We start from the raw sequence: 54727 nt of genomic DNA, 5'->3' as shown, positions 1-54727 counted from the left end.
TGCGCGCCGTCCCTGGTAACCCAGAATCGTCCGTAGCCGTCGTCTGCGACGGCGCCGGTCCAGATCCAGCAGTCCTGTGGCCGCGGGCCTTTGACGACTTTCTCCCAGAACCGGTCAGCCTCTCCCCTGTGCTGCCTCATCGCCGACTACCTCTGCCAGAACGTCATCGGACGCGCGCCGGCCGCCGGACGATCGGCCGGCGACCTTCCATCCGGATCACACCGGCGATGATGAGGGCACCTGCAGCAGCGATCATTAGCTGTCCCCACCATGGCGCGCCGGCTGCGGTGGCGACGAACCACGACGAGAAGAACCACAAGCCGACAGCCAACGCTCCAGCGACCTGGTTGCGGACCCGCGGCGGAATGGGCAGCAGCAGCAGGGGAAGTCGGATGAGTGCGCGGACGAACCGGTAGCTGTACCGGATGCTCGAGGTGAGCAGCCAGCGGATGATTCTGGTCATCATGTTCTCCTGGTCGCTGGCGGGTCTTGCCGGTTGAGTTCGGCTTCGATGGCTTCAAGTCGCGTGGCTCGGTATGGGTGGCTTCGAACCAGGAGCAGCAGACCCCGGCCCCACACGCGTTCTGGTGCTTCTCGATCCCACACTTCGAACAGATCGCGAGCACTCAACAGATTGCCGTGCTGGCGCCCAGCGAAACGATCCGCTCGCAACTCGTTCGTTCGACTGTTTGCTAAGTAGATGAGGCCTAGTGCGCCTGCGACGATGAGACTGACAGCGAAGATGGCCAGGCCGGGGGCGTATCCGGCACCGAAGTTCTCCCCGATCGGGCCCACGACCACTCCCCCGAGTGCTAGGAGTACTGCGAAACCCATTCCTGCGAGGAACTGACGGGTATTCCTCTTCCACCATGCCTCGTCGGCGAAGTGGCCCACCTCGTGTAACAGCAAGAACCGAAGGAGGTCGGACGGCAGTTCGCGCAGGGCGGCCTCGGTGACCTTAATCATTGGCACTCCCCGGATCACCTTGTACTCGGCGTTCGCCCGGGGTGCGCCCGGCTTATCTATTGGTGCGGCAAAGGTGACCGCCGGTGTTGGAAGACCTGCCTGTTCCGCGGCTCGCTCAACGATGGCGCGGGCTTCCTGTAAGAGGTCATCGCCGGCTCGTCGGTCGTGTGGCGTTGTCACGCGGAAGCAGCCCGATCCAGCGCCCGGTACAGGGTTGTGCGATCGATGTTCAAGCGTCGGGCGACTTCGGCCTTCGGTACGCGCGCCTCGATCAGAGTTCGGGCCTCGAGCAGCTGGTCGTCAGTAAGCTTGCGGGATCGGCCCTGGTAAGCGCCGCGTTCCTTCGCCGCCCTGATGCCGTCGGCTTGCCGTTCCCTGGTGATTGCTCGCTCCAGCTGCGCAAAGGACGCCATGATGTTCAGCTGGAACTCTGCGAACGGATCCGCGCCGCCAGGGGTGAACGTAACCCGTTCGGCGATGAACTCCACAGTCACACCCTTCGCGGTCAACTCCCCCACTATCTGGTTGAGGTCGATGACCGATCGCGCCAACCTGTCCATGGATGACACAACGACGGTGTCACCGTGGCGGGCGTATCCGATCATCTCTGCGAGAGCGGCCCGGCCGGATCGTTGCGCCCCAGATTGCTTCTCCTCGAACAGTCGATCGACATTGCCGAGGCTGGTTAGCTGACGGGCAAGATTCTGGTCAACGCTCGACACGCGGGCATACCCAATCCGCTGCCCAAAGTGTTGCGTCATGTCTAGACTCTCGCACAGAAGTGTCGCGAAAACCAGAAAAGGACCCTAACGCCACACTGTGGATCGCAGCGATAAGTGGCGTGGTTCTTGCAGCGTTCGGTGGCCCACCAGCGCCGGTGTGCCGCTCAGTTAGTCAGGGCAGGGATGATCGCGCCGGAGAACACCTGCCAGGCTAGGGCGGTCTTGGCGATGAGGCTGAGGATTATGTACGCGCGTTCGCCGTACAGGTAGTCACGCCAGGGACCGACCTGCCGGTACTGGAGCAGCTGGTTGATGGCGAAAATGTTGAAGAACAGGAACAGCGAGATGATGATCCCGTAGACGAAGGCGGGCGGTTCCGCCGCGCTCGTAGATCCGATGGACAGGAAGTAGATCAAAATGGCGATCCAGGGCACGATCCCCGCCAGTGATCCGAGGATGAAGGGTAAGAAATTGCCGCTACCGGGCCTCTCATACTTCTCTTGAAGGGCGCCGAAGCCGATCATCGCCGCATTGACGGCGAACAGGCAGATGAGGGCTGCGATGTCGGTGATTCCGGTGGTTTGCGCGATGAGCCAGATCATCACGGACGAGCTTAGCGAGTACTCGACCCAGCGGAAGTAGTTGTGTTGGACCCTCAGGCCGGCTTCGTAGCGCGGAAAGAATGCCGGTGAGGCAACCGCGAAGTGGAAGAGGGCGGACAGTGCCACGAACACCACGACGCCGGCGCCCACGTTGACCGCGAAGAGTTCCACGCGCTCGGGCGGGAGCGGGAATCCGGGCGGTCCTGCCAGGTAGTCCGCGGTGACGGGAAACGTGACCTGGTTGTCGAGCATCGCCAGGATGATCGTGAAGATCACGGCCTGCAGGAGGTGCAGCGAGCCGGCTACGACGTTGATGCGTCGCAGTCGACGGAAGCTATGAGGGCTCACATCGCTCACGTCAGCCGGACTGATGTCTGAGTTTGAGCGGGCTGCACGGGTCATGGCACTCCTGATAAGAGCGAACCTAAATCGTCCGGGGCCATCAAGCTAACATTGACCATTCAGTGTGCCTAGGAATGCTTCGTCTCTCAGCAATTAGTCTTTCAGCAGTTCTGTTGCTCTAGGCCCAGGTCCAGGTCCAGGTCCAGGTCCAGGTCCAGGTCCAACCGCAGCATCGCATCGGATCGACCGCCCACCTCCGGCCAGTTGCAGCATGCTCCCGGTGGTCGCCAGGGCGAGTGGTTCATCTGAGTCCTCCAGTAAGAGAGCGTGGCGAAGAGCGGTTCCTCTCCAGCGTCGTCAAGGCAGTCGGCACAGCAGGACGCGAACGTCGTCGATAGAACCCTTCCCATAATGGGTGAACTGTGCTTCACTTGTCAGTACATGGAGGGGAGTATCCCCTGTCCGTTCGTCGTCACTACGAGGATCCCAGCATCCTCCGGCGGACAGGGCCGATTCCGCTCGGCCGGGAGAGACCTCCAGTTGGTTCAACAACTAACTGGAAGGTGCTTATTCATGGACGTCCCGTTGTGGGTCTGGTTCGCCGTCATCGGCTTCATCCTGATTATGCTCGTCGTCGATCTCGTTGCCCACCGTAAAGCCCATGTGATCAGCGTCCGTGAGGCCGCGGCCTGGTCGGCTGTTTGGGTGTTCTTCGGCGTCGCGTTCGGCGCCATCGTGTGGCGGTTCTGGGGGGCCGAGTTCGGTCAGCAGTACTTCGCCGGCTACCTCATCGAGAAGTCCCTGGCCGTGGACAACGTCTTCGTCTGGGCCATCATCTTTACGTTCTTCGCCGTCCCCCGCGAGTACCAGCACCGGGTCCTGTTCTTCGGGGTCCTCGGCGCCCTGGTCTTCCGGGCGATCTTCATCGCCGCCGGATCCGCGATCATCGCCAGCGCCGGCTGGGTCCTCTACCTGTTCGCCGCGTTCCTGCTCTTCACCGGGTACCGGATGCTCATCCAGCGTAACGAACACATCGACCCCTCAAAATCCCGTGCCCTGAAACTCTTCCGCCGCTACGTGCCCATGACCGATGCCTTCCATGGCCAGCGGTTCCTCATCCGCAAGAACGGGATCCTGCTCGCCACCCCGCTTCTAGCGGTCCTGGTCCTGGTCGAAGTCACCGACATCGTTTTCGCCGTGGACTCCATTCCTGCGATCTTCGCCGTCACCGACGAGGTGTTCCTCGTCTTCACCGCCAACGCCTTCGCGATCCTGGGTCTGCGCGCCATGTACTTCCTCCTGGCCGACCTCATCCACCGCTTCGTGTACCTCAAGATCGGACTCGCGATCGTCCTGATCTGGGTGGGCATCAAGATGGCCCTGAAGATCGACCTCTACTACATCCCCACCACGATCTCCCTCGCCGTCATCACCACCATCCTCACCGTCTCCATCGCGGCCAGCCTCATCAAGACCCGCGGCCAGGGACGCCATGAACCACCTGCGCCCGCCGAAGCGCCCTTCCGCACCGCGGAACCCGAGGAACTGGCAGAACTCGAGCCCCTGTGGAAGCGAACCCGCCGGGAAACCACAGCCAAGGCCCCATCACCTGGCGCCTCGCGTGCCGCATCAGTCGATGCTGCGCCGGCACCTGACGCTGATCAGGATCCGGTGGACGATGCCGCACACAGCGGTGATCAAAGCACACCGGGTCGCTCCTCCAGCGGTGACCACTTCGACGCACCGCGCCACTAGCCACCGAGCTGTCGTCATCCCTCACTCGTAACAAAACCTGTCCAGGAAAGGAATCACAATGCCATCAGCGCCCACCAATCGACCCACCACACCAGTCGACCTGTACACCAGCCGCCGCACCGCCCGACGACACCCGTGGACGTTTCTCACCCAGCACGGGCATGTGTTGCTGGTCGTCGCGACGGACCCGCACCCCCTGGTCGAGAACATCGCCGCCACGGTCGGCATCAGCCCACGCAAGACACTGCAGATCCTGAAGGATCTGGAGGACACCGGGTACCTGTACCGGATGCGGGAGGGACGGCGCACCCGCTACACCATCGACCCACACAAGCACTTCCGCCACCCGGCGACCTCGCACAAGGAGATCGGTGCGCTCCTGGCGATCTTCACTCAATCGCCAGCCGATACACGCTATTAGGACCCCGGGCTACGACCAGAAGGAAACTCCTCATGAAACACCGCAGAACAGCCCTCCTCGGGTCCGGGCTCCTCCTTACAGGGGCGTTGCTGATCACCGGATGCGACGACACGCAAGTGCCGCAAGGACCGGGAGTCGAGGAGCAGGAAGACGCCGAAAACCAAGACGGCAGCCCCGACGGACAAGACGACGGACAAGACGACGGGCAGGACGAGGACAGTGACGAATAGCTCTGAGATCAGAAGCGGCGCAGTACCTCTGGCGCGCGCGAGGCCGACACCAGCAGAAGAGCAACCGTTAATGACGCCACCAGAGCAACGAGGTGCCCACGCCCATTCGTGGACTTTCCTGACGAACCACGGGCATGTCCTCATCGTGGTCGCTGGGGACCCGAGCGCCCTGGTCGATGACATAGCCGCACGGGTCGGGATCACCGGCAGGGCCACCTTGCACATCCTGAAGGACCTGGAGGACACGGGATACCTGCAGCGCATCAAGGAAGGACGGCGCACACGCTATGTCATCAACGCGCACCAGCACTTTCGCCACCCAGCGATCGCTCATCAGGAAGTCGACGCACTCCTATCGATCTTCGGATCAACCGCTACAACGACACGGAAGGACAGAACGTGAGAGCGCCCACCCGTACCCCCACCAGCATCAGGTCACTGCCGGCCGGTGTCCTGGCCCGACCTCACCGCAATGCCATGCATCGTCGGGAGATCCTTGTCTCCGAGGGGCAGGAAGCGGCGGACACGAGGATTGGAAAGAGGCCATGATCGACGGGGGCCGCCTGTTCCAGTCTGATCACCGATCACCAGAACGAGAATCAGGGCTGGGTGAAGCAGGCCAGGGCAACGCTGAGAGCATCGACGAGACTGTTGACACCGCTGCGGACGCCGCATTGCAGGTCATGGAACAGCGCATCAATGCTTTGGTTTCTACCGTCCCTACGCTCTTCCGCTACCCGCGCGGCGGTGGCGGACCATGATCATCGTTCTGACCGGAATCGACGGGGCGGGCAAGACGACGGCCGGGCAGATGCTCGCGCAGCAGCTTAGCGCGGCCGAGTATCCTGCGGTCTTCACCAAGAACAGTTCTGGGCGGCGGAGCATCACGGCCTGGTGTGGTAGGCGGAAAATCAAGCCCCCGGTGCGCCTGCTCGATACTGTCGAGACGAGTATCCGCTGCATTAACGTGCTCATCTCTCACCTGCGCGCCCGGCCAGGTAGCAGGGTCGTCATCATGGACCGATACCTGTACTGCCAGGCGGCATTGAGGCAAGCGAGGGGCCTGAAATCAGGCTGGTTCCTGCCCTTCCTGTCCAAGGCCCTGCCTACCCCCGACATCGTCTTCTACTTCGACGTGCCACCCGACATCGCCTACAGCAGGATCCGACGGCGGGCCGCGGACACCGAGACCCTCGAGCACCTCCACGCCTTCGACGAGGCCTACCGGGAGCTCGTAGAATTTCCGTCCTTCATCACCATCGACGCCAGCAACCCTGCCGGGCAACTCGTCGAGGCCATGCTGCAGGAACTCGGTGTGTGCGGTCTGGGGCTCCCCTCATGAGCACGCCCCGAAACGACGGCACAAGGGCCCCCATCAGGGCACCCCGCAGCCGATCGATGACAGGAAGCAACTTCGAGCTGATCGCATGGCTTTTCATGCGCTGGTCCGGCGCCCTCCTGGTCGTGCTGATCTTCGTGCACCTCTTCGTGAACCTCGTGCTCGGCGACGGGATCAACCAAATCGACTTCGCCTTCGTCGCCGGCAAATGGGCACACCCCTTCTGGCAATGGTTCGACCTGATCATGCTCTGGCTGGCCATGCTCCACGGCACCAACGGGCTTCGCGTCATCATCAACGACTACACCGACACCGCCCGGACACGCATGATGCTCAAAGCCGTGCTCTACACCTGCACCGCGGTCATCATCGCACTCGGTTCCCTGGTCATCTTCACCTTCGACCCCTGCCCCGTCGGAGCTTCCCCGAGCACGCTTCCCGCGCTGTGCTCGGCCGGACCACCCTAGAACTCTCACCGGCACAAGGTCTGGCCGTGCATGTCACGAAGCCGTAAACGATCACGGAAACCGCCGAAGGCAGCCGATCGGCAACCAAGTGACCGCTCGTGCCGCCAACACCGGTCGACTTCTCACCCAACTCGATGCTGAGGCCAACAACGACCGGTCCAATACACCTGTAAGGAGAAATCTGTCATGGCACTATCGGACGAAGAACGCTCCCGGTTCGAGGAGCTCGAACTGCGTTTCGCGATCGAGGATTCTGAGCGCGCCCCGCGCCTGCAACACCCAAATTTCCCGCACCCCCCACGACGTCGCAAAGCAGCGTTCATCATGATCGTCGTAGGGATGCTCACCGTGATCACCTCCATAGCACTGTCCGCCCCAGCTATAGGTGTCGCCGGTTTCGTCATCATGGTCGCCGGCGGCATCGTAGGAACACCACCGCCTCCACCAGAACAAAGGGACACATCACCGCCGGGTCCGACACGTCCGTCGGGTCCGCAGTCGAGTACGAAGCCCCTTTAAGAAGGTCGAGCTGGACGATACCTTCATGTCAGTACGCTGCCTGATCCGTCGCCGTCCGTACTGCTGGGAGCGACTCAGAACACAGGGTCCGACGCACGAACAGTAGACAGGCGAAACGCAGCACCTGCACTGCCACGGCCACGGCCTGGAGTGAGCTTGGCCGGCGGCCCTAGCCACAATAGGTGAAGTTTGCTTTACTTATTGTAATGGAGGGAAGCATCCCCATATCCAGTTCGTTGTCGCAACGAGAGTCCCTGCACTCTTCGGCGGACAGGACTGCATGCTGCGGCTGGGATAGACCTCCAGCGGGTGCAGTAATTGACTGGAAGTAGGCTCGCGTGAACAGTTCTGACCGCACATGGACCGCCGCCACCTCAAGGGCCCAGCACCCGCGTTCACCTTTACCTGGCCCTTGGAATCGAGCTCACAGTCATGCCTTGGTCGTAGCGCGGCGTGTAGGAGCCTTCCAAGCCCAGGTGAGAACAAGAGCTAAGTCTGCTGTAACGATCGGCGGTGTTGTAGTGCTCGGAATGACGTTGTGTGGGTGCTCGTTCACGAACCCAATTGGTACAGGGATGAAAGACTCCTCCAGTAACGGAGTGCACGAATCAAGCGGAAACGTCCGATTGCAGAACATTCTGATTGTTGGCGAGTCCGCCGAGGAGCCTGGGCGTGTTCTGGGCACCATCATCAACGATGGTAATAAGGACCTTATGCTCGAGATCACCGTGGCGGGAGAAGCCGAAAGGATGTTAGTCCGCGGCAGGAACTCGGTTCGTCTCGAGAGTGCGGGTCCGCTTATCTTTGAGCGAGCCGGCGCTGATGCAGGGTCAGTAGTGCCAATGACCGTCACTCACGCGGGCGGTTCCTTCACCGTACTGGTGCCTGTCCTTGATGACTCCCTACCGTACTACGCTCCCTATATGCCCTAACTCATCTGTCCTCAGACCTGTCGCACCCGCTGCGCTTCTACATCACTGCCTTTGGCAGGATTCTGGAGATCAACAGCGAGACCACGCGATATGCGTCCATCGCGTCTTCCACAACCCTTTCTGCACGGCAGACGACGCAGGGCGGGTTCCGGTGCACTGACGTTCGGCGATCGCGTCGACACACGCGTGACACCACACACGAGAGAGCGAAGCAGTTTGTGAACCAGGACCACCTGAAGAGGTCTACATATCGTTTTGTCCGGGATTCGGTCTATCAGCTTTTCCACCTGCGTTCGAAGCGGCCGCTCAGCAGGGAAGACGCCTCGGGCAGGATCACAGCTTTCGTGTACGGGGACATTCTGATCCTTGCTGCGCTTATCGCGTTGTACCCACAGGACCTACTCACCTTCAAAGCTCTGACCTACATCATCGGCACTGGCGCTTCAACCTTCATCGCACACGTGCTGGCCGAACACGTCGGAATCCGGGTAGCGGCACCCGACCAAGCAACCACGTCGCACCTCAAACGTGAGGCGTGGCATGCAGTACCGATAGCATCAGCCGCGGTCGGCCCCGCACTTCTCATGACCGCCGCACTGGTGGGCTGGATTGACCCGGAGTTTGCGCTGCAACTGGCAATCCTCATCACAGTCGTCCGACTGGGCAGCCTGGGATGGGTAGTAGCACATCTTCGAAGCGAACGGGTAGTTCCTCAGACCTTCATCCTGGGCTTGGCCCTGGCCGCACTATGCCTGGCAGCCGCCCTCCTCAAAGCTCTGGTCACCGGATAGTGGCGAAGCCATCGAAACTGCTGCGCACAGAGCCACGCGAAGGGCGTCCCTGTTGAGGCACCGAGGAATTCATTCATCCAGAGCCGCGGATCCAGATCTTTACGCTCATACGGAGCAATTCGCGGCCAGCGTCCGCGAACGACCATCTACGAGACACATGAGAACTGCAGCGCTTGAGACGGCGCGTCGTGTGCCATGGCTTGTGTTGGCAAGCTACGTTCCGTCACCCACATTCACGGCGCACTGTCCTTTCACTCACGATGACTAGGGCTTTCAGCGCGTCTTGAAAACCTGAAACTTTCTGGGATGGCACGAGAGCTCGTGCCGTGATTGCTCCATGACGCCTGCAAGCTGATCCGTCACTGTGTGTTGCGTCGATCTGGTTGGCGTGTGCTTTGGGGTGGGGCTAGAGGTGCCTGAGATAGCGCTCGGGTGAACTGAGGAAAGCTTGCCAACTCGTGACTAGTTCGAGGTCCTTCCACCGTTGAGGACGTAAACCCCAGCTGCCAACTTCGTAGATCCGGGCGCCGGGCAGGGCCGCCAGGAGGGGTGAGTGGGTGGAGAGAATCACCTGGGACTTCCCGGACGCGACGAGTTCTTTCAGCACGCCGAGCAAGGCCAGACAACCGGAGAACGACAGGGCGGATTCCGGCTCATCAAGGACCCAAAGACCTGAGCCTCGGAACCGGTCGACCACTAGCTCGAGGAACGACTCACCGTGGGACATCTCATGAAAAGGAACGTCCGGGCCGTTCGTGCTCGGATGTGACTCAAGGTACGTGAAGAACCCGTGCATGGTTTCCGCCCTCAGGAAGTACCCGCGACGGGTGGTGCCGGCGTTGCGGACCAGTTGAAGATGATCCGCTAGAACTGACTCTGTGGAACGCGTCCGGTGCTGTGCTCCGGTCGACCCTCCCTCGGGAGACAGCCCATAAGCCAACGCGATCGCCTCGATGATCGTGGACTTCCCGGATCCGTTCTCACCGACCAGGACGGTTGCTGGACCAAGATCGAGTCCGTGATCAAGGATCGTCGTCACCGGTGCCAAGGTCGCCGGCCAGGTCCGACGGTCAAGGGTATGGGCGGGGTGCTCGGTCAGTCTTCGGATTGGGAAACGATCGAAGGCCATTCGCTCAGTGTGTCAGCCACCGGGTACAACGTCCGGTCTAGGATCCGTCACCGGGATCCGCGATGGGATTGATTCAAGCCTCAGCGCCTGCGTAGTCGGCCCGGTTCCGGTACGGGTAGCTCGATAATCGTGCCGTAGTCCTGCTCCCACCCGTAGTCCACGCTCTTCACCTTCAAGGCCTCGGGGCTCGCCTCGACGATCTGCACGCTGATCGGCTCACTACGGTCCGCGATGGACAACGCCCACGTGTCGGCCAGATAGCTCAGGCCAATGCTTTCCAGGACGTAGGACGCATCGTATTCATCGACAGGCTCCCCGAGTTCGTACCCGAAGACGGTCACTGGCAGGAACGAGTCACCGTCAGGAACGAGATACCCAAGTAACTCCCCGTCGTCCTGCCGGTAGTACGCCGCCCACGCTTCAGGAATCATCCTCCGATCGTAGAGGGCCTACACAGGGTCCGCTGATCCATCCCCTGTGGAACGGTCCAGGAGCGTCCGCCTCGTGAGATCGGGTTTGCACCTGCCGCAGGGTCATGTGGTCTGCTCGAAGCACGTCCCGTTCCGCTCCGCTCCGAAAGGTCCGCCATGCACCCGTTTCAGGCCCCACCCCGACAGGTCCTGATCGGTGACGCTGCTGCGTTCGTCGGTATCACTCCCCGGGCGATCCGCCACTACCACCAGGTCGGATTGCTTCCCGAGCGGGAGCGGGGCGGCGACGGCCGCCGATACGGCTACGAGGAAATCATCCGGCTGCTCTGGATCCGACGCGTGGCCGACGCCGGGATCGCTCTCGACGATATCCGCGACGCCTTCGACGGCGCCGCACCGGGCGGTGGCGACGGCGAGGACGAGATGGCAGGCGTCCTCGCTCGACTGGAGGACACCCTCGCCGCTCAGGAGGCCGAGTTGCAGCGAAAGCGCGCCTCGGTGCAACGCATGCAGACGCTCGGCAGTCGACTGGGACTGCTCGACGGTATAGTTTCCGGCCGCCTCGAGGGCGCACCCGAGGGCTCGCTACGCCAGGACGACCTGGACGTCCTGCTGGTCACCGAACGGATCTTCGGTCCGCTCGGCGCCGCCGTCCAGGCCGGCCGCTTCCTCGCTCTGGCCGCCGATCCGGCCCTGCGGGCGGAGTCCGACCGGATCGACGCCGCCGAGGCGGCCCTGGACGACACTGTCGCCGTCGACGACCCACGCGTGGCGCAGGTGGCGGCCGAACGGCGCACTTTCGAAACCGCGCTGATGCGCGTCATCGAGGAGTCCGGCCAGGTGGAGAAGGAGAACGCACTCTTTGACGCCTGGGAAAAGCTGCACCCGCCCGAGGACGCCGACGCAGCGCCCGGCCCCAAGCCGCCAGAAGGCTCCCGCGTCAGGAGCGCGGCGGAAGTCATCCAGAGCATGCCCTACGACTTCTCCCCGGCCCGCCTCCGCTGCATGGAGTTAGCGGTGCAACTCGGAGCACCCGAGGCGCCGGAGCCGACGCCCTAGATGAGGCCCAAAGATGTCCGCATAGGGATCCTCGAGCGGAACGAGCCCCGAGGGGATCGGTTATCGACCGCAAGAAGGGCCGCGAGTACCTTGAGGGCATGAGTGAACGGGGCGAAGATGCTGGCGAGTAGGGATATCAGCGCAGGAGCAACCCGACCTGTTTCGATCGGTGATGAGGTCTTCGCTACCGGGAAACTCGTCAGCAGCGGCGGGATAGTGCGGCTTGGTGCGGTCGGTCGTGGCCTCTACGGCAAGTTCCTAGAAGATGCGGGGGACATCAGCGTTGGCACTGACCTTGACCCTGAGCTCGCCTCTGACACGCTGGTCACTGTACGAGGAATCTGGGCTGATGACACTATCCGGGACTCGCACGTCGTTGAACTCGTCGACCCCATCGAGATGCCCGAGCCCTTCGGTGACCAAATCGACTCGGACCTCGTCCCTGATGGCCGATTTACGAAGGAGGAGGTTGTGGCGCCAGCCGTCTTCGAGCTCACCCGAGGCTTGGGCCATGAAAAGCTGCTGTTCTACTCTGCTCACAAGCTCAGTGATGGATGGATCGGTGTGGCGTGCACAACGGATTCAGCTGCGGTCGAGAAGGCACTCGCGCGGGTTCTCGGCAATGCACTGGCTATCGTCGACGTCGAATGGACGGCGCAAGACCTCGAGATGATCGATGAATGGGTCATGGGAGATAAAGTCGGGGCCGACCTCCTCTCCTTCGGCCAGGGCATGAACTCAGCCGGCCAGTTCAGGTCATATGTGCTTGTCCGCGTCATCACTCCCGAGACGGCTTCGGCACTCGCTCCTGTCCACCCCGATGCACTCCTACTCACAAGCTGGATTCAGAAATCCTGACGAGCTCTCCGAATCACAGTTATCCGCTTGAGGATGGTCATCGGGCACTCTAACTCTTCGTCCGATAGTTTGGGAAGGTAACCAAAGGTGCGACGTAGGGGACCAATGCAGCCGAAGATGAAGAGCTTCGTGATGACCGGGACCATGGCACTTGCCTTAGCATTGTCGGCATCCGCATGCGGCAGTGGTGAGCCTGCTGCGGAAACCTCCACCTCGAGCACTCCAGTAGCGAGCGGCAGTATCCCGGGTACGCCTTCGGCGTCGCCCGACGCGACACAGCCCGAGAATCCTACAGCTGCTTCTTCGACGCAGGCACCCTCACCCAGCGCGGCAGCGACTACGCCTCCTGCTGCTCTGCCGTCTCTTGGGAAGCCACTGGCGTTCCTTGACCCCGCGGACTACACCAGCGGTGTGCTCCCAGCACCCTGGGCCGGCGGTGCTGGCTGGCGTGCCGGGCTCCTCGCCGAGGGATCGGAGATCACCAGCACTGTGGCCGCCTACACGGCGAAGGTGCCCGGTGGCGACCAGATTTTGGCCGTGACTAATGGAAGCGGTGACATCATCTATCAATCCCCCTCATTGGGCCTTGACCCCGAGCAACGCGCCGAACCCTCCCTCTACCGGGTCCTGCAGAACGGTAAGGAGTTCTTCGTCTGGTACCAGATCGGCGTGCCACTGGAGCCGGCCTCCCCCCAAGACGCAGGCAAACCAGTTGCCCAACTCATCGTCATAGATTCATCGGGTCGAGCAACCCCTGTTGAGGAGAACGTCACCGCGGTTCGGCCTGTCGCAGCCGGCGACGTGGACAGCGCCGTGGCCTTCACCGCCACCGATGGCAGCCTGGCCATGCATCAGGACCCGAAAGTGAACGCGCAGAACACCGACTATGTCCGGGTGTTGAACCCGGAGACCGCGACGCTCGAGCCGATCCCGGAGTTTGAAGGCCAGACTTGGCTGGCCAGGATCGACGGAGTCGACATCTTCCGCTCACCGAAGTCCACGGACCCGCAGGCCGGAGCGACGATCGGCACCCGCGACTGGTCGACGCCTTTTGCCGACCGACCCACCAATGGCTCCGTCTGGTTCGGTCCGACGTTCATGACCGTGCAGAAAGCCGATGACGCCTGCGAGTCCTTCGACCTGCACACCGGGGAGCCAATCGCCTTCCAAGGCGCCCTCAACGGCTGCGCCTTCGTTGGAGGGGACCTCCACAGCTACGACAGCGCCAGTAGCCCCAACGGGCAGCTCGTCCTCATGCGATGGAATGACAGTCAGAACGTCGAGTCGCGCTGGATCGTGAACCTCTCCACGGGAGAACAGCAGCAGATCGATCCTGCCTTCGACTTCCGTCCCTCCGTCATCTCCAACTCGGGCGATGTGTACGGGACCAGCTCCGACGGCCGAACCGGCTACCTGAAGTTCCCGGACCAGATGACACCCCAGTTTCACGAGGTCCCCAACGACCTCCCGTCAGGGATCACCGACGACGGGATCGCCCTGTTCAAAGACGAATTCCTCCCAGCCTTCTTCGCTGTGCCCCTGAAGTAATAGGGGCACAGCGGCCCGTCGCACTTAGCGCAGCAGGTGCCTCCGGCACTGATCGCGCAGCACGCGTGTCCTTCGTGGCGACCCTCGGCTACATCTCGTTCCTCATCGGCCCACCCGTGCTCGGATTCCTCGGTGAGGAACAAGGTCTTCGCGGCGCGCTCATCGTCCCGCTCGGACTCAAGCCACCCATCCAATCAAGTACCGTGCGCCGTGCACCGTGAGGGACCGTCGAGCGAATTGTTGCGGAAGTCGTTCTCGTCGGCGCTCCGCATCGAAGTGGCCGCCGGCGAGGTGTCGGCGGCCGTTTCCGGGCCGGTCGTGCGCGGGAGTCGTCCCGGCTAGGCTGACCGCATGCTTCAGGTGCTGGGTGAAGGCGGGCAGGCCGTGCTCCTACTTCCGGGTGGGGGCGAAGCCGTCGACGGGTTCTTCCCAGGGCTGGTCGAGGGGCTGATCGCTGAACCGGGCTGCCGCGTCATCCTCTACGACCGGCCGGGCACCGCAGCATCAGAGGTCGGCGGCGGACTGGCCGACGCAACCGACGCGATCCACACCGTGCTCACCGGTCTGTCCGTCGGACCCGTCGTCGTGATCGGTCAGAGCCTCGGCGGTGCTGTCGCAATGCTACTGGCCCGCGATCATCCCGAGGACGTCGCCGGGCTCGTACTACTCGATCCGACACCCGTCAACGATGTGAAGCTCGCGAGGCAGGTGGAGCGAACAGCCTCGGTAACAGCGGCACTCTCGAAAGCGCCGGGCCTCGGCCGGGCCCTCAGGGCACTGCTGCGCAGCAGCGCCACCCGTTCGGCGACACGCCATTCCATGACTCCAGCGGCGCGAGCCGCTGCTCTCACCATTGCCGACGTCGACCTCCCACGACTCAGCGCAGCCGCCACCGGCCTCGAACGCATCGCGCAGAGCTTCACTGCGACGCAGCTTCCCCTGGTACCAGCAGCTGTCGTGACCGCAGACCGCAGACCCGGATCTTCCCTGCGGCGCGCGCACCAGCGAGTAGCGGCTGCCCTCGACACACCCCTGGTGTCGTGGCCCGGCGCCGTACACGAGGTCCACCTCAGCCACGAGCGGGAAGTGCTCGCCGTCTCACGCACGGTCGTACGATCCGTCATCGCGGCCTAGGTCGTAACTTATCGCCCCTCACTGGCCTCAAGAATCGCTCCCCCCTTTGTGCGGAAGCTCTATCTCTGGCAGGCACAGCGCTCTACGGCTCGTCGGGTCAGGGACCATTTCCTCATAGCGGCCACTCCAGTGCAAGAGAAGGTCCCGATCGACCGCCCCCCCGGAGTCCATCGGGAACATGCGGGCAAGACCCATGTTGCAACGGCCTGAGCATGTAACAAAACGCTTCCCGGCGTCTCGAAAACCTAAAGCTTTACAAGACACCCCAACTGGTCGAGCACTGCGCCATCGCTGCGATTCACGGTCGGCGACGAGGTATGACAGCACATGTAGCAAAAACCTTCGTTATCGGCGCTCGTGCTCGTCGAGCACGGTGCTACCCTGTGACTTTTCCTTAACATGGCGGGCTTCTTGAAGCCTCGTTGGCGGGGTAGCCCACCAACGCCGTCCCGTAGTCGAAGCGTCCGGGTCGTTCCAGCGTGAGGTGAAGCCTGGTCTAGTGAAGTGCGAGAGTGGGAGCATGACTGAGCCACCGCTACCTAACGCCGAGTTCGGGTTCCCAGGGCCGCTTCGAGACTCGCTGGTCGCGTCCATCCTGTCGGGTACAAAGACCACGACGACATCGCTGCTTGTGGAGTACGCCGTCGAAGGTGATCCGCTACCAGCAGTGGGAAGGAGGCAGGCAGTGATTGATTCGGCGGGACAGCCTGTCGCCATCATCGAAACAGTGCAGGTCGACCAAGCGAGATTGGATCAGGTACCACTCCGCCATGTCATTGATGAGGGAGAGGGGCATATCACCGTCGCTCAGTGGCGTGTAGATCACGAGCAGTACTGGCACGGTGAAGAGATGCGCTCTTACCTAACGGACCCTGCGTTTACGGTCCGCGATGAGACTGCAGTGATTCTCGAACGCTTTCAGCTCGTCAACTAGAAACTGCGAAGCAACCACCCCGTAAGACGATCCGCTTCCGGGACGCTTCGGATGTGTGGGTCCTTTGAGATCGGCCGATAAGTGTGACTCACAGCGGTAAATGGCGTGTGTTTCGCAGCGCTCTATGGCTGAGTAACAAGTTCCGCAGGATCAGCCTTCTACGGAAACAACGTCGGCTGTGTAGTGGGCGAGATAAGTGAAGACCGCGTCCATTCGTAGGCGTCCGTGCATCCACAACTGATGCACCCGGGGGGTTCTGACGTTGAGTAGTCGTTTAGCTTGTGGGAATCAGTGTGGTGAACTGTGGGTTTGCGGTGAGGAAAGCTTGTGCATGCGGGCAGTACGGGATGGCTTTGAGGCGGCGCTGGTGGGCGTTCAGCAGAGCCTCCCGGATGAGGACCGACTCAAGTCCTCGGCCTCGGTAGGGTTCGGTCACCACCGTTTCCAGGAGCCAGATGTGCCCTGCTCGCAGGTCGTATTTCACGTACCCGGACATCACTCCGTCATGAAAGAACTCGAACCGTGAGCCCAAGGGATTGTCCCGGAACGTCTCGCGTGGCGCACTGACGGGCGCGGCCGGTTCAATTCGTTGCCGTGCACGGGCTTCCCGCTGCTCAAGCTCTTCGGCGACCATAGCGTAGTCCTCCTGCGCCCCATAGGGCGGAAAGTCCATGTCCAGCGACCTGTATAGCTGGTTACACAGCACTCGGAGCTCGCGGGTGGACACGTCGGAGAGGTCCCGGGATACCAGTGACTGATCACTGTCCCACCCAGCCGGCAGAACAGCATCGATGGTTGGTGTCAAAAAATCGGTGGGCGCAAGCGGGGCGATAGTCATGACGAACACCTTCACGAAAGTAGTCCCAGACCCCGGGCAGGGCCCTAACGTCAACCCTAAAGGAAAGCTTGCTTAGTGCCTAAGGCCACGGAGCTAGTTACTGGAATAGGAGGATGCCGACTGGGGGCGGGGCCTAAAGGGGTCCAGGTCGATTGTCAGGCTCAGCGTGTGTTTGACCGGGTCCTGGCAGAGGCGGTCGTGCATCAGGCGCAGCCACAGGAGGGCTTCGTCCTTGTCGGTGAAGTACTCCGACGGGTAAACGGCATGCTCGTACGGAGCCGCGAGCACACGGTCCATGGAGCTGCTGCCGAGCATCGCAGCGACCAGGATGTTCCGGGCCGAGGAGAACACCCGGCGTGCCGCAGGCGTTACATCATTGACCAGGCCCACATCGACCAGGACGGCGTATTGGCGGTGCTGGGTGAGTTCGAAACTGTTGTGCAGGATCTGTAAGGCGTCCTGCTCCGTGATGGACATTGGGCGGGCCATGGACACGAAGACCGCGCACCGGTCCAAACGCACGATCCTGTAGTCCTCGGCATTGGTGGTGGATGCGCTGACGCTGGTCATGGGCTCTCCGGGGCAGGATCGGGCAGGGACTTCATCCCTTGTCGATGCAACCCCTGCTCCGAGACCAGCCAGACCTTAAAGGATTCCTCATCCTACCCACAGGTAGGAGCACTGATCCGAGCCTCATCGTGGCACAGCGAAGGGGTGCAGGGCCCGCGCGTTCCCGCAGCCCTGCAACCCTTCACCGGACTACCAGACCCTGCCCGCTGCTAGACACCAGTCTTCGAGTCCCTTCCAGTGGACCTTCTGCTTCAGCCCGAGGACCACACATCGGAACGTGACATAGCTCCCTTGCACCGTCATGTGGTCTATGAGCGCCTAAGAATGCCAGTTAATCACTCGCTCCCGCACGAGCCGGCGAGCCACATCGTGGAGCTTCACATTCGTCCGGTTGCTGGTGTCCTGCAGCATCGCGAACGCCTCATCCTCGACAATCTCGAATCGCTCCATCAAAATCCCCTTGGCCTGACCGATAACATCCCTGCTGGTGAGAGCTTCGCCCAGCTGTTCAACCTTGTCGACCTCCCGGCGCAGGGCAGCCACAAGATTATCTATCCGCTGTCCTATCGGGTCTACATACCGATCAGGACCCGACTCCACACTTTCCGCCATGGTGCCGCCCCGCTCTCCTCGTGAATCGGTCTGGTTCTTGTCCGCTGATCGCCCGTCAGAGACGGCACCAGTCTGAACGCCGCCCAGAACGACCGGCACCTCTACATGATCAATGATGGTCGCATTGTCTTCGGCATCTACCCGGGCGCCGTCCGGTACATCTTCGGCCCGCGCCCCTACAACGACGGAGCATGGCATCACGTCGTCGCGACCCTCTCCAGCGCAGGTATGACCCTTTACGTCGACGGTCTCCTCGTCGCCTCCGACACCAGGTACCGCGACGCCGAACCCTACAGCGGGTACGGGCAGATCGGGGCCGGAACCCTGCCACGATGGCCCTCCCCACCCACCAGCAACTACTTCGCCGGCACCCTCGACGAAACCGCTATCTACACCCAGGCCCTGTCCGCCACACAGGTAGCCGCGCACTACAACGCCCGACAAGAGGGGCAAGACGCTCAGCGCCGCCTACCACTCGGCTCTGACCGGACCGACCTCATCCAGGTTGGTCCGGGGTGTTGCCGATCAGTTAGGGCTCGACCCGGTTAGTCGGTGAAGTGGGTTGGCGCCGGCGTGCTGGCCAGAGATGCAACGATCTGCTCGGCCAGAACGCGTAGCTTGATGTTCTGCCCGTTGGAGGCACGTTGCAGGATGCTGATGGCCGTGTCGGGCGTGCACCGGTTCTGAGCGATGATGATGCCGATCGCGATATCGATGTTGGTGCGTGATTCCATCGCGGCCCTCAAATGGGCTGCCGTCCTTTCATGGGCAGCCAGACGCAGGGCCAGTTGAAGGGTCAGCGTGGCCTCGGCCGCATACGCTTCAACCTGTTCAATCAATTCAGGGGTGAACGCGTGAGGTTTACGTGCGTACAGGTCCACGGCAACACCCTCGGCGCTGTCCTTGCCTCCACCCTTACCACCACTCTTATCGCGCTTGCCAATACCGTCGCTATCGCGTTTCCCAGCCCTGTCACCACTGCCACCACTGTCGCCGGTGTATTCGCCAGTGCCGGTGAGGATGGGAACGCCGAGTACGGAGTGAAAGCCCTGGGCAGTGATGGCGTCGAAGTACTCCGGCCACCGCCCGTCCGTGCGGGTGTCCTGGACGATGATGGTGGTGCCGGTCCTGATGGCGTTGAGGCATGGGCCGTCGCCGTAGCCGTACTGCACCTCATCGAGGGCTTTGGCTTCGGGGCTGCTACTGGCAACCGTAAGTGCCTGCTTCTGCTGCTTCAACGTCACTCCGCACAACACGTCGACCTGACCCTCAAGGAGGGTCACAGTGTGACTGGCGAAACCCTCGAGGAAAATGTCCAGGGTGCCCGAGGTGAGCAGTAATCGCTGCAGCCTCTCTGCAGCTGACGTGCCACCCATACCTTGTTCCATACCGTCAGTCTAGGAGCCTCACCAAACGAACCCAGGACGACGTCACAACCAAGTGTCTGAACCCTCGTTTCGCCGCCCTGAAGCCCACCGCAACGGGTCGCTCTGACCGGGACCCGCACTGTAAGAAAGAATCAGGAGAGTCACCGACGAGCTGGCAGGATAGCTGCCGTGCGTCCTGTAGATCCTGTGCACTGTCGATTTTAGTCCGGATGCAACTGCTGACATGTCCTTTTTGTGGTCAGGGCAGGCGCGGTACCGTGAACTAGTAAGCAAGCTGATTACTAGTGGTTCCGGGAGCCTAACCTTTCCTGGTGTCGCCGTGGTCAGGCCCCTTCACCTCATCATCGGACGTTCATTGTGGACCAGCGTACGCACCAGGATCCGACGCGCGCCGCGCTCATTCAAGCGGGCCTTCCCGTGGAGGAACTGTGGGTCAGCTATTTCGGGTTGGGCGGTGATTTGTCGCAGCTTGAAGTCGACGCTTACCTCAACGCCCTGTTCGACGTGTCCGTGTTCGACCGCGACATCCTGGCGACGGCCGCCAACGAGCTCCTCGAGGAAGCTTACTCGGCACTGCGGGTGCCTTGCAGTGCCGAGGCTCAAGCGCAAAGCCATGACGGTAATGCCCGGCGGATGCTCGGCGCCGCCGGATCGTTTCTACTCTCACCTGCCGAAGCCGAAGAGGAGCGCTTGGGCGCGGTGACGCGCACGCACCTGCTGGACACACCGGGTGAGGAGCGCTTTGATCGGATTACCCGTCAGGCCAGGGAACAATTTGGGGTCAGCACAGCGACCGTCGCCCTGATCGATGATCACCGGCAGTTCCTCAAGTCCATGGTGGGAAACGTATCCCAGGACATGCCGCGGGAGATTTCGTTCTGCAATGCTACGATTCGCAACGCCGGCCCGCTTATTGTCACTGACGCCCGGACGGATCCCCGCTTCAAGTCCAACCCTTTGGTCCTGGGAGAGCCCTACATCCGCTTCTACGCCGGCTACCCACTCCGAGGCCTGCGCGGGTGGACCGTTGGAACCTTATGCGTCATCGACCAGAACCCCCGCGACTTCTCGGCCGAGGATGAGCAGTCGCTGCGTGACCTGGCCACCATCGCCGAACAGGAAATCAACACCACACCAGATGACCCCAAAGGCGTGTAGGACAAAGCCGATCGAGCCCGGCAAGGAAGGACGCATGCCGGAAGCCAGTGATGCCCGCTCCCGGGCATGTGAGGGTACCGCATCTGTCGGCTGAATATTGGTCAGGTGCGGGGACCCGGCTGGGCTGGAGTTAGTGCGACGACCGGGTGCAGGATGGGCGGGTCAGACCGGGACTGCAGGCAAGGGTCTCGGGCCCGATCGCGAGAGGACACCATCTATGGCAGATCTAGGCGGAATGGCAGACAAGGCCAAGGACTACGCACAGGACAACCCGGACAAGGTTGACCAGGGCAAGGACAAGGCAAAGGAAGCCCTCGACGGGCACAAGGACGGCGACCAGAAGTAGAACACACCGTCGTCACGACCGAGACCGGGCCACCCAGTAGGGTGGCCCGGTCTTTCTTTGCAGACACCTGAAAGCTCGCCCCCATCGACCCTGCTGCATCTCGGTCCTGATACAACGGTTCGGTGCATCATTCTGGGACAAGGAGCGAGGGCGCCCCTTCCATCAGGGGCGCCCTCGCCGTTACTGCGGTTACTGCCTGGTCGGGTTAGCCGTTGAGGCCGGCCTGGTGGTCGATGCCGACCTGGTCGGCTTTGCGGTGGAAGTGCATGCCGGCTTTACCGCCGAGGATCGCCCCGATCAGGGGTACCCGTTTCATCAACTACTTTGCTACCCACAGGTAGGTGCGAGCAGCTGGTGAAGAAGAGCGGTCTGACACTGAGCATGGGGGTACGCGAGATGGTTGTACCTCGGTCCTGATTAGCTGAGGTCGGCGATGAGCGCCGAGGCAGCGCAGTCCCGGATACCGTTGATACCAGCGACTGTAGTGTCCTTGTCGTCGAAGGGCTCACTGGTAACAAGGGTGGCGCCATCATCTCCTGTGAGACGGAACCGAAAGTGGTTGTCGTCACGGTAGATCTCGAACCGTCCTGCCATAGCTGCCTCCTGCGGTCATGCAGCGGCGCCCCTTACCTGAATCAGGTGCGTTCTCCCTGATCGAACTCCCCTCATCGAGGAGTCGCGTACTGGGTAGCTTTCGCTGTCTCTTCCATCTGACCCGTTACCGTTCCTGTCGGCAACCATTACTTTCAGCGCGCGCATCCATCCAGGTGCCACAGCCGCACCCAATCAGCGAATCGCGTCCACCATGCATCCTGCATCAGGCATCTGAGGTGTACCCACACATGCTCGCCATCAAAGTGAGGAAGTCAGCCCCTAGTGCCAAGAAGCCGTCGAAAAGACCGCCACTCCCAGAATATTCGCACTCTTCTGAGTGTTGGATGATGAATGCATGATCAACGATGACCGGCTGTCTGCATATCTCGAAGACCACCTGATAGCCGCTGAGTCAGGAGTGCAACTGTTCATCTCGGCGGAACGGACGTGGAGCAACACGCCCTTCAAGGCCACTTTCTCCGGGCTGCGGAGCGACATTGCCGCTGATCGGGAGGATCTGGTGAAACTGGTGCATCAGCTGGGATACAGCCAAGGACCAGTGAAGGCTGCTGTGAAATGGTTCGGCGCCCAGGTCAGCAAGGCAGGTCCGCTGAACCCGCTGAGAAAAAACCGCGGCATTGCCGGCCAACTCGAGCTTGAAGCCCTGCAATCAGCTGTTCACGGCAAAGAGAACCTGTGGGTTTCCCTGCTTGAGCTATCGCGTAATGATGACCGAATCAGGGCAGCCGAGATGCAACGCCTGAAGGACCGCGCAAAGACACAACAGGACCAGCTCGCCCACATCATGCTGACCACCATCACGGGACGATTCTCCTCTTCCTGACACCCTGGTGAGATATAGGCGAGGGCTGCGGCCCTGGTGAGTACTTGCATGTGGCACGAGAAGCTGGTGATCGTCAGGCCACGGCATGAAGACCACCACCGGCAAACCCGGTTCTTACGGTGGCGTCAATCCACGGCCTCGGATTGGGTGCGGATGAACTGCCAATCATCGTCTGCCAAAAGGCGGGCTCCAGCTGGCCCGCCGGCGTCAACGATTCCGGCTTGAACATGTTCTGGAATGTCCGTGGAGCCCTGGTGTTCCCTCAGCCACTGCTTCACATCAGTGTCGACACGTGGCCACCACTTCTCAATCTGCGTCGGTTCCATGCCGTGCCCTCTCGAGAATTATTCGATACCCGTTTGCTGTGCTGCTGGCCTGGGCTTTCGTAGCGTCAGGTTCATCCCGGGCTCAGGAGGCCGCAAACCCTTGGGCTGCCGCGCCCCGACCGGGCTCTTGACCTTACGCGTCCTGCTGTACGACGACCAGCTCAACTGATGGGTCTCAGCTCATAAGGGTGTGTGGAAAGGGCAGTCCGTGTCGGCATAGTTGTGTGTTCACAGCCTGAACCGTCAACTGTTGTCAGCTGCTGTCGCGGCTGTTGGACTCGGGCTACGGAGACGGGCGACGACGAACACCCCTGTCATCCATCCCGGTTTGATCGGCGGCTGGCGCAGGATCAAGGGCAGATGCGCTGTGTTGTTCCATAGTTCAGTGTGGCAGCCCCAAGAGGGCGGTGCCGCGCTGCGGTGGCCCCACTCACCACACCGCGGCACCGGCGACGCGCCTTCTCTACTGCTGCGCTGCTATGCCTTTGATCAGTCTTTCTTGAATGCGTCCTTGAGCTTTTCGCCGGCCTGCTTCACGTCGCCCTTGGCCTGGTCGCCCTGACCCTCGGCCTGCAGGTCACGGTCTCCTGTTGCGTTGCCGGCTGCTTCTTTGCCTTTGCCGCCGAGCTTGTCCGCGGCGTTGCCAATCTTGTCGTCCAGTCCCACGTTGGTCTCCCTGTCGTTTGATGTCATATGATGTCGTTTGATGTCATTTGTTGGTGCCATTGCCCGCCCTCTACTGCGGCGAGGTCACGAGCCGGTGCTTGGGTTAGTGGTGGCCTGCAGGCGTGGTTCCGAACATCAGGGTCCGGCGTTGCACGTCGTAGTACACCGTCTCCGCGGTGGAGAGGAGGTCCTGCAGGTTGTCCGCATCGTCAGCATCAATGGTGAGCACTTCTTCCCATGCCCCCTGATCGAGGACGAGTTGAAGCGTCCATGATCCGGGTTGTCCTGGCTCATCGGCCACCCAGCTGAACTGGTAATGGCTGAGCTGGCGTACCTTGATGCTGTCATCAGTGATGGGTTGATTGAGGTTCTGCGCCATGCGTATCTCTCCTTGCACGGGGCGCTTCGTCCGCGACCCTTCTAGCCGGGATCGTACAGAGACCCTGCGCGATGACAAGCCCGTTGCCGGGTTCTCCACCACATCAGGGGCTTTCAACCTAGCGCTGCCCCCAAGGCCGGGTAAACGCTCACGGTTGCCCAAGCTGTAGGTTGACGATGAGGACTACGCGGGCAGTGTGGAGGGCAGGGCATGGGTAGCAACGGGCAGTACACGCGTGTTTCCGGGCTTTTGGTGGGGTTGCTGTGCTGTGGGGTGCTTGCCGGTTGTGGGGTGTCCGTGCCATCTGATCCTGATGGGGCTCTTGAGCGCGTGTCCGGGCGGACGATGCGGGTCGGAGTGACCGACAACGGCGAATGGGTGCGCCTGGAGCAGGACCAGAATCCTACCGGTAGCGAGCCGGACCTTGTCCGGGGCTTTGCCGAGTCTCTGGGCACGGAGCCTCGCTGGATCTCCGGCAGCGAACAGGAGCTCGTCAAGAGCCTGAAGGATGGTGACGTGGACCTCGTTATCGGCGGCATCACCGATGACACTCCGTGGTCAACGGATGCTGGGATGACCCGCCCCTACACCGAGAGCACCGATGAACAGGGAAAAACGGAGAAACACGTGATGCTCGTGCCCTTGGGCGAGAACGCGTTCCTTCTGGAACTCGATACGTTCCTGCTCGAGCAGGAACCAACATCATGACCGCCCGCAGGAAAGATCCCGAACACGGACACCCCCAAGACGGCCGGGACCGTGGGAATGACGAAAACACCGGAAAGAGTGGAAACGGCGGCAACGGAGGGACCCAGGCACGGTTCGGGCACACAAGGCTGCCTGCCGAGCAGGAACAGGCCCTGCGCAGAGGCGTGAAGTTCGAGTGGATCACCCTGGCTTTCCTGACCGTGTCGACCGGCATGGTCTACCTGGTGCTGGGAAACTCTCAAGCGATGAAAGCCGCCTGGATCGAGGACCTGCTCTCCTTCCTGCCCCCGATCGCGTTCCTGGTTGCGACCCGGATCATCCGCCGCCGCCCCTCCGAGCGGCACCCCTACGGGTACCACCGCGCTGTCGGGGTCGCACACCTAGTGGCCGCGGTCGCCCTGACAGTGATGGGTGGGTATTTGATCGTCGACTCCGGGTTGGGACTGATCACCGGGGAGCACCCCACCATCGGCGGCATCGAACTGTTCGGTCAGACGTTCTGGCTGGGCTGGCTCATGATCATCGCGATGCTCCTGACCGCAGCCCCGCCGGTGTATCTCGGTCGGGTGAAGATGAAGCTCGCCAAGGCCCTGCACGACAAGGTCCTGTACGCCGATGCCGACATGAACAAGGCCGACTGGATGACAGCCCTGGCAGCAGCCGTCGGCGTGGCCGGCATCGGCATCGGGTGGTGGTGGGCCGACGCTGTGGCCGCCCTGGTGATTTCCGTCAGTATCCTGCGCGACGGGATCAAGAACCTTCGTGGCGCGGTGGCGGGGCTGATGGATGCCCGTGCCACCACCTATGACGGTTCCGCGCCCGACCCTCTTTTCCACAGCATCGACGACTACCTGCAGGACCTTCATTGGGTGAGTGCCGCTCGTTCCCGCGTCCGGGACGAGGGCCACGTGTTCCACGTCGAGTCCTTCATTGTTCCCGCTGCCGGGAACCTACCGTCATTGCAGGTTTTGGAGGAGGCACGCGGTACCTGCGTCGGGATGGACTGGAAGATTCAGGACATGGTGATCATTCCTGTCGCCGAACTACCCGCGGAGTTCCTGCCAGGAATCACCTCAACAGGCGGGGAACGCTGATCCTGAGTACTTAAGGACGTTTCCCAGCATCACGTCCCCGGTGGGCGTCAATCGTTCGGGTTATCCATTTGGGGGCGGGTGGAGCCCTTGCGGTCCAGCTCAAAGCCGTCCACCTGTGGGTAACCCGGCTGTCCACTTTGCACCCCTGCGTTGAGCTCCTATGAGGGGCGTAGAGGCGAAAGTGGGAGCTGAGCCAGCGATGCCCTGCCCCAAGAGATTTCGGAATGTTGCTAGCCTTATCCACTAGGTTCGCTAAGCACACTGATTCGGAAAGGCAAATACGACATGTCGTCCAACGATGATTCTCAAGGGTGGCCGTTCTCGGATGAGGCAGCAGCCCGCGACGCAGGAATTATTCCGCCTGACTCCCCGACTATCCCTTCCGATGGCTCGTCCGCTGACGGTGATTCTTCTGCAGCACCACCGGAAGATTTCATCGCCGCCTTCTCGGGCATGGTCGATGCTGACGCGTTCGGCGCATCTCAGCATCCTGAGGACGTCCGCACCAGGGACGGTGGATTAGAGGACCGCAAGCCCTCACCGCGTGCGGATCACCCGATGGACATGGACGATGTTCCCTCTCAGCCGGACACAGCGCAGGCTGCGGATCATCCGGACGAGACTGGCTATCAGAATGATGCCGACCCGCCACGGTAAGACGACCAGCATCAAGCAGGTGAGTGGGTTGTTGTCATAGCTGGCTTGTGATCTGCCGCAAAATTCCCGCCCTAACCGGTTAGCACCATTAGCCACTTCCCTGCGCCTCCGCCTCCGCCTCCGCCTCCACGAGAATGAAAACCAGCTGTGACAGGGGGCCCTTCTTCAGTACAAGTCGGGCAGGCTGACAGGAGCCCAGAAGCAATATACGTGGCCAGCAGTACAGTAAACCGAACGACCAGTTGCTGGACGAATGTCCAGCCGATTATCAAGGGGTGTAACACTATGGCGAAGGATCACTCGGACGACAAGGACTCACAGGATCCTGGACGCGGCGAGGAGGAAACCAGGGCTTACAACGAGGCAAAGTACGCCGCTGAATTGCACCTGCTGACGAAGATTGCCACTGTCAGTGCCGCCCAGGCCCGAGACTTCGCCGAAGCATACGCACTGTTGACCGGGACCCTCAACGCCCAACCAGTACGCATCAAACCCTCGAAGTAGCTGTTTCATTGCAGCACGATGTCGGAAAATCATGCCGGAAGGGGAGGTAATCGCATCTTCTCTTCCGATTCGCCCTGGTTCTCTCCTGCTCTTGAAGCAGAAGACACAACCCTGCTTCCCCTGGGCCGTGGAGCCACCATGGCTTTGGCACAGGGAAATGTGAGGGCGGCCCAGTCGTTCGTCGGTCAAACGCTGCCGGACTATTTCGCTTCCACCGAATGCAAAGCGTTCTGCTCAAGCCCCGAACCTCAGGAATGCCCTCAGGATGCGCTTTACGCATACACGTCGCAATCAGCCGGCGGAATCGCGCAGCGCGCCAAGGACAATTCCGCCCGGTTGATCCTCGACTACGAGCACCAGCGCATCGTAGGACTCATCACCTTCACGTCACGAGCCGTTCATCCCGGGATCGTGTGTGTAGGCCTCGCCATAGATCCCAAACGCCGCCGTCAGGGCTATGGAAAGGCCGCCCTCCGCATAGCCATGGACACCGCCCGGGCCGCTCCCAACATTCAGGCCCTACACGTCGTCGTACCCGCTGGACACACAGTCGCCGCCCACTCAGTCCTTTTTGGCTTCACGCCGCTTTCCTCATGCTCCGACAACGGGCCGCAGCGCTGGTCACTGACATTTGCGTGACCAGATGCGGGACTCCATCGCTGTCTTGCGGTGCTTAGCGGTCTCACTCAAGGTCGCCATACGCACAGCGAGCCGCAACGATCGCGAGGCATCCCGAGCGAAACTTTCACGACCTCGATGCTCTTGTCCGTGAAGGCGTAGGCCTTGGTGGAGTAGAAGCCCTGTCCCGTGGTGAGCAATTGCTTCCCGGTACTCAGGGAACCGGGTATCGATCAGGAATCCCGGAATGTGCACGGTGTAGCCCTTGCGGGCCGCCCGTAGGCACGGCCCGTCATCGAACCCGCACTGAACCTCATCCAGCCAGGGTGGAGGAACTCAAGAACCTACGATGACGGGTATGACAAAGCCTTCCCCGGACATCCCGAGCCCAGCCGAAGGTTTCCAGGCAGCCATCAAAGCCCTGGAGCAACACACCAGTGAATTGTGGAGACGCGAGCGATCTGTTTCCCATGAACTGGCGCACCGTATCCACCCCGGCATGGAACCGGCAGCCTACGGGATCCTCGCCCTTCTCTCACAAAAAGGGCCACTGCGCATGACCGCCATTGCCGTAAGCATAGGAATCGGTAAACCCTCAGTAAGCAGGCAGATAACGGCACTGGTAAAACTGGAGCTCATCGAACGCCGCCCTGACTCCACCGATCGCAGAGCCCACTTCATCACGCTCACGCCCGCCGGGAAACGGAAAATCCTTGGCGTTCAAAAGGCCAGACGTCAGGCTTTCCGGGCACTCATGGCCGACTGGAACAGCCCCGATATCAGGGAGTTGAGCACTTTGCTCAGCAAACTCAACGAGACCTACACCAACGACCCCTGGTAACCCGAGTTCCCCTACACAGACGATACAAGGGGGCCTCGGCGGCAGGCCGGCAACGCGACAGCACCCTGATGGCCTCGACCCATCAGGGTGCCTCCGAGACTAGACGGACCGGCCTACTTTGCGAGGAAGGTGATCAGGGCCTGGTTCCATTCGTCGGGGTGGCTGACGTTGCAGCCGTGGGGTGCGCCGGCGATGACGTGCAGGTCGCTGCCGAGCAGGGTGGCGTGGGTGCGCTGCCCTGAGCCTTCGAAGGGGACCGTTGCGTCCCCGTCACCGTGCAGGATCAGTGCCGGGACCGTGACTTTGAGCAAGTCGTCCCGGAAGTCGGTGGACCCGAAAGCTTCCATGCACGCCAGCGCCGCTTTCTTGTCGGACTGCTTACACAGTTCGAGGGCTTCCTGACGCTGGGCTTCGGTGACCTTGAGCTGTCCGTTGACGGAGAAGAACTCGGTGGTGAATCCGTCGTAGAACAAGTCCTGATCTTTGGTCAGGTCGGCGGTCATTTTCGCCGCTGCGTCCTTCGTCAATGGCCCGTCTGGGTTGTCGTCGGCTTGCATCATGAATGGCGGCACGGCCGAGGCGAACACGACGCTGCGCAGTCGCTCGGTGCCGTACTTGGAGAAGTAGCGGGCTACCTCCCCGCCGCCCATGGAGAACCCGACCAAGGTGACGTCGGTGAGGCTCAGTTGCTCAAGCAGGGCGTGCAGGTCCTCGGTGAGCGTGTCGTACGTGTAACCGGTTCTGGGCTTGTCGCTGCGGCCGAAACCGCGCCGGTCATAGGTGATGACCCGGTAACCCGCAGCCTGCAGCGCAGGGACCTGCGCCTTGAACGCTTCCCCTGACAGCGGCCATCCATGGATGAGAACTACTGGGCGGCCGGTGCCACCGGTATCGTCGACGTGCAGGTTGGTGTCCTTGAACAATCCGTGGTGAGCAGTAATCTCCGTCATGGGTGTACCTCCAGTGTCGGTCCGTTGATGAAGCTGATGAGGTTGGTGAACACGCGCGCTGGCGCGTCCCTGCATACCTGATCAAACACTAGATATTCGTCAGCACGCTGTCTATTGGATGGGTGGTGCTCTCCAACACGTCGAATCCTGCACGGTAGGGCAGTGCGTGCAGGCGTTTCCCGCCGATCGCCCGCCGCAGGTTCTTGGCCTCGTTGCCGGTTGTGCTGTCACCGAACCGTGACGTGGATTGCACCGAAGTACCGCAGGGCCCACCGACCACATGGGTGGTTGGTGCAGCCGGCCCAAGGTCCGACTAGCGAATCGACCTACCAGGGACGCAACCAATCAGGGAAGCGACGAGGGACGAGGAGAATTATCGTGCAGCTCATGCGACGAGGAAGAACGGCTTTGATCATTCCGTTGCTGGCTCTTACTGTGCTGGGATCCGGTTGCGCGACTGTGGATGAGAACCCGTTGAACGTCAACGGCGATCGCCGTCAAACCGGCGGAAGCAGCAACTCCTCCTCCCCCGCGCCCGGAGCACCTACCGACGACGCCACGAACAGCGTCGCCGATAGCGGGCAATGGGGGAACGATCCTCTGGGCATCGCCCAGGACGGAGCCACCTTATGTGGGGTGCAGCCGCAGAAAAGCTTCCAGCAGTACACCCTCCTGCTGCACAATCCGACTTTGGAGACTTTCACCTTCTCCGACATCACCCTGGGCTTCCCGGAGGGCCTCAGTGTCGTGTCCGCTGAGATCACCCCAGCGAACAAGGAAGGCCATCATCATCACGGGGCAGGACAAGATGCGGCAGGAGCCCATTCCGGGCACGGGGCGACTCCGACGCCCAGCGCGTCGGCGGCCGAGACCAGTACGTTCCTCGTCGAACCCGTGCCGGCTCAGGGCTTCGTGTTCGAGCCCGACGCTCACATCGATATCGTCGTCAGAGTAGCCCTGGACGAAACGGTGGAAACAGGAACCGCGGAAAACGTCGTCGTCGACTTCAGCTCCCCTGCCCGGGACTACTCCGTGGCACACCCTCTGAACATCACGGTCGAACGGACCTCCTGCTCGTAACCCGCCTTTGTACCCGAAGCTCCGCGCAATCGGCTTGCCCTGATCTGCCGAACGCACTAACCGCTGTGGTTGGTGCCCTTGCTGTGGTTGCTGTGGTTCCTGCCCTGATTGAGTCCATCTCGGGTTAAGAATGCGGAAAGCGCCGGACCGTTACGCGCAGAAGGTGAAGGCCTGCTTGCAAGGTTCCAGCGCTTTCCCACCAGCCGATAGGGAGTCAGCTGATGCATCTCATTCGCACATGAGGATGAAATGAACCCTACTCCTGCCGACCAGCCGTAGCCGCTTCCCATCACCCGTCGATTTCTCCTGCAAGCGTTGCTACAGGAGTTCCGGCGATGGCTGCCACCCCTTTCAGGTGTGTGCTTTTCGACGTCGACGACACGACCGGACTCGTCACATCTGCCACATTGATACCATCGGACACCTTTTCAGGCCTGTCTTTTAAGTGCTTACAGTGGGCCCAGGCATCCGGAAGATAAGGGTGCTGAAAGTTGCGCAGATGACATTCGTGCAGATGACATTCGTGGGGGATCCCATCCGCACAACGGAGTGCTCCGAATCACAGTTAGCGCGCGATGTGGCAGGTCGCGTACCCATTCGCACAGTGAAGGAATTAATGATGATGAACAAGACCATGCGACTTCTGGCAGTACCCACCCTTGCCCTCGGCGCCCTGGCCCTGTCCGGCGGCTCCGCGATGGCCGCAGACTCTTCCTACTCCTCGACCCTGGGCCAGCTCAATGGCTCCACCGGCTCGGGCACTATCACCGTCGACGTCACCGGCGACAAGGCGATGGTGAACCTGCAGGTCTCCGGTCTCGCCGAGACCTTCATGGACGGCCCCTACCCTCACGTCCAGCACATCCACGGTGGATCCAAGGGCCAGTGCCCCACCCCCGCGGCGGACACCAACGGCGACGGCGTCGTGAACACCACCGAAGGAGCCCCCTCCTACGGCGATATCCAGACCACCATCACCACCAGCGGCGCCACCACCCCGGCTGAGGGCCTGAACATCGCTTTGGGCGGTCAGGGTGGAAGCTACCAGATCCAGCGCGAGATCACGCTGGATGCCGCGACCAAGGCTTCCCTCGAGGCCGGCGTCGCCGTCGTCGTCGTTCACGGCCTGGACCCGGCCACGCTGAGCCCCGAGGCCGCAGCAGCACCGAGCGACCTCGACCCGGCCCTCCCCCTGGCCGCAACCTCCCCCGCCCTGTGTGGGACGCTGGTCGCCACCCAGATGGGCGCCATGCCCAACGGTGGAGCCGACACCGGCGTCGCCCAGGAGACCGGCAGCAACGCCGGCATGATCGCCCTTGGCGGCGGCCTCGTTCTGGCAGCAGCAGCCGGTGGCACCTTCATGGTCCGCCGCAGCAACGCCAAGGCATAACAGCGCCGAGGCATAACAGCAGAGCACCCTGAGGGATCTGCACGCGTAAGTGGGACGGGCTGGTCATATCTTCACACTGATCAGCTCGTCCGGGCGGCCGTCACAGGCATCATTTTGTGACGGCCGCTTTTTTGTGCCTTCTTCATGCCTCTCTCATGCATCACCGCCGCATTACCCCCGCATCACGAGCGGACTCCCCCAGCAACCACGGGCACCATCAAGAACAGGCGTTGCGGACACGCCGGTAACGGGTCGATACTCGGCAGCATGCCTACCCTTCGGAAACCCTCACTGATCAGTTCCGTCACACGTGGGATGGCGGCAGGCGTTGCCGGGACGGTGGTGATGACCGCTTTCCAGAAGTTCGTCGAGATGCCCCTTACTGGACGGAAGACCAGCTACGCGCCCGCGGATTTCGCCGCGCGTATCCTGCCCATTCACACTCGGACACAACAGGGGCGCGACCAGTTGAACTGGGTAACCCACTTCGGTCTCGGCACTATGTGGGGATCAGCGTACGGAATTACAGCCCATGCCGGCCTTCGTGGGGCCAAAGTCGTAGCGGTCGTGTTTCCTGTCGTCTACGCCGGGGATGTGCTGCTCAACACCGCCCTGGGACTCTACAAACCCAGCACCTGGACCGGACAGGACTGGGCCGTGGACATCATCAACAAATTTGTGCAGGCCGCAGCGACCGGCATCCTTCACGACCACGTCTTCAGACCGGACACCGCAGCGTGACTGCCTGGCTTTAGAGGTTTGCGTAAGGGTGTAGAACCAGCCACGAAAAGTGCCGACACCTGATCCGATAGCTGGCCGGACAGTAAAGGAATGCCGACGATGTGCGCCGTGCTCGTGGGTGCACGCTACGGCTCTGCTGGCATGCGTAGTTCGGGTGTCACAGCGTGGAGGATTCGATGCAGGCTCATGGCTACTGATCCGGCAGCTCCAAAGGGTTCGTTTCTGGAAGCGGCGTCGTAAATGGTCGTTTCCAGTTTCCGAAGCGTCTCTCGCGCAGTGACCAGTGTGGCGCCGTCGTGCTCGTCAACGGTCCATAACTCGAGTACGTCGCCGACCGCTGCGAAAGCGGCCCGCATCGGTTCTTTCACCGCAGGAGCCAAAGGTTTTTCCTCGCTGGTCCCATGCAGAGCGTCCTGCAGCATGTTGGTGATGTTCAGGGTGTGAAACGCGACGACCTCCAGGACGCCGACGTGGTGATAGTCCTGGTCAACGTCCCGTGGGTGGAACCGGCGCCGAATGTTGGCCTTGCGGCTCTCGGCAGCGTATACGACAGCGCTTCGTGCATCCCGGGCTGCATGTGTGAGGCTGTCACGCCGCTCTGCCCATCGGTTGTCATCGGCTGCCCACTGGTCTTCCAACGCCTCGCCCAGCTCCTGTAGCTGCCGCGCAGCGGCTCGTCGCAACTGGCCCATACGCCCGAGCGCATCATCAGTATGCAGGGCAGGTACGACGATCGCGCTGACGGCCAGTCCCACACTGACCCCGATGATCGTCTGGATGAAGTAGCCGAGCGAGAAACCTAGGTCGGTGTTGCCGATGATGAGGACGAAGAGGCCTGCTGATGCGATTCCGGAGCCGCCGCCAGCGGTGCGCTTCAAGGTCCCCGCCAGTAGGACGCCCATTCCGACGACGAAGGCAACCGACAGCCAGTCCGGGTCCCCTACCCACACGGCCAAGTACGCCAGGACAATGCCGATACTGAGACCGGCGATCGTTTGAAGGCCAAGCTTCACCGTTCCTGCCACCGTGGGATACATCGCCAGCAACGCGCCCAGCGGCGCATAGTAGGGGTATTCGGCGGGAGCACCGGGGACGGCCAATGCCACACTCCATGCAATACCCGCAGCAATCGCTGCCTTGACCGCCAGCAACACGTGCGCCCGGCTGTCCCTGGAACTCACCCACCCCCGAAAGCGTGCCCACCACTGGTCCTTCGCCTTTGCTCGAGGTACAGAAACGAATTCAGACGACGGCACCATGCCGGAAGTATGTCACTGACAGGACGACCGATGGACCTGACAGGAGCGTGGGTGTAGCCACAGCTAACATGGGCGCATTGTCTGCCTCCCGCAGGTAGGGCCATTGGCTTACACGCATGGCAGCGCCACCCGGGGTCGGCTTTAGCTATGGCCTGAACGGGGTTTGGTAGTGCTACGGCGGTGCCACGGCGGGGTTTACCGGCTGCAGCCAACCAGGACAGGACCGCTAGGGCCGCCCGCGGCGCCCACGTTTGGCTTGAGGCGAAGATGAAGTGTTCTTGAGGAAGAGCCCTTTATTGAGTGCGAGACTCGTGAAAACAAGGAGCCCGTCCTGCCGGTGAGCAGTGCTGGCACCCCAGTAGTGGTTCAGACCCCAGGCCTAGGATCGAGTGTCTATGGTTCCTAGGTGCAAATCAGGGGTATGACGCGGGCGTCGTTGTGCCGGTGACGGATAGGCAGCAGGGCAGCGAACTCCGGGTGATCGACGATGAAGGCGCTGATTTCGGGGCACAGTGAGGTGACTGGCAGGCGACGCCGATGAAGGTCGAGGAGCGTGTGACGAACCAGGGACGCCTCGACACCAACGTCAGTGAACCGAGAGTCAACGACCAGGTGCAGCAGAGTCACCTCCCCGCCGTCGATCCGGTACTTGATGTAGCCGGCGACGATGCCGTTGCGGATCAGCTCGAACATGCTGGCCCACTGGTTGTCTCTGAACCGTTCCCGCACGGCTTCACGCCGACCCCTGCCCCGTGCCTCTGACTCGCGTTGCTCCAGCACTTCTACCAACTCCTGGTATAAACCCACCGCTTCAAAAGGAGGGTAATCGGTGTCCAAAGCTTCATATGTCCGGCTGCAGAGCAGCCGCAGCTCCTGCGTTGACATCCCGGGCAAGTGGGCTGCGTCGACTGGGATGTACACTGCAGTGCCCAAAGCCCCGATAGTGCCGGTAGTGCCGTCAACGGCGTCGTGACATGATTCCGCCGGTAATCGGGTGCTAAGGGCTGCATTACCAGCCCGCATCGGCTGGTTCAGAACGGATCTGCGGACAGGTGATTTCATGGTGTGCTCCGATTCGCTCGGTTGCCATGGCCCTCTGCTAAGCCGTTCCCGAAGCCTAAATCCGAAACTTCCAAAAGCAAACCGCGGCGAGGAAGCTACCACCGCGGCTTCATGGTGAGTCATCAGGTCACCTCGGTGTTCCTTGTTCCATCTCCCGCACAATATCCAGCACTCGTACACCCGGCATCCGTGTACTTTCTTGGCTGGGTTGGTGAGATCAGGTGTGCGAAGCACTCCGACACCCCACTCGGTGGTTTTCAGTTGTCGAAGTGGGTCTCGGGGGCCTGCTGTCCGACGGAGGCCAGGACCTGGGCTGCGACATCACGGAGCTTGAGGTTCCGTGCGCTGGACGCGGCTTTAAGGATGACTATCGCCGCGTCGTGACTGCACCGGTTCTGGCCCATGATGATGCCGGCAGCGAGATCGATGGTGGTGCGGGAGGACATTGCTGATCTGAGGTTCTCGCTCGTTTCGGTCAGGTGTGCGATGTGGACTGCCAGGCGCAGCGACGCGGAGGCTTCACGGGCGAAGGTCTCCGCAGTAGACCTGGCGTTTTCAGTGAAGGCGCTCGTTGTGGTGGCGTAGAAGTTCAGGGCACATGTTGCCTCACCGTTGAGAGGGATTGGCACCCCGAGGACGGAGTGGATGCCGCGCTTGGAAATCGCGGCTAGGTAGTTCGACCAGCGGTCATCGTCCCGGGTGTCCGGGACATAGATCATTTGGTGGGTGCGGGCTGCGGTCAGGCAGGGCCCGTCCCCGAAGTTGTATTGCAGTTCATCGAGTTTGCGGGCCGGCTTGCTGCTGCTGGCAACTGTTTCGGCTTTCCGGGGCCGCAGCAGAGTCACCCCGCACAGGACCTCATTATCGGGTGAGGACAGTTGTGCGACGGCGAGTTCGGCCAGGTTGTCCAGAAACTTCTCGACGTCACCGCTGTCCAGGACCAGGTCCTGGAGGGTGCCGGCTATCGGCTTGGGTGCAGGAACTGCATCTGGGGTTGGGGTGGTGCCGGACGTCATGAGGGGGCCTGTCGGTTAGCGTGTTCGACGCTGCCCGTCCCGTGAAGGATCGGTAAGAGGGCAGCTGAGAACATCCGCGCCGCCCTCTGCTGAAAGGCACCCCGCCCACACTACGCGCTTTCCCTCCAGCCTCAGATGTCCTCACTGATCAGCCCTTCGCCCATGCTTCCCGCTGGCAGAAGAAGGAACTTTGCGGTTCAGCGCAATGTGGCGGGGCTTTGCAAGGTCGGGACCTCTCCGGTGGCGACCGTCTGTTCCGCGATATCGTGCAGTTTCGTGTTGGACCGGGAGCTAGCGTGGGTAAGGATGCCGAACGCCTGATCGGCGGTGATCTTGTGGCGCTCCATCAGGATTCCCTTGGCCTGGCCGATAAGGTCCCTGGACTGCAGTGCCATCTCGAGCTGTTCCGTTTTGATGGCTTCCGCGTACCCCACCGCGGCGTGCGCTGCCACGAGCAAACCCACATGCTCGGATTCATCAGTGAACGCGTCGACGCGCGTGGAGTACAGGTTCAGCGCCCCCAGGTTGTCGCCCTCAACGTACAGCTGGAAGCACAGCATGCTCCCGGCCCCAGCCTCAGCGGCCAGAGCGGAAAAGTTCGGCCACCGCGGTTCAGTGCCCATATCCGACACCCGAACCGTCTGCTGTTCCCAGATCGCGTCCAGGCACGGGCCCTCACCGGCTTCGTTCTGCAGGCTATCGAGCCGCGCCGCGGTGTCACTCGACGGCGCCCGGGAGATGACGTGCCGGCGTCCCTCGACCGCGCTGATGGAGCCTTCCTCCACCCCGGGAATCAGATCAATCGCGGCCCGCACGATCTTCCCCAGGATGTTGTCGGCATCCGTTTCCTTCTGCAGGGACCGCGCCAGCTCACCGAGCTCAACAGCCAACACATCGCGGTCGGCGAAACTACCCTCGTCCTGGACGGAAGGTTTGCCCTGCCCGCTCGCATACTGATCAACCACACCAACCACCCCTTCCCATCAACGGCACACTCCTCATCGAAGCCTAACCGGCCCTCCCAACACTCCTCCTAGCAGCAGGACCCCAAACGGTGTCGTCGACGCTTACCTGACCTTCGACCGGCGCGAGGAGGGCCGGCTCAAGACAACCATGGCTTTAGGTGATGGGCGACGGGTGAAAAGTGGCGGGGGGTGTCGCTTGTCGGGGGGGGGGGGCAGGACGGAGCGCCTCGGCCCTATTCGGCGGGGTACTGGTTGGTTTTGAGGTACTGGGCGAGGTGGACGGCGTTGCGGGCAAGGCCTGCGTTGGTGGAAGCCACCGGCGCCGGGACTTCCTCGAGGTCTTTGAAATCGATGGTTTGCATGGCCTCCCCCACCCAGTAGGTGCCGCCCTGGGCTGGAAGGGTGAACCCGACGTCGTTGAGTCCCTGCATCATGTCGGCGATGGTTTTGTGGGCGCCGTCCTCGTTGCCCACCACAGCGACGGCTGCTACTTTCCCGTACATGATGGGTCGGCCCTGGTCGTCGGTTTCGGACAGTTCGGCGTCAAGGCGTTCCATGACCTGCTGGGCGACGCTGCAAGGGTGTCCCATCCAGATCGGGGTGGACAGGATGAGGATGTCCGCGGCGAGGATCTTCTCGCGAATGATCGGCCACTGGTCCCCGCCGCCCATGTCGGTTTGCACCCCACGCTTGACGTCGTAATCAACGACCCGCACCAAGGACGTCGTGACGTCCTGGCTGGTGAGCTCGTCGAGGATGTGCTGGGCCATCAGGTCACTACTGGACGGATCCGGGGACGGGGTGAGGGTGCAGACAAGGGCTAAAGCGGAAAGATCGGCCATTGGATGTTTGCCTTTCGGAAGCGGTCAGGTGAACCAGGTGGTGGGGCCTGGGAGTGGGACTTGGGGGTGGGCGCCATCATCACCTGGGACCATCACACCACCAGAGGGCACCGAAGGCACATATTCCTGACAAATCCGTCTCCATTCCGCCTCCGATCCGCACGTTGACCGGGCCACAACACCCCTCTCTACTAATAGGAGGGGTTCATGATTTCAAGCAGTCGGCATCATGAATGTCGACAAGGGGTGCACGGCAGAAATAGCCGCCGGGCACCCCTTCCCTCTCTCCTTGCCCATACCTTTCACTGTCCACAACGCAGGCAGCCCGCCCACAACCCACCGGGCGTCCGCCTGCACACCACAGACGACCGATTCGTGTCGAGCGCTTACCTGTGGCGCGGCCTGATAGAGCAGAAACTCGAGGTCGCTCACCCGTAACGGAGGACGCCTGACTGGTAACGGTGGTGACGGTCGCAGGGTGAGGATCCAGCAGTGGTACCGGGGCGTTCGACAACGATGAAGCCTGCGTGTGCAGGTCCGGCGTGGTCGGCGTTCCATGAATTGGACGCTCACATCAACAGGTTTCGGTCCTGAACCCGATGATGCGGTTCGCGGGCAGTGAACGGTCAACTGGTGGGGAACCGGTTGGGCAGTAGATGAGTCCCGAGGGTGGCCCTGCCGAAAAGAGGATCTGATCATGTCCCTGTCCGAAGCTGAACGTCAGGTGTGGAACGAGCTCGAGCGGACCCTGGCAGATGATCTTCCGCAAACGAAGGTCGTTGAAACAAACGAGGACTATTGGGCGCCGATCATTTCGTCGTTGGCCCTGCGCGTCCTGTGGCTGAGCGCGGCTCTCGTAGCAGGTGTCATCGCGCTGATAGGCGGTGTGTTCGCGTACCAGCTTCCCCTGGCACTCACGGGGTTGATCATCGCCTGCATCGCCGCCCATTGCCTCCATCAAGGCCGGCAGCAACCTCAACCACTGGACGAGTACGACGACTGATGCCCCCAGCACGTCTTGTTCCTCGCCGACACCATCTCATTCACCTGCCCTCTACCGGTTCTTCACATAGCAGGCCGCACCCCAGGCCCAACTTTGAATCTGTGGAAGGCACACTATGAGCCGTACCCAGCAAATGATGAACAGTCACCCGCGAACCAGTGGCTCGCCTGCAAATAATCACGCCGTGGCTGCGGCCATCACCGCACTGATCAGTTGCGCTCAGGCATGCGTCAGTTGCACTGATGCGTGCCTGGGCGAAGACGAAGCGTCGCACTTCAGAACCTGCATCCGCAGGAACCAGGACTGTGCGGACCTGTGTCGGGTCACCGCAGATGCCCTCCTGCGTCAGACAGAACCCAACGATCAGCTCATCCAACAACTTCTTATGACCTGTCGGATCGCCTGCAATGCTTGCGCCACCGAATGCACCCAACATGACCACCACGCCCATTGCAGGATCTGCGCTGAAACCTGCAGGGAAGCAGAACGACCGCTCACCGACCTCCTCGACGCAAAATCCCGTCCAGAGAAGCAGGAAAACTGATCGACGACCTGGCCAGGGTGTGGATCTCAGGCAAGGGTTTCGGTGCGGTCAATGTCCGTGATGTAGGACCTGTGGTGGGTTCAACGGGGTGTGCAGTGTTTAGTTGAAGCACCGCGATGCTCCTACGTTCGTGCGTACCAACCCATGCGTAGGCGGCATTTTCACGATATGGCGCATGACCGCAAACGCGCACCGACGAGCTCTACAAAACTGCTTCGTACCCGGGTTGGGCTCACGTCACAACGAGGGTTCCTTTCCTCTTCCGTGGTTGTTGGTTTATGGCAGGGCTCTTAGCGTAGGAAGTGCTGGATGAGCAGCACCTACCCGCGGCCCTGCGCCGCAAAAGGAGTACGCATCATGAAAGCCCTTGTCTGGCATGGCGAAGGCGACATCCGCCTCGACACCGTTGACGATCCGAGCATCCTCGACCCGAACGACGCAATCGTGCGCATCACGCGCAGCGCGATCTGCGGCACCGACCTCCACTTCATCCGCGGCACCATGTCCGGCATGAAGGAAGGCACGATCCTCGGACACGAAGCCGTCGGGGAAGTCACCGCCGTCGGCGCAGCGGTCCGCCGCTTCGCCCCCGGCGACCGCGTCGTCGTCTCGTCAACCATGTCCTGCGGCGTGTGCTGGCAGTGCCGCGCCGGACACACCGCCCAATGCGACATCGCCAACCCGAACGGCCCCCAGGCCGGCACCTGCTTCTTCGGCGGCCCGCAGACCACCGGCCCCGTGAACGGACTGCAGGCCGAATACGCCCGCATCCCCTACGCCTCCAACACGCTCACCGCGCTGCCGGACAATGTCAGCGACGAACAAGCCATCCTGCTCTCGGACATCTTCCCCACCGCCTGGTTCGGGGCGCAGCTCGCCGGAATCCGGCGCGGTGACACCGTGGCCGTGTACGGGGCGGGTGTCGTCGGGCAGTTCGCCGTCGCCTCCGCTTTCCGCCAAGGAGCGTCCCGTGTCTTCGCGGTCGACGGCGTCGAAACCCGCCTCGTGCAAGCCCTGGACCAGAACGCGGACGTCATCAACTTCAACCGCGAGGACCCCGTGCAAGCCCTCATGGACGCCACCCAAGGCATCGGCGTGGACGCCGTCATCGACGCCGTCGGCGTCGACGCGCAGCGCCCATCATCCGGACCCGCCGCAGCCGACAGCGAGCAGCAAGCCGAAATGTTCGCTCAGGAGGTCGCCGAAGTCGCCCCGAAAACCAACGTGCAGGGCGAGAACTGGGTACCGGGGAACGCCCCCTCCCAGGTCTCCCAATGGAGCGTGCAAACAGTCAGGAAGTACGGGCGGATCGGCATCATCGGCGTCTACAGCCCACAGATGATGAGCTACCCCATCGGACAGGCCATGAACAAGAACCTCACCATCCGGATGGGCAACTGCGACCACCGCTCCGTCACCCCACCCCTGCTGGACCTCGTCGCCTCCGGCGTCTTCGACCCCACGAAATTCATCACACAGCACGAACCCATCACCGACGTCGTCGACGCCTACCTCACCTTCGACCGGCGTGAGGAAGGCTGGCTGAAAACAGTACTGACAACGTCGTAATCGCCCCTTGCACCGTTTTCACGGCAGAGCGTCTCGATCTAAGACACCCGGCCGTATGAGACAGTCTCCGGTCTCCGGTTGCCGTACTGAAGGGAGCGTAAGGGGTGCAGAGCGCACAGCAAACAAACCCGACTGAGGAACTGGAAGGCATTGTTGGTTTCGCTGCCCGCTCCATCGAAGCTTTAGGCGAGTGGGGTGTTGGCTTATTCACCCTCCTGGAAACAGTCTTTCCGCCGATCCCCAGCGAAGTCATCCTGCCTCTGGCCGGGTTCCTGACCCGCCAGGGCAGCATGAGCATCGTCTTGGTCTTCATCACCAGCACCCTCGGCGCGTACCTCGGCGCCCTCCTGCTCTACAGCATCGGGGCAAAGCTCGGGCTTGAACGCTCCATTCGCTGGCTGTCGAAACTACCGTTGGTCGACCGGCACGACTTTGAGCGGGCCGCCGGCTGGTTTGAGCGGCACGGGAAATCGGCGATCTTCTTCGGTCGGCTCCTGCCAGGGGTGCGCAGCCTGATCTCCCTGCCCGCTGGTGCCGAACACATGAACCTGCTGACCTTCAGCATCTTCACGGTTGCCGGCAGCGCTGTGTGGAATGCACTTCTCATCGGGCTCGGGGCCCTTCTGGGTAGCCAGTACCAGCTCATCGACCAGTACTCCCAGTACCTGAACTACGCCGTCTACGCAGCCATCCTGCTCACCATCGCCTCGCTCATCAAACGACGAATCAAACGACGTCACAACGGGGTTTAGCATTTGCCTCCGGTTTGCGTGGGTTATTGCTGCGCGTTGGGCTCAACCTTGTTGGAAGGCTGCCTCGAGGTCCTGGGCAACTTGCTCTGCGGTCTTTTGGTCAGTGAGCATGGCCTGGATGCCGTTGATCATTGCGTTGTTGAAGACGTCGGTTGCCAGGACATCGATGTTGTAGCCGAACTCACCGGTTCCGTCAGCGATCTTGGCGGAATCTGTGACGACCTGGGCAAACAGTGGTGAGGTGTCGACGCCTTCGGTGTCGACCGGGAACGGCGGAATGGTGCTCTGGTTTTCGATGGTCCACCGCCCGTGTTCGGGTGTCATCAAATAATCGAGGAACGCGATAGCAGCTTCGGGATTGGCGGTAGACGCTGAGACGAGCGGCCCTGAGCCGAGACCGCCGCTGAAGATACCTGTGCTGTCCTCTGCGGGAAACGGGACGTAACCGACCTCGAAGTCGACGCCGTTCTCGATTTCGGGTGCCAGCCAGCTGCCGGTGGGGAGAATTGCTGCCTCCCCTGAGTAGAAGAGCGCGTTGGCGTCGTCGTAGGAGAGCGACGTGGGGAACTCCGTCATGTGTCCGGTGGTTCTGAACTCATTCCAGGTTTCGAGCGCCGCGACGACGTCGGGTGAGGACCACGGTGTTTCACCTGCGAGCAAGCTGTCCATGCCATCTGGTCCGATGCGGCTGGACAGGGCCATGCTCAGGAGGTGACCTCCCTGCCATCCTTCTTTGTCGCTGATAGCGAACGGGGTCATTCCCGCCTGATCGATCTGGCTTGCTGCTGCTTCGAGATCACTGAGGTTCTCGGGTTGGGCGATGCCCAGCTCGTCGAAGATCGTCTTGTTGTAGAAGAGTCCGATGGTTTCGATATCTCCCGGGATGCCGATCACTTTCCCGTCAGAGGTGACCCGTTCCTTTGCGAAGTCATAGACCGGCCAGTCGTTCTCTTCGTACGCGTCGGTGAGGTCGTAGAGCAACCCGGCCTCGGCTAGTGCACCGGCGTAGCCGGGACCGGAGCCCCAGCTGAAAACGTCAGGGCCTTCACCGGATCGCAGCTGGGTTTGCAGGACCGTCCTCATACTGTCCAACGGCATGACTTCGAGTTCGACGTCGATGTCGGGGTTCTGCTCTTCAAACGTGGCGAGGTCCGCATTGATCAAGTCGATGCTTTCCGCATCTTCGGGTTGCTCGATGAGGTAGCGGATCTGCGCACCAGCGCCGTCGTCGCCCTCCGAGGAGGTGGGGGCGATCCCTGTGCAGCCGGTCATCATGAGCGCCAGCACCGCGGCGGACGCGGGAAGGGTCGTTTTCAGGTTCTTCATGGTCAACATCCTTGTTTGATATGGAGTAGCTAACTGGTGACGTCGTGGTTCGCGGGTCAGCAACCTATCCCTTCACAGCACCTGAGATGAAGCCCTCGGCGACCTGCCGCTGCATCAGGATGAAAATGATGATCACCGGGACGACAGTGATCAGGGTGCCCGCGGCCAGCGGACCAATGTCGATGGAGCGCCCACCGGTGAATTGGTAGAGACCCGTGGTCAGCGGACGGTACTCCCCACCCGGCAGGTACAGCAGGGGCACAAGGAAGTTGTTCCAGTTCTGAATGAACGTGAAGACGGCCAGCGCTCCGGCACCGGAGCGCACCAGCGGCAACATGATCTTGACGAAGATCTGCCATTCCGAGCACCCGTCGACACGGGCGGCTTGCTCCAACTCGGTAGGGAGGTCAGAGAAGAACGCCCGCATGAAGAAGGTACCGAACGACACTCCTGTAGAGGTGAGCACCAGGATTACTCCCGGCAGTGTGTCGAGTAGGCCGATACCCCGGAGCTGAAAGAACAGCGGGATCATATAGGCGAAGAACGGCACGAGCAGCCCCAGCACCACCAGGTAGAACGCAATACTCCGACCCCTGAAGGGAAGCCGGGCGAAGGTGTATCCAGCCATCGTGGACAGCACCACAACAAGGACAGTACTGGGAACGGTCAGCAAAATACTGTTCAGCAGGTAGTCGCTGAACTTCCCCACCGTCCAGGCACTGACGATGTTCTCGAAAGACAACGACGAGAACAGTCCGAATGGGTTCGTCTGGGCGTCCACTTGAGTCTTGAGCGCTGTCGAGAAGATCAGGACAATCGGGAAGAGAGAGATCACCGACAGCACGATCAGAAGCAGATGCTTCCCTGACAGGGCGGTCCTGCGGCGCGGTGACATCCGGTTCTGGGCACGGGGTAATCGGTTTCCAGCCCTCCCCAGGGTTCCGGTGGTTCCAGTGGTGTCGATGGGCTGATTCCCTGTTGCGGTGCTGTTCGTCATGCGCCCGTTCCTTGCAGTGAGAGCCGCCGCTGCAGCCTGTTCAGGGCCACGGCGAAGGGAATCGAAAGAGCAGTGATCAGGAGCGCGAGCGTGGTGCCATAGCTGATCTGGCTGAGCTCGAAGGCACTGGTATAGGCGTAGGTACCCATCACATTGGTGGCGTTCGCCGGCCCGCCGCCGGTCATGACGAAAATGATGTCGAACACCTGGAATCCGCCGACCAGCGTGACCGTGGTGACCATGAGGAAGACCGGCATGATCTGCGGCAGGATGATGTAGCGAAGCTGCTGGCCGGCGTTGACCCCGTCGAGTCTGGAAGCATCCACCAGTTCGAGGTCCACATTGCGCAGCGCCGACAGGAAAATGATGAGCACGAACCCGCTCGTAGCCCAGATAGCTGTCACCAGGACGGCGTAAAAAGCCGTGTTCGGGTTCCCGAGCCATCCCGTGGCCAGACCGCCAAGACCCAGTGACTGGAGGATCTTGTTCACCCAGCCGTCAACCGGGTTGTAGATCCACCCCCACACGATCCCGATGGCTACCTGCGGAAGGACATAGGGAAGGAAAAAGGCGAGCCGGTAGAGAATGCTGGCGCCCCTGACCTTCCACAACAGCAATGCCTGAAGGAGGCCGATGACCAGCGGCGCTGCAGTGCCAAGGACGATCCAGATGAGGTTGTTGCCAAGCGCGTGCCACATCTCCGCGTCGGCGAACATCCTGGTGTAGTTACCCAAGCCCACGAAAGGCGGGGCGGGATTGAGCCCGTTGAAGTCGACGAATGAGTAGTAGATCGCATTGCCTAGGGGAAAGAGGAAAAAGACCGCCACCACCAGCATCAAGGGCGCGATGAGGGCTATCCCCAAACGAGCCTGCGCCCGCCTCGTTACCTTCGGTGTTGTTGACTCCAGCACAGCACCCATATCACGGTCCCCTTAGCACGTCGAAAACCCATCTCACGGACAACTTCATGGCCATAGCTGACTTCCTTGTCATGCTTTCCGAGGTTCGACGGGTCCGCCTGCCTAGCAGCGGAACCTGACCCCACTCTAGTTGCCCGCTTCCACAGGCAACGTGGAGTGCGGCCCTACCCTCACCAGGTGCTGCCAACGAGTCGTCCTGCCGCCACTACTTGACGAGCACAATGTCCGTTCCCTTCGCCAGCCCACTGAACAGTGCAGCGGGTACGTTCACAGCTGGGAATATGGGACGGAGTCGGTGCGAGCGTGAGGGCGGTCCGAAAGATAGCCGCGTTCAGCCGACGTGCCAGTGACGGCGAATGAGCTCCTCACGAGCCTCCTCGTCCTGTGCAGGGCCTCCATCCACTGTGGCGTCCTCGGTGTCACGTAGGCCCACGAGCACAGCATCGATGAGCGCTCCGGGGAAAACTCCGTCGGCCTCGAACAGCCCGCGCTCGGCCTCGAGCGCGTCTGCCGACTCTTCACGCGAGGCGGGCAGCTGCTCGAAGTCATCATGATTAGTGGTACTCAGCCGCTCAGCCAATTCCAGGCTATCGGGATCACTCAACCCGCGCTTCGCCGCGACGGCCATACCGGCCAGGAGCAAGTGCACATCGGCCGAACCGTCGCCGAGGCGGAACTCGACGGTCTGGGGATGTATAGCGGGTTCGGGAACGGGCTCGGTGCTACCAGGATTGGCGTGAGCGAACATGCCGGACAACACGCCCCCGCCCCAGGCCAATGGAACCCGGACCAGACCTGTGCGGTCCTTCATACCCCAGCAAATTCCCTCCGGTGACTCGTCCCCACCCGTGAACCGCAGGTAGGACGTGGGCGCCGTGTTACCGAACGCCGTCAACGCCATAGCCGCTGAGAGGTAGCCAGCGATCAGCCGACGCCCGACGTCGTTGATCCCTTCCTCGCCGACGATGGTGCTGGCACCGTCTTGCACCAGCCGACTGTGGATGTGCAGGCCGTTGCCTGCGCCCTTGCTACTCACTAACGGGGCGAAGGTCGCCTCGAGCCCGTGGGAATAGGCGACTTCACGCACCACCCACTTCGCCAGAACAAGGTTGTCGGCTGCCTGCTCCAACGGCACGGGTTGGAGTTCGATCTCGTGCTGGACCAACTGCCGGTCGTTCTCAAGGATGTTGCCGACCTCGCCATGAGCGTACTTAAGCTGCACCCCCATGGTGCTGAGGTGACCCAGCACCTGCTCCCTGACCCGCTCACCCTTAGAGAAGGGTCCCGATTCCTGATAGCCGCGCTCCTCCTCGACAGGGTAGATGCGCTCGGGTTGGTCGACGAGGTAGTACTCGAGCTCACCGAACGCTTCGAGCGTCATACCGGTCTCTTGCGTGAGGGCTTCGGCGGCGCGGCGCACAATCTGCTCGCGGGCGTAGGGCAAGGGTTTGCCCGCTTCGTCGTAGAAGGAGCACAACACGTCGAGCGAGGACCGCTCACCGAAGGGGTTGAGGAAAGCGGTTCGGTGACGCGGAACGATGTAGACGTCGCTGTTGGCGGTGTCGGTGCCGGGAAAGACACTCGAGCCGTCCACACGCTCGCCCCGCGTCAGCACCTCAACCAGATGTTCACGCGAATTGATGCAGAAGGCCACAGTTTTTAGACGGCCGTCGCCGCCAACATAGCGCAGGTTCACCTGACGCAGCCCCAACTGTTCGATCGCGTGCACAAGATCGGCACCGGTGAAATCAGCCGAGGGCTTGCCAAGCAGACGGACAAGCGGGTGAGGTTCCAACGCGTCGATAGTCATACTCCGTTCTACCAGCGCCGCAACGCCGAGGCCCTGACGTGGGCCACTAGAGACTGCTGAGGCGGTTTAGAACTGGCAACACCCAACTGGAAACTAAACCTTCAGCAGTCCCGACCTCAGTTCTCCCTCAGATGCAAGCGTCGCCTGGTGATTCGATGCATTAGTGCACGAGGTCAAGCCGCAGTCGACGAGTAGCGATGCCTTGACCTTCCGGTGAGGCGCCGCGTTAACTCATCAGTAGGCTTAGTGCCTGGTCAAGCAGCGGCTGGTGGTGAGCCTGGCCGCCGCGGCGCACTGCCCCTCTGGGTTAGGGGTGGTGTGTCGCCCCTCTGAGTTAGGAGTGGTACGTCGCGCAGGTCAGTCAGCACGCCAGAGAACACATCAGCACAGGTTAAATGACCCCACCAACGAGGGACCGCCCTAATCCGCTAGTGATCTGGGCTGATCCTCAAACCCATCTTCAGTAAGGAAGTTCTCCTATGAAGGCAGTCGTTTTCAAAGCACCGTATGAACTGTCCGTCGAGACCGTCGATGACCCGACCATCCAGGGCCCCCTGGACGCGATCATCCGCATCACGACCGCGAATATCTGCGGGTCCGACCTGCACCCCTACGAGGGGCGCAGCGAACTCGACCCCGGCATGGTCCTCGGGCACGAGAACATGGGCGTCGTGGAAGCCGTCGGCGCCGGTGTCGATCGGATCAGCGTCGGCGACCGCGTGTCCGTCCCCTTCAACCTTGCCTGCGGTACCTGCCGGAACTGCAACAATGGGTACACCTCGGCCTGCTTGCGGGCGAACCCGTCCGGTCAGCCCGGCGCCGGGTACGGGTACCCGATGATGGGCCCGTACTGGGGCGGCCAGGCCGAGCTGCTCCGTGTGCCCTGGGCCGACTTCAACCTCCTCAAACTGCCGGAGGGCACGGAGAACGAGAACGACTTCACGATGCTCTCGGACATCTTCCCCACCGGATACCACGCCACCGAAATGGCGATGGTCACCCCGGGGAAGTCCGTGGCCGTGTTCGGAGCCGGACCAGTCGGACTCATGGCCGCCCACAGCGCGTTCCTTCGCGGAGCATCCCAGGTGTTCGTCGTCGACAAGGAACCGGACCGGCTCGCCCTGGCCGAGCAGATCGGCGCGACCGCCATCAACTTCGCCAACACCGACCCTGCAGAGGCGATCATGGACGGCACCGACGGATTCGGCGCGGACTGCGGCGTCGAAGCCGTCGGCTTTCAGGCCCACGACCACCACGGCGAGGAACACCCCGAGATGGTTCTGGATAACCTCGTCAAGGTCGTCCGTGCCACCGGGCACATCGGTGTCGTCGGTGTCTACGTCCCCGAGGACCCGAAAGCCGCGAACGAGGACGCCCAGCAAGGCCGGATCGGGTTCAACTACGGGGAAGCATTCACCAAGGGCATCAGCATCGCCGGCGGCCAGTGCCCGGTGAAGAAGTACAACCGGGAACTACGCGACCTGATCATCCGCGGACGCGCGACACCGTCGTGGATCGTGTCCCACGAACTGTCCCTCGACGACGCCGTCGACGCCTACTCCAGGTTCGACAAGCGCGAAGACGGATGGACCAAAGTCCTTCTCCACCCCTGACTCATCCACCACATCCACATTCACCTGCTCGTACACTGGCACCTGCTCCTGCGCCGAGTGAGAGGAAAGGACGACCATGAACAGCATTCCCCCGAACGGTGGTGACGCCTCTGACTCTCACTCGGTTACCGGCGGGGACGGATCGGCGGACTGGGCATTCTCCGACGAGGAGGCAGCCCGGGACGCAGGTCTGATCCCTCCGGATCCTTCCACCCATGCGGCAGCCGCCGGGTCCGACACGGACGAGATCGTGACCGGTTCCTCGGACGAGCCTGCCGATGATCCTGATGCCCCCTCCGGAGGCGGGTACGACGCCCCGGATGACCCTGAAGGGCAGGACGCGAGCCAGGACGCCAGGTCTACGGACAAAGACGGAGAGGAGCAGGTTGGGGCCGATCGTCGGGACGAGGATCCGGAAGCGGTTGTTGTGGAGTCCGGGGATCAAGCGGTGGACATGAACCAGTACCCGGCTCAGCCCGATACCGGCCGCGCCTCCGACGGCGCCGACAGGACCGGGTACCAGAACGACGCCGACCCACCACGGGCCTAGTGCGTTAGAACCGTAAGTCGTCACACGGTCCCTCATCAGCGCCGCAAAGCGCTGGTGGGGGATCTCTGCGTGGGGGCTCTGTTGATCTACAGGTTCCGGTGTGGTGTGACGGACGGTACCTGAAGGAGGTCCGAGAGGGCCCGCTCGGCCGTCGTACAGACGTCAGCGCAGATCATGCAGTGCGGGTGGTCGTGTTTGCCGCATTCGATCGCGCAGGCGTTGCATGCTGTGCGGCAGGCGAGCAGGACCTGCTTGAGGAGCGTTTCGTCCTGGTCTGTGCGGCGGGTGAGCATGTTTGCGGTGACTCGGCACAGGTCTGCGCAGTCCTGGTTGCGTCGGATGCACGCGATGAGGTGTGAAGGGTCGTCTTCGGCGAGGCAGGCGTCGGCGCAGCTGGTGCAGGTCTGTGCGCATTCAGTCAGGGCGGTGATCGCGGCGAGAACGGAGTGATCCTGCGCCGGAGTGCCGTCCGTTCGGGGATGGGTGGTCATCATCTGCTGGATACGGCTCACAGGGTCGTCCTTTCCAGGACATCGAGGATGTTTCGGGGCGTCACCGGCCGTTGTCCGGCCGCTGGCACTGGGTGGTCTGTCTTCGCCGAGGTAGGCGCGCTTAGGGCTCAGGTTTCAGGGCGGTCGGGAGGGGCTCCATGAGTCGAAGAGCGGTAGAGGCGGTCCGCTGCGACACAGAGGAAGACCAGGCCGGTGAGCGCCATCGCAAGCAGCTGCGCCAGGGCCCCGACGATCAGAAGCGACGCCCCTCCGATCAGAAGAGTGATGAGGATCAGAATTCGCCTGACCCGTTGCGGCAGGAAAGCCGCCAAGGAGTGCTCAGCCGTCGTGTTTCTCATGTCGGTCTGGGTGTAGGGAAGGTCATCGGCGAGGACCCGCTCGAGTTCCTCCCATGCCTGACGTTCGTGCTTGGACAAAGACACAAGGTTTCCTCCCTGATGGTGTCGGTACCGGAACCCACTTCACCGGACCCGCCAGGCAGATGCATCAACTGATTCGATGACCCAGAGTGTTGACTACGTCCGAACCCGTCAGGCCTGGCGTGGGCCCGGGGACGTCGCCTCCGTATAAGGAGGGGCGTAGTGGGTTCGGTGGCATCCACACGCAGAAGCGCCGCACATCCCGTTGGGGATGGGCTGCTTTGACGAAGGTTCTGCAGGGCGAGGGGATGAGCGTCATTGAAGTGAACAGGCCCGATGGCCAGCACCGTCGGCTCAAGGGCAAGATAGATTCACTGGGTGCGTATCGTGCAGCCCAGTCCGTCGTCTCAGGTAGGAGTACCGCGGTCCCGGAAGCCAAGGACGGGCCTGCCCCAGTGCCTGCGGGTCCTGTGCGCAGTACGAGTATCCACCAAAATCCGTACCCCGATTCCTCCGGAGGCCCTACCGTACTCCGGGGACTTGTCCGGCGATTCAAACCCTAGATTTGGGACCTGCCGCTATCGAAAACTGAGCCAGGCCATTCATGCAACAAAAAGTAGGCGTTACGTCAATAACCTTGGCCGGAACAGGCGTCTTATGATCGGCGATGAAACGGATCGACCATGGGTGAAGAAGGAGCGTAAGCGATGTCCGGTGTTGTCGTGGTGGGCCAGGTGGCACGGGACCTTGTGCTCACGATTCATGGGATGCCCGACGAGGGCGGCTCGGTAGCTGTTCACCATCGTCGGGAACTCCTTGGTGGCAAGGGTGCGAATCAGGCAGTGGCGTGCCGTCAGCTCGGCGCTGACGTGCAGTTGGTCGGGGTGGTCGGCGATGACCGGGCCGGGCAGGATGTGGTGAACCAGGCGGCAGAGGACGGAATCGGTGTCACGTGCGTAGTGCGCCGCCCCGGTGTGGCGACCGCGCTCCTTGTCGACATTGTCGAGCCTAACGGTGTCCGGCGGCTCCTTGAGGACGTGGCTGCCGGGGTGCTGCTCACTGCCGAAGATGTCCGGGCGAGCCGGGAGCTGCTGCAATCGGCCGATGCTGTGCTGGTCCAGCTCCAGCAGCCTGGGCCGGCAGTATCGGAGGCACTTGAGGGAGGCGCCGCGGGTGGCGCCCTGATGGTGGCCGATGGCGCTCCGGCCGACGAGGACGTCCGCCGGCTGGTTCTATGCCACGCCGCAGTCGTGCGCGCGGACGAGAAGGAAGTCGAAGCTTTGGCCGGATGGAAGCCCCGGAATGTGACGGAAACCGTTGATGCTGCGCGGTCGCTGCTGAGTGAGGGTCCGCGCGTCGTCGCGCTGGCCGCACCAGGAGAAGGGAACGTGGTGGCCTGGCCCTTAGGACATGTGGTACTGCCCCATCTTGATGAGGCACCGTTGGACCCGACCGGCGCAGGCGACGCCTTTGTTGCCGCGCTCACTATCGGTCTGCTGCGGGGTGAGAGCCCCGAGTCGGCGGCATGGTGGGCCGCGGCGGCTGCGGCGCAGGTGGTGGGCACAGCAGGTGGACGGCCTGATCTCAACGCCCACCAACTGGGTGTCGACGCGCGGCACGCACAGGGGGCGAACCGGGCAAACAACTGAGGTGCCCCCACCGCCGTTCGGTTAGCGTTGTGCCCGTGTCGAACTCTTCATGTGATGCCCATCCCTGGCGGGTCGACGAATCAAGTTTCAGTTGGGATGGGCCTGGGATTGCGGAGTCGGTTTTCGCACTGGCCAATGGATACGTCGGGGTCAGGGGCACCCTGGACGAAGCGCAGCCGAGTCTGTCCCCGGGCACATTCATGGCCGGCGTATATGAGTGCCACCCGCTGTCCTACCCCGAGGAGAGCTATGGGTATCCCGAGCACGGCCAGGCGATCATCGGTGTGGCCGACGGCACCGCTATCCGCCTGCAGGTGAACGGTGTGCCGCTCGACATCCGCGAGACACCACCCGAATATCACGAGCGCACACTGGATCTACGTTCCGGTACGCTGCGCCGCGAAACTCAGTGGGTCACCCCGGCAGGGCAGCGGATGCGACTGGTTTCCACCCGTCTGGTGTCGCTGACCCAGCGTTCGGTCACGGCGATCCGTTACGAGATTGAAGCGGTTGATTACGCAGTCCATGCAGTCATACGTTCAGACTTGGTCGTTAACGGAACAGCTTTGCGGGTGGACAACGCCGATCCGCGGGTAGCTCACGCACTGGAACAGCCGTTCCGGTCATGGTTTGGCCGGTGCCATGAGACCGGCGGCCTGCTGGTGCACTCAACGCGCGGAAGCCTCATCGGGGTAGCAGCCGCAGTTGACCACGACGTTCACATTCCCGAAGGCGGCCATATCTCCACACACGGGGATGATGACCAGGTAATCACCACAGTGGTCGCCGACCTCCGGCCCGGGGAAAAGGTCGGCTTCACTAAGTATCTGTGCCACGTGCGGTCGTCGGACGATGATCCTGCCGACCTGGAAGCGCAGGTGCTCGCTGCACTGGACGGGGCCCGGGAACGCGGATGGGAAGGACTTACCGCCGACCAGCAGTCATTTCTCGACCGGTTTTGGGACGGTGCGGACGTGGAAGTGGGAGGGGATGCCGAGTTGCAGCTGGCAATTCGCTTCAACCTGTTCCAAGTCCTCCAGGCTTCAGCGTGCCTCAGCCGGGCACCGATCGGTGCCAAAGCCCTCACCGGCTCTGGCTACAGCGGTCACACCTTTTGGGATATCGAGGGATTCGTCGCGCCGACGCTGACGCTGCTGTACCCGGAGGGCGCGGCGCATCTGCTGCGATGGAGGGCCTCAACCTTGGAAACCGCCCGGGAGCGTGCTGAGGTCCTTGGAGTGAAAGGGGCTTCCTTTGCCTGGCGCACCATCAACGGGCATGAGGCCTCCGCCTATTGGCCGGCGAGTAGCGCGGCCGTGCACCTCAACGCCACGATCGCTCTGGCGTTCAATTTTTACGCCCTTGCCACGGGAACAACCCTCACCGCAATTAACGGCTTTGATGTCCTGATTGAAACTGCCCGGATGTGGGCGAGTACGGTTCATCAGGACGACGACGGTCTGTTCCACCTTTTCGGCGTGACCGGACCCGATGAGTACACCGGTGTCGTGGATGACAATGTGTTCACCAATCTGATGGCTCAGCGCAACCTGAAGGCCGCGGCCGCGGCGTGTGAGGCCTATCCCCAGCATGCCGAGCGGTTCGATGTTTCTCCTTTGGAGATCGGTACGTGGCGTGGAATGGCCGATTCCGTATATGTTCCCTACGATGCCTCGCTCGGTATCCATCCCGCCAACGAAAGGTTCACCACCTACCGGGAATGGGACTTCGCCACCGATCCCGGCGCCTATCCGGTGCAGGAGCACGCGCATTATGTGAAGATCTACCGTCGTCAGGTCATTAAGCAGGCCGATCTTGTCTTGGCTTTGTGGTGGTGCTTCGACGCATTCACGGCAACACAGACTGCCCGGAATTTCAGCTATTACGAGCAGCGAACCGTCCGTGATTCTTCCCTATCGGCTACCGCGCAGTCCGTGGTGGCCGCGCGGGTAGGTCATCTCGACCTTGCCCTGTCCTACCTGCGCGAGACTGCGTTCATCGACCTGCGCGATGTAGAGGGCAACAGCCACCAGGGGGTACACCTCGCCGCGTGTTCCGGGTCATGGCTGGCGCTGGTCAGCGGACTCGGCGGGTTACGAGCGGACGATGAGCAACTACATCTTGCCCCGCGCCTGCCGGACAAGCTCCACAGGATCGCCTTCCGTCTCCGATGGCGCGGCCAGCGCATCGGCGTCGACACGACCCGCTCCGGCACCACCGTACGACTACTCGATGAGGGCGGCCAAAAGGTTCCAATCTGGATCGACGGCACACTTCGCGTATTGACGGCGACACACCCTGTGACGTCGCCGCTGATCGTTCCACACCCGACGACAGAACCGCCGCGGCAGCCTCCCGGGCGCGAACCGCGAGACTAAATTCGGGCACCATCCTCTTTGATGCCGCACACACAGAAAGGAGGAGTCTGACGGCGATCTGTGAAACCTGCGGCAACGACTACGACAAAACGTTTACCCTCACCCGAGATACAGAAACCCGGACCTTCAACAGCTTCGAGTGCGCAGTCCGTGATCTGGCTCAGTGTGCAGGCACTGCGGCTGTTAGATCCTTGGCAAAGTGTAAAAGTCGGCCACAGCATCTACTGCTGCGCTCACTGCTCTCGACAAGAATCTGCCCCGGGGGCCGAGGACCATCCTGTTCATCGTGACCTGCACCGGTATCGCTCGCAGTGTCACCTGCGGGTACCCCGATCAGGGTGCCTCACCCCGGTGCAGGCGGTTGCTAACGTCAGCGCGGAGTGTCGGCGTCGTTCTGATACCCCGTCCGGTCTGGATCATCCGACGCTCGTGCCGCCTCAGGCTGGGACGGGTAATCACCACCCTGTACAGGATGGTCAACATCCGGCCGAGTAACGGGTCCTATGGGCTCACTCTTCGTTCGGTCAGCACCCACCGCGTCAGCGGCATCCTCATCAGCCGCGTCCCCATCGATGGTGGTCGTGATCGCGGAGACGAACTCCTCCGGCGGGGTCACGTCCGAGTCCATACCAGGACCCTGATCAGAGGTTGGGTCAGGTGGAATGATTCCCGCGTCACGCGCTGCTGTCTCCTCGGAGAACGGCCGACCTTGGTTGTCTTGTTTGGACGCCATATCCGTGCCTTCCTCCTGCATCTAGTTGGAGCTGCTCATCATTCCTTTGGCTCCTGCCTCCGCGCAACCATTTGCTCCTTGTGGTGTGCTGTTGCGGCTCTCCCCACTACCGCGCACAAGGTCTTGTCCTGGATCATCCGGCTGTCGGGCGCAGCGATGCCCTAGCACGCTCGCCACGAGGTGTAACAGGAAAAAGAGGGGAATCGATGGGTTACTTCTCGGGCTGGTCGAGACAATCATGGACGCAGGCTTACGTTCGCGATCGAGGAACCTCGACGCGATGTCGGCCCGATCCATCACACCTGTCAGGTGTCGTCAGAAGCTACAAGATCATGTGGAGGATGAAATGCCAGTTCGTGCCAGAGACATCATGACCGGTGGCGTG

The 54727-nt window shown here is 61.9% G+C and carries 65 protein-coding genes (2 of these 65 only partly in view); 37 read left to right on the top strand and 28 right to left on the bottom strand.

Annotated elements, in window-relative coordinates; translation table 11 throughout:
* From V6S67_RS18530 to heR, 5 genes are all read right to left on the bottom strand, one after another.
* A protein-coding gene (locus V6S67_RS18530; protein WP_334211797.1) for a hypothetical protein crosses the window boundary here: on the bottom strand, positions 1–140 show its 5' end (the start). 346 nt of this gene lie to the left of the window's left edge; only the first 140 of its 486 coding nucleotides appear in the window; it begins with the start codon at positions 138–140; the stop codon falls past the left edge of the window.
* 23 nt (positions 141–163) lie between these two features.
* The gene (locus tag V6S67_RS18525) at positions 164–463 is read right to left on the bottom strand and encodes a hypothetical protein (RefSeq protein ID WP_334211796.1); all 300 of its coding nucleotides are present in this window, start codon (positions 461–463) and stop codon (positions 164–166) included.
* Positions 463–1146 carry a M48 family metalloprotease gene (locus V6S67_RS18520; protein ID WP_334211795.1) on the bottom strand — a complete coding sequence of 228 codons (684 nt, stop codon included), beginning with the start codon at positions 1144–1146 and terminating at the stop codon, positions 463–465. The genes V6S67_RS18525 and V6S67_RS18520 overlap by 1 nt, the downstream gene beginning before the upstream one ends.
* Entirely contained in the window at positions 1143–1727 is a 585-nt protein-coding gene (locus V6S67_RS18515) for a recombinase family protein (RefSeq protein WP_334211794.1), read from the bottom strand. Before V6S67_RS18515 ends, V6S67_RS18520 begins: the two co-directional genes overlap by 4 nt.
* A gap of 125 nt (positions 1728–1852) precedes the next feature.
* The gene (gene heR, locus V6S67_RS18510; protein WP_116779180.1) at positions 1853–2638 is read right to left on the bottom strand and encodes a heliorhodopsin HeR; all 786 of its coding nucleotides are present in this window, start codon (positions 2636–2638) and stop codon (positions 1853–1855) included.
* Between the two features lie 567 nt (positions 2639–3205).
* Between heR and V6S67_RS18505 the strand changes: the two genes are divergently transcribed.
* The 9 genes from V6S67_RS18505 to V6S67_RS18470 all read left to right on the top strand — a co-directional run bounded on the left by V6S67_RS18505 (position 3206) and on the right by V6S67_RS18470 (position 9086).
* A complete protein-coding gene (locus V6S67_RS18505) occupies positions 3206–4387 on the top strand; it encodes a TerC family protein (protein WP_019483733.1) in 1182 nt (393 codons plus the stop codon).
* Positions 4388–4445: 58 nt separating this feature from the next.
* Positions 4446–4808: a helix-turn-helix transcriptional regulator gene (locus V6S67_RS18500; protein ID WP_019483734.1), complete on the top strand. Its 363-nt coding sequence runs from the start codon at positions 4446–4448 to the stop codon at positions 4806–4808.
* 32 nt (positions 4809–4840) lie between these two features.
* The gene (locus V6S67_RS18495; protein ID WP_019483735.1) at positions 4841–5038 is read left to right on the top strand and encodes a hypothetical protein; all 198 of its coding nucleotides are present in this window, start codon (positions 4841–4843) and stop codon (positions 5036–5038) included.
* A gap of 70 nt (positions 5039–5108) precedes the next feature.
* A complete protein-coding gene (locus V6S67_RS18490) occupies positions 5109–5441 on the top strand; it encodes a helix-turn-helix transcriptional regulator (protein ID WP_019483736.1) in 333 nt (110 codons plus the stop codon).
* Positions 5442–5583: 142 nt separating this feature from the next.
* Entirely contained in the window at positions 5584–5799 is a 216-nt protein-coding gene (locus V6S67_RS18485) for a hypothetical protein (protein ID WP_019483737.1), read from the top strand.
* A complete protein-coding gene (locus V6S67_RS18480; RefSeq protein WP_019483738.1) occupies positions 5796–6380 on the top strand; it encodes a dTMP kinase in 585 nt (194 codons plus the stop codon). The genes V6S67_RS18485 and V6S67_RS18480 overlap by 4 nt, the downstream gene beginning before the upstream one ends.
* A complete protein-coding gene (locus V6S67_RS18475; RefSeq protein ID WP_019483739.1) occupies positions 6377–6844 on the top strand; it encodes a succinate dehydrogenase hydrophobic membrane anchor subunit in 468 nt (155 codons plus the stop codon). Before V6S67_RS18480 ends, V6S67_RS18475 begins: the two co-directional genes overlap by 4 nt.
* Before the next feature lie 186 nt (positions 6845–7030).
* Positions 7031–7363 (top strand): DUF3040 domain-containing protein, encoded by a 333-nt coding sequence (locus V6S67_RS20030; protein WP_084442800.1) that lies wholly within the window; start codon positions 7031–7033, stop codon positions 7361–7363.
* Between the two features lie 1150 nt (positions 7364–8513).
* Complete coding sequence (locus V6S67_RS18470; protein WP_019483742.1) at positions 8514–9086, top strand: hypothetical protein; 573 nt, start codon at positions 8514–8516, stop codon at positions 9084–9086.
* 406 nt (positions 9087–9492) lie between these two features.
* On the opposite strand, the gene V6S67_RS18465 is transcribed toward V6S67_RS18470, so the two are convergent.
* The gene (locus V6S67_RS18465; RefSeq protein ID WP_334211793.1) at positions 9493–10215 is read right to left on the bottom strand and encodes an AAA family ATPase; all 723 of its coding nucleotides are present in this window, start codon (positions 10213–10215) and stop codon (positions 9493–9495) included.
* 80 nt (positions 10216–10295) lie between these two features.
* Positions 10296–10646 (bottom strand): hypothetical protein, encoded by a 351-nt coding sequence (locus V6S67_RS18460; RefSeq protein ID WP_334211792.1) that lies wholly within the window; start codon positions 10644–10646, stop codon positions 10296–10298.
* A gap of 156 nt (positions 10647–10802) precedes the next feature.
* Between V6S67_RS18460 and V6S67_RS18455 the strand changes: the two genes are divergently transcribed.
* The 6 genes from V6S67_RS18455 to V6S67_RS18430 all read left to right on the top strand — a co-directional run bounded on the left by V6S67_RS18455 (position 10803) and on the right by V6S67_RS18430 (position 16179).
* Complete coding sequence (locus tag V6S67_RS18455) at positions 10803–11705, top strand: MerR family transcriptional regulator (protein WP_334211791.1); 903 nt, start codon at positions 10803–10805, stop codon at positions 11703–11705.
* Positions 11706–11807: 102 nt separating this feature from the next.
* On the top strand, positions 11808–12563 hold the full coding sequence (locus V6S67_RS18450; protein WP_334211790.1) for a hypothetical protein: 756 nt from the start codon (positions 11808–11810) through the stop codon (positions 12561–12563).
* Positions 12564–13052: 489 nt separating this feature from the next.
* Positions 13053–14111, top strand: coding sequence for a hypothetical protein (locus tag V6S67_RS18445; RefSeq protein WP_334211789.1), 1059 nt, complete (start codon positions 13053–13055; stop codon positions 14109–14111).
* 65 nt (positions 14112–14176) lie between these two features.
* The gene (locus tag V6S67_RS18440; RefSeq protein WP_334211788.1) at positions 14177–14332 is read left to right on the top strand and encodes a hypothetical protein; all 156 of its coding nucleotides are present in this window, start codon (positions 14177–14179) and stop codon (positions 14330–14332) included.
* Between the two features lie 130 nt (positions 14333–14462).
* Positions 14463–15245, top strand: a complete 783-nt coding sequence (locus tag V6S67_RS18435) for an alpha/beta fold hydrolase (protein ID WP_334211787.1) — start codon at positions 14463–14465, stop codon at positions 15243–15245.
* Between the two features lie 520 nt (positions 15246–15765).
* Positions 15766–16179 (top strand): ASCH domain-containing protein, encoded by a 414-nt coding sequence (locus tag V6S67_RS18430; RefSeq protein WP_148601735.1) that lies wholly within the window; start codon positions 15766–15768, stop codon positions 16177–16179.
* A gap of 274 nt (positions 16180–16453) precedes the next feature.
* On the opposite strand, the gene V6S67_RS18425 is transcribed toward V6S67_RS18430, so the two are convergent.
* The 3 genes from V6S67_RS18425 to V6S67_RS20025 form a co-directional block, all read right to left on the bottom strand.
* A complete protein-coding gene (locus V6S67_RS18425; RefSeq protein WP_334211786.1) occupies positions 16454–17017 on the bottom strand; it encodes a GNAT family N-acetyltransferase in 564 nt (187 codons plus the stop codon).
* 93 nt (positions 17018–17110) lie between these two features.
* Positions 17111–17587 (bottom strand): DUF7793 family protein, encoded by a 477-nt coding sequence (locus tag V6S67_RS18420; protein ID WP_334211785.1) that lies wholly within the window; start codon positions 17585–17587, stop codon positions 17111–17113.
* Between the two features lie 318 nt (positions 17588–17905).
* Positions 17906–18199 (bottom strand): ANTAR domain-containing protein, encoded by a 294-nt coding sequence (locus V6S67_RS20025; protein WP_442884914.1) that lies wholly within the window; start codon positions 18197–18199, stop codon positions 17906–17908.
* Between the two features lie 105 nt (positions 18200–18304).
* On the opposite strand from V6S67_RS20025, the gene V6S67_RS20020 reads away from it, so the two are divergent.
* The gene (locus tag V6S67_RS20020) at positions 18305–18748 is read left to right on the top strand and encodes a LamG domain-containing protein (protein WP_442884904.1); all 444 of its coding nucleotides are present in this window, start codon (positions 18305–18307) and stop codon (positions 18746–18748) included.
* Here the strand turns inward: V6S67_RS20020 and V6S67_RS18410 are convergent.
* Complete coding sequence (locus V6S67_RS18410; RefSeq protein ID WP_334211783.1) at positions 18745–19587, bottom strand: GAF and ANTAR domain-containing protein; 843 nt, start codon at positions 19585–19587, stop codon at positions 18745–18747. The genes V6S67_RS20020 and V6S67_RS18410 overlap by 4 nt on opposite strands.
* Before the next feature lie 357 nt (positions 19588–19944).
* Here V6S67_RS18410 and V6S67_RS18405 point away from each other — a divergent pair, with 357 nt between their 5' ends.
* Both V6S67_RS18405 and V6S67_RS18400 read left to right on the top strand, forming a co-directional pair.
* Positions 19945–20745, top strand: a complete 801-nt coding sequence (locus V6S67_RS18405; protein WP_334211782.1) for a GAF domain-containing protein — start codon at positions 19945–19947, stop codon at positions 20743–20745.
* Positions 20746–20962: 217 nt separating this feature from the next.
* On the top strand, positions 20963–21091 hold the full coding sequence (locus V6S67_RS18400; protein ID WP_334211781.1) for a hypothetical protein: 129 nt from the start codon (positions 20963–20965) through the stop codon (positions 21089–21091).
* A gap of 417 nt (positions 21092–21508) precedes the next feature.
* On the opposite strand, the gene V6S67_RS18395 is transcribed toward V6S67_RS18400, so the two are convergent.
* Positions 21509–21685 carry a YegP family protein gene (locus V6S67_RS18395; protein WP_334211780.1) on the bottom strand — a complete coding sequence of 59 codons (177 nt, stop codon included), beginning with the start codon at positions 21683–21685 and terminating at the stop codon, positions 21509–21511.
* Between the two features lie 355 nt (positions 21686–22040).
* On the opposite strand from V6S67_RS18395, the gene V6S67_RS18390 reads away from it, so the two are divergent.
* Positions 22041–22529, top strand: coding sequence for a hypothetical protein (locus V6S67_RS18390; protein ID WP_334211779.1), 489 nt, complete (start codon positions 22041–22043; stop codon positions 22527–22529).
* A gap of 125 nt (positions 22530–22654) precedes the next feature.
* Here the strand turns inward: V6S67_RS18390 and V6S67_RS18385 are convergent, their stop codons facing one another.
* From V6S67_RS18385 to V6S67_RS18375, 3 genes are all read right to left on the bottom strand, one after another.
* Complete coding sequence (locus V6S67_RS18385) at positions 22655–22855, bottom strand: hypothetical protein (protein WP_334211778.1); 201 nt, start codon at positions 22853–22855, stop codon at positions 22655–22657.
* 489 nt (positions 22856–23344) lie between these two features.
* Positions 23345–23521, bottom strand: coding sequence for a CsbD family protein (locus V6S67_RS18380; protein WP_334211816.1), 177 nt, complete (start codon positions 23519–23521; stop codon positions 23345–23347).
* 103 nt (positions 23522–23624) lie between these two features.
* A complete protein-coding gene (locus tag V6S67_RS18375; protein ID WP_334211777.1) occupies positions 23625–23900 on the bottom strand; it encodes a hypothetical protein in 276 nt (91 codons plus the stop codon).
* A gap of 210 nt (positions 23901–24110) precedes the next feature.
* On the opposite strand from V6S67_RS18375, the gene V6S67_RS18370 reads away from it, so the two are divergent.
* The 6 genes from V6S67_RS18370 (at position 24111) to V6S67_RS18345 (ending at position 28322) form a co-directional block, all read left to right on the top strand.
* Positions 24111–24608, top strand: coding sequence for a transporter substrate-binding domain-containing protein (locus V6S67_RS18370; RefSeq protein WP_334211776.1), 498 nt, complete (start codon positions 24111–24113; stop codon positions 24606–24608).
* Positions 24605–25702, top strand: coding sequence for a cation diffusion facilitator family transporter (locus V6S67_RS18365; protein WP_334211775.1), 1098 nt, complete (start codon positions 24605–24607; stop codon positions 25700–25702). Before V6S67_RS18370 ends, V6S67_RS18365 begins: the two co-directional genes overlap by 4 nt.
* Positions 25703–25987: 285 nt before the next feature.
* Positions 25988–26359, top strand: coding sequence for a hypothetical protein (locus tag V6S67_RS18360; protein WP_334211774.1), 372 nt, complete (start codon positions 25988–25990; stop codon positions 26357–26359).
* A 285-nt stretch (positions 26360–26644) separates the two neighbouring features.
* Positions 26645–26863 carry a hypothetical protein gene (locus V6S67_RS18355; protein WP_334211773.1) on the top strand — a complete coding sequence of 73 codons (219 nt, stop codon included), beginning with the start codon at positions 26645–26647 and terminating at the stop codon, positions 26861–26863.
* Between the two features lie 138 nt (positions 26864–27001).
* Positions 27002–27502, top strand: a complete 501-nt coding sequence (locus V6S67_RS18350) for a GNAT family N-acetyltransferase (RefSeq protein ID WP_334211772.1) — start codon at positions 27002–27004, stop codon at positions 27500–27502.
* Positions 27503–27839: 337 nt separating this feature from the next.
* Positions 27840–28322: a MarR family winged helix-turn-helix transcriptional regulator gene (locus V6S67_RS18345; RefSeq protein WP_334211771.1), complete on the top strand. Its 483-nt coding sequence runs from the start codon at positions 27840–27842 to the stop codon at positions 28320–28322.
* Between the two features lie 113 nt (positions 28323–28435).
* Here V6S67_RS18345 and V6S67_RS18340 read toward each other — a convergent pair whose 3' ends face one another.
* Both V6S67_RS18340 and V6S67_RS18335 read right to left on the bottom strand, forming a co-directional pair.
* Complete coding sequence (locus V6S67_RS18340) at positions 28436–29272, bottom strand: alpha/beta fold hydrolase (protein ID WP_334211770.1); 837 nt, start codon at positions 29270–29272, stop codon at positions 28436–28438.
* 88 nt (positions 29273–29360) lie between these two features.
* Positions 29361–29525, bottom strand: a complete 165-nt coding sequence (locus V6S67_RS18335) for a hypothetical protein (RefSeq protein WP_334211769.1) — start codon at positions 29523–29525, stop codon at positions 29361–29363.
* Positions 29526–29650: 125 nt separating this feature from the next.
* On the opposite strand from V6S67_RS18335, the gene V6S67_RS18330 reads away from it, so the two are divergent.
* The 3 genes from V6S67_RS18330 to V6S67_RS18320 all read left to right on the top strand — a co-directional run bounded on the left by V6S67_RS18330 (position 29651) and on the right by V6S67_RS18320 (position 32483).
* Complete coding sequence (locus tag V6S67_RS18330; RefSeq protein ID WP_334211768.1) at positions 29651–30352, top strand: hypothetical protein; 702 nt, start codon at positions 29651–29653, stop codon at positions 30350–30352.
* A 619-nt stretch (positions 30353–30971) separates the two neighbouring features.
* A complete protein-coding gene (locus tag V6S67_RS18325; RefSeq protein WP_334211767.1) occupies positions 30972–31742 on the top strand; it encodes a hypothetical protein in 771 nt (256 codons plus the stop codon).
* 267 nt (positions 31743–32009) lie between these two features.
* Positions 32010–32483 carry a hypothetical protein gene (locus tag V6S67_RS18320; RefSeq protein WP_334211766.1) on the top strand — a complete coding sequence of 158 codons (474 nt, stop codon included), beginning with the start codon at positions 32010–32012 and terminating at the stop codon, positions 32481–32483.
* A gap of 125 nt (positions 32484–32608) precedes the next feature.
* Here V6S67_RS18320 and V6S67_RS18315 read toward each other — a convergent pair whose 3' ends face one another.
* The 5 genes from V6S67_RS18315 to V6S67_RS18295 form a co-directional block, all read right to left on the bottom strand.
* A complete protein-coding gene (locus tag V6S67_RS18315) occupies positions 32609–33742 on the bottom strand; it encodes an FUSC family protein (protein WP_334211765.1) in 1134 nt (377 codons plus the stop codon).
* A gap of 402 nt (positions 33743–34144) precedes the next feature.
* On the bottom strand, positions 34145–34627 hold the full coding sequence (locus V6S67_RS18310) for a GNAT family N-acetyltransferase (protein WP_334211764.1): 483 nt from the start codon (positions 34625–34627) through the stop codon (positions 34145–34147).
* Between the two features lie 434 nt (positions 34628–35061).
* The gene (locus tag V6S67_RS18305; protein WP_334211763.1) at positions 35062–35820 is read right to left on the bottom strand and encodes a GAF and ANTAR domain-containing protein; all 759 of its coding nucleotides are present in this window, start codon (positions 35818–35820) and stop codon (positions 35062–35064) included.
* 197 nt (positions 35821–36017) lie between these two features.
* Positions 36018–36785: a GAF and ANTAR domain-containing protein gene (locus V6S67_RS18300; RefSeq protein ID WP_334211762.1), complete on the bottom strand. Its 768-nt coding sequence runs from the start codon at positions 36783–36785 to the stop codon at positions 36018–36020.
* A gap of 233 nt (positions 36786–37018) precedes the next feature.
* The gene (locus tag V6S67_RS18295; RefSeq protein WP_334211761.1) at positions 37019–37627 is read right to left on the bottom strand and encodes a flavodoxin family protein; all 609 of its coding nucleotides are present in this window, start codon (positions 37625–37627) and stop codon (positions 37019–37021) included.
* A gap of 697 nt (positions 37628–38324) precedes the next feature.
* On the opposite strand from V6S67_RS18295, the gene V6S67_RS18290 reads away from it, so the two are divergent.
* From V6S67_RS18290 to V6S67_RS18275, 4 genes are all read left to right on the top strand, one after another.
* The gene (locus V6S67_RS18290; RefSeq protein WP_334211760.1) at positions 38325–38630 is read left to right on the top strand and encodes a DUF3040 domain-containing protein; all 306 of its coding nucleotides are present in this window, start codon (positions 38325–38327) and stop codon (positions 38628–38630) included.
* A gap of 184 nt (positions 38631–38814) precedes the next feature.
* A complete protein-coding gene (locus V6S67_RS18285; RefSeq protein WP_334211759.1) occupies positions 38815–39174 on the top strand; it encodes a four-helix bundle copper-binding protein in 360 nt (119 codons plus the stop codon).
* A gap of 357 nt (positions 39175–39531) precedes the next feature.
* Positions 39532–40743 (top strand): alcohol dehydrogenase catalytic domain-containing protein, encoded by a 1212-nt coding sequence (locus V6S67_RS18280; RefSeq protein ID WP_334211758.1) that lies wholly within the window; start codon positions 39532–39534, stop codon positions 40741–40743.
* 104 nt (positions 40744–40847) lie between these two features.
* Positions 40848–41495 (top strand): DedA family protein, encoded by a 648-nt coding sequence (locus V6S67_RS18275; protein WP_334211757.1) that lies wholly within the window; start codon positions 40848–40850, stop codon positions 41493–41495.
* A 42-nt stretch (positions 41496–41537) separates the two neighbouring features.
* Here V6S67_RS18275 and V6S67_RS18270 read toward each other — a convergent pair whose 3' ends face one another.
* The 4 genes from V6S67_RS18270 to V6S67_RS18255 all read right to left on the bottom strand — a co-directional run bounded on the left by V6S67_RS18270 (position 41538) and on the right by V6S67_RS18255 (position 46548).
* Positions 41538–42821: an ABC transporter substrate-binding protein gene (locus tag V6S67_RS18270; RefSeq protein WP_334211756.1), complete on the bottom strand. Its 1284-nt coding sequence runs from the start codon at positions 42819–42821 to the stop codon at positions 41538–41540.
* A gap of 64 nt (positions 42822–42885) precedes the next feature.
* Positions 42886–43818, bottom strand: a complete 933-nt coding sequence (locus V6S67_RS18265; RefSeq protein ID WP_334211755.1) for a carbohydrate ABC transporter permease — start codon at positions 43816–43818, stop codon at positions 42886–42888.
* Positions 43815–44738, bottom strand: a complete 924-nt coding sequence (locus tag V6S67_RS18260) for a carbohydrate ABC transporter permease (RefSeq protein WP_334211754.1) — start codon at positions 44736–44738, stop codon at positions 43815–43817. The genes V6S67_RS18265 and V6S67_RS18260 overlap by 4 nt, the downstream gene beginning before the upstream one ends.
* A gap of 331 nt (positions 44739–45069) precedes the next feature.
* The gene (locus tag V6S67_RS18255) at positions 45070–46548 is read right to left on the bottom strand and encodes a glutamine synthetase family protein (protein WP_334211753.1); all 1479 of its coding nucleotides are present in this window, start codon (positions 46546–46548) and stop codon (positions 45070–45072) included.
* A gap of 479 nt (positions 46549–47027) precedes the next feature.
* Here V6S67_RS18255 and V6S67_RS18250 point away from each other — a divergent pair, with 479 nt between their 5' ends.
* Positions 47028–48161: a glutathione-independent formaldehyde dehydrogenase gene (locus tag V6S67_RS18250; RefSeq protein WP_334211752.1), complete on the top strand. Its 1134-nt coding sequence runs from the start codon at positions 47028–47030 to the stop codon at positions 48159–48161.
* Between the two features lie 76 nt (positions 48162–48237).
* Positions 48238–48711 carry a hypothetical protein gene (locus V6S67_RS18245; protein ID WP_334211751.1) on the top strand — a complete coding sequence of 158 codons (474 nt, stop codon included), beginning with the start codon at positions 48238–48240 and terminating at the stop codon, positions 48709–48711.
* Between the two features lie 86 nt (positions 48712–48797).
* On the opposite strand, the gene V6S67_RS18240 is transcribed toward V6S67_RS18245, so the two are convergent.
* Together V6S67_RS18240 and V6S67_RS18235 are read right to left on the bottom strand one after the other, a co-directional pair.
* A complete protein-coding gene (locus V6S67_RS18240) occupies positions 48798–49223 on the bottom strand; it encodes a four-helix bundle copper-binding protein (RefSeq protein WP_334211750.1) in 426 nt (141 codons plus the stop codon).
* A 107-nt stretch (positions 49224–49330) separates the two neighbouring features.
* Positions 49331–49639 carry a DUF3040 domain-containing protein gene (locus V6S67_RS18235; protein WP_334211749.1) on the bottom strand — a complete coding sequence of 103 codons (309 nt, stop codon included), beginning with the start codon at positions 49637–49639 and terminating at the stop codon, positions 49331–49333.
* 650 nt (positions 49640–50289) lie between these two features.
* Here V6S67_RS18235 and V6S67_RS18230 point away from each other — a divergent pair.
* The 3 genes from V6S67_RS18230 to V6S67_RS18220 form a co-directional block, all read left to right on the top strand.
* On the top strand, positions 50290–51231 hold the full coding sequence (locus tag V6S67_RS18230) for a PfkB family carbohydrate kinase (protein ID WP_334211748.1): 942 nt from the start codon (positions 50290–50292) through the stop codon (positions 51229–51231).
* A 35-nt stretch (positions 51232–51266) separates the two neighbouring features.
* Positions 51267–53609, top strand: a complete 2343-nt coding sequence (locus V6S67_RS18225; protein WP_334211747.1) for a glycoside hydrolase family 65 protein — start codon at positions 51267–51269, stop codon at positions 53607–53609.
* A gap of 1079 nt (positions 53610–54688) precedes the next feature.
* Positions 54689–54727 carry the 5' end (the start) of a CBS domain-containing protein gene (locus V6S67_RS18220; RefSeq protein ID WP_334211746.1) on the top strand. 378 nt of this gene lie beyond the right edge of the window, so only the first 39 of its 417 coding nucleotides appear in the window; the start codon lies at positions 54689–54691; its stop codon lies beyond the right edge, outside the window.

It is taken from the genome of Arthrobacter sp. Soc17.1.1.1 (assembly GCF_036867195.1).
GTDB lineage: Bacteria > Actinomycetota > Actinomycetes > Actinomycetales > Micrococcaceae > Arthrobacter_D.
The sequence above is the reverse complement of the archived record's forward strand: the minus strand, read 5'-3'. Positions and strand labels throughout refer to the sequence as shown.

Bases quoted from the DNA above. Each gene is read 5' to 3' on its own strand.
- V6S67_RS18525 (WP_334211796.1), bottom strand. From the start codon at position 463: ATGACCAGAATCATCCGCTGGCTGCTCACCTCGAGCATCCGGTACAGC.
- V6S67_RS18515 (WP_334211794.1), bottom strand. From the start codon at position 1,727: ATGACGCAACACTTTGGGCAGCGGATTGGGTATGCCCGCGTGTCGAGC.
- V6S67_RS18505 (WP_019483733.1), top strand. From the start codon at position 3,206: ATGGACGTCCCGTTGTGGGTCTGGTTCGCCGTCATCGGCTTCATCCTG.
- V6S67_RS18500 (WP_019483734.1), top strand. From the start codon at position 4,446: ATGCCATCAGCGCCCACCAATCGACCCACCACACCAGTCGACCTGTAC.
- V6S67_RS18495 (WP_019483735.1), top strand. From the start codon at position 4,841: ATGAAACACCGCAGAACAGCCCTCCTCGGGTCCGGGCTCCTCCTTACA.
- V6S67_RS18490 (WP_019483736.1), top strand. From the start codon at position 5,109: ATGACGCCACCAGAGCAACGAGGTGCCCACGCCCATTCGTGGACTTTC.
- V6S67_RS18485 (WP_019483737.1), top strand. From the start codon at position 5,584: ATGATCGACGGGGGCCGCCTGTTCCAGTCTGATCACCGATCACCAGAA.
- V6S67_RS18480 (WP_019483738.1), top strand. From the start codon at position 5,796: ATGATCATCGTTCTGACCGGAATCGACGGGGCGGGCAAGACGACGGCC.
- V6S67_RS18475 (WP_019483739.1), top strand. From the start codon at position 6,377: ATGAGCACGCCCCGAAACGACGGCACAAGGGCCCCCATCAGGGCACCC.
- V6S67_RS20030 (WP_084442800.1), top strand. From the start codon at position 7,031: ATGGCACTATCGGACGAAGAACGCTCCCGGTTCGAGGAGCTCGAACTG.
- V6S67_RS18465 (WP_334211793.1), bottom strand. From the start codon at position 10,215: ATGGCCTTCGATCGTTTCCCAATCCGAAGACTGACCGAGCACCCCGCC.
- V6S67_RS18460 (WP_334211792.1), bottom strand. From the start codon at position 10,646: ATGATTCCTGAAGCGTGGGCGGCGTACTACCGGCAGGACGACGGGGAG.
- V6S67_RS18455 (WP_334211791.1), top strand. From the start codon at position 10,803: ATGCACCCGTTTCAGGCCCCACCCCGACAGGTCCTGATCGGTGACGCT.
- V6S67_RS18435 (WP_334211787.1), top strand. From the start codon at position 14,463: ATGCTTCAGGTGCTGGGTGAAGGCGGGCAGGCCGTGCTCCTACTTCCG.
- V6S67_RS18430 (WP_148601735.1), top strand. From the start codon at position 15,766: ATGACTGAGCCACCGCTACCTAACGCCGAGTTCGGGTTCCCAGGGCCG.
- V6S67_RS18425 (WP_334211786.1), bottom strand. From the start codon at position 17,017: ATGACTATCGCCCCGCTTGCGCCCACCGATTTTTTGACACCAACCATC.
- V6S67_RS18420 (WP_334211785.1), bottom strand. From the start codon at position 17,587: ATGACCAGCGTCAGCGCATCCACCACCAATGCCGAGGACTACAGGATC.
- V6S67_RS20025 (WP_442884914.1), bottom strand. From the start codon at position 18,199: ATGGCGGAAAGTGTGGAGTCGGGTCCTGATCGGTATGTAGACCCGATA.
- V6S67_RS20020 (WP_442884904.1), top strand. From the start codon at position 18,305: ATGATCAATGATGGTCGCATTGTCTTCGGCATCTACCCGGGCGCCGTC.
- V6S67_RS18410 (WP_334211783.1), bottom strand. From the start codon at position 19,587: ATGGAACAAGGTATGGGTGGCACGTCAGCTGCAGAGAGGCTGCAGCGA.
- V6S67_RS18400 (WP_334211781.1), top strand. From the start codon at position 20,963: ATGGCAGATCTAGGCGGAATGGCAGACAAGGCCAAGGACTACGCACAG.
- V6S67_RS18395 (WP_334211780.1), bottom strand. From the start codon at position 21,685: ATGGCAGGACGGTTCGAGATCTACCGTGACGACAACCACTTTCGGTTC.
- V6S67_RS18390 (WP_334211779.1), top strand. From the start codon at position 22,041: ATGATCAACGATGACCGGCTGTCTGCATATCTCGAAGACCACCTGATA.
- V6S67_RS18385 (WP_334211778.1), bottom strand. From the start codon at position 22,855: ATGGAACCGACGCAGATTGAGAAGTGGTGGCCACGTGTCGACACTGAT.
- V6S67_RS18375 (WP_334211777.1), bottom strand. From the start codon at position 23,900: ATGGCGCAGAACCTCAATCAACCCATCACTGATGACAGCATCAAGGTA.
- V6S67_RS18370 (WP_334211776.1), top strand. From the start codon at position 24,111: ATGGGTAGCAACGGGCAGTACACGCGTGTTTCCGGGCTTTTGGTGGGG.
- V6S67_RS18365 (WP_334211775.1), top strand. From the start codon at position 24,605: ATGACCGCCCGCAGGAAAGATCCCGAACACGGACACCCCCAAGACGGC.
- V6S67_RS18360 (WP_334211774.1), top strand. From the start codon at position 25,988: ATGTCGTCCAACGATGATTCTCAAGGGTGGCCGTTCTCGGATGAGGCA.
- V6S67_RS18355 (WP_334211773.1), top strand. From the start codon at position 26,645: ATGGCGAAGGATCACTCGGACGACAAGGACTCACAGGATCCTGGACGC.
- V6S67_RS18350 (WP_334211772.1), top strand. From the start codon at position 27,002: ATGGCTTTGGCACAGGGAAATGTGAGGGCGGCCCAGTCGTTCGTCGGT.
- V6S67_RS18345 (WP_334211771.1), top strand. From the start codon at position 27,840: ATGACAAAGCCTTCCCCGGACATCCCGAGCCCAGCCGAAGGTTTCCAG.
- V6S67_RS18340 (WP_334211770.1), bottom strand. From the start codon at position 29,272: ATGACGGAGATTACTGCTCACCACGGATTGTTCAAGGACACCAACCTG.
- V6S67_RS18325 (WP_334211767.1), top strand. From the start codon at position 30,972: ATGATGAACAAGACCATGCGACTTCTGGCAGTACCCACCCTTGCCCTC.
- V6S67_RS18320 (WP_334211766.1), top strand. From the start codon at position 32,010: ATGCCTACCCTTCGGAAACCCTCACTGATCAGTTCCGTCACACGTGGG.
- V6S67_RS18315 (WP_334211765.1), bottom strand. From the start codon at position 33,742: ATGGTGCCGTCGTCTGAATTCGTTTCTGTACCTCGAGCAAAGGCGAAG.
- V6S67_RS18310 (WP_334211764.1), bottom strand. From the start codon at position 34,627: ATGTCAACGCAGGAGCTGCGGCTGCTCTGCAGCCGGACATATGAAGCT.
- V6S67_RS18305 (WP_334211763.1), bottom strand. From the start codon at position 35,820: ATGACGTCCGGCACCACCCCAACCCCAGATGCAGTTCCTGCACCCAAG.
- V6S67_RS18295 (WP_334211761.1), bottom strand. From the start codon at position 37,627: ATGGCCGATCTTTCCGCTTTAGCCCTTGTCTGCACCCTCACCCCGTCC.
- V6S67_RS18290 (WP_334211760.1), top strand. From the start codon at position 38,325: ATGTCCCTGTCCGAAGCTGAACGTCAGGTGTGGAACGAGCTCGAGCGG.
- V6S67_RS18280 (WP_334211758.1), top strand. From the start codon at position 39,532: ATGAAAGCCCTTGTCTGGCATGGCGAAGGCGACATCCGCCTCGACACC.
- V6S67_RS18270 (WP_334211756.1), bottom strand. From the start codon at position 42,821: ATGAAGAACCTGAAAACGACCCTTCCCGCGTCCGCCGCGGTGCTGGCG.
- V6S67_RS18265 (WP_334211755.1), bottom strand. From the start codon at position 43,818: ATGACGAACAGCACCGCAACAGGGAATCAGCCCATCGACACCACTGGA.
- V6S67_RS18260 (WP_334211754.1), bottom strand. From the start codon at position 44,738: ATGGGTGCTGTGCTGGAGTCAACAACACCGAAGGTAACGAGGCGGGCG.
- V6S67_RS18255 (WP_334211753.1), bottom strand. From the start codon at position 46,548: ATGACTATCGACGCGTTGGAACCTCACCCGCTTGTCCGTCTGCTTGGC.
- V6S67_RS18250 (WP_334211752.1), top strand. From the start codon at position 47,028: ATGAAGGCAGTCGTTTTCAAAGCACCGTATGAACTGTCCGTCGAGACC.
- V6S67_RS18245 (WP_334211751.1), top strand. From the start codon at position 48,238: ATGAACAGCATTCCCCCGAACGGTGGTGACGCCTCTGACTCTCACTCG.
- V6S67_RS18230 (WP_334211748.1), top strand. From the start codon at position 50,290: ATGTCCGGTGTTGTCGTGGTGGGCCAGGTGGCACGGGACCTTGTGCTC.